This is a genomic window from Hymenobacter sp. UYAg731, from assembly GCF_054061335.1.
In genome coordinates this window covers 114,589-171,243 of the sequence record NZ_JBSSEC010000007.1, presented here as the reverse complement: position 1 = coordinate 171,243, position 56,655 = coordinate 114,589, and the positions used below count along the sequence as shown (strand labels likewise).

The 56,655-nt window shown below is 62.4% G+C and carries 50 protein-coding genes (2 of these 50 cut by a window edge); 23 read left to right on the top strand and 27 right to left on the bottom strand.

What is annotated here, in order from left to right; translation table 11 throughout:
- Positions 1 to 2,681 carry the 5' portion of a T9SS type B sorting domain-containing protein gene (locus tag ACVWYF_RS20210; RefSeq protein WP_457071478.1) on the bottom strand. It extends 277 nt beyond the left edge of the window, so only the first 2,681 of its 2,958 coding nucleotides appear in the window; the start codon lies at positions 2,679 to 2,681; the stop codon falls past the left edge of the window.
- Between the two features lie 336 nt (positions 2,682 to 3,017).
- On the opposite strand from ACVWYF_RS20210, the gene ACVWYF_RS20205 reads away from it, so the two are divergent.
- From ACVWYF_RS20205 to ACVWYF_RS20195, 3 genes are all read left to right on the top strand, one after another.
- Entirely contained in the window at positions 3,018 to 3,725 is a 708-nt protein-coding gene (locus ACVWYF_RS20205) for a succinate dehydrogenase cytochrome b subunit (protein WP_457071476.1), read from the top strand.
- Between the two features lie 102 nt (positions 3,726 to 3,827).
- Complete coding sequence (locus tag ACVWYF_RS20200; RefSeq protein ID WP_457071474.1) at positions 3,828 to 5,762, top strand: fumarate reductase/succinate dehydrogenase flavoprotein subunit; 1,935 nt, start codon at positions 3,828 to 3,830, stop codon at positions 5,760 to 5,762.
- Positions 5,763 to 5,894: 132 nt separating this feature from the next.
- Positions 5,895 to 6,650 (top strand): succinate dehydrogenase/fumarate reductase iron-sulfur subunit, encoded by a 756-nt coding sequence (locus ACVWYF_RS20195; protein WP_457071472.1) that lies wholly within the window; start codon positions 5,895 to 5,897, stop codon positions 6,648 to 6,650.
- A gap of 146 nt (positions 6,651 to 6,796) precedes the next feature.
- Here ACVWYF_RS20195 and ACVWYF_RS20190 read toward each other — a convergent pair whose 3' ends face one another.
- The gene (locus ACVWYF_RS20190; RefSeq protein WP_457071470.1) at positions 6,797 to 7,666 is read right to left on the bottom strand and encodes an aldo/keto reductase; all 870 of its coding nucleotides are present in this window, start codon (positions 7,664 to 7,666) and stop codon (positions 6,797 to 6,799) included.
- Positions 7,667 to 7,835: 169 nt separating this feature from the next.
- Here ACVWYF_RS20190 and ACVWYF_RS20185 point away from each other — a divergent pair, with 169 nt between their 5' ends.
- Positions 7,836 to 9,065, top strand: a complete 1,230-nt coding sequence (locus tag ACVWYF_RS20185; protein WP_457071468.1) for an MFS transporter — start codon at positions 7,836 to 7,838, stop codon at positions 9,063 to 9,065.
- A gap of 344 nt (positions 9,066 to 9,409) precedes the next feature.
- Positions 9,410 to 9,919, top strand: coding sequence for a carboxypeptidase regulatory-like domain-containing protein (locus tag ACVWYF_RS20180; protein ID WP_457071466.1), 510 nt, complete (start codon positions 9,410 to 9,412; stop codon positions 9,917 to 9,919).
- A 127-nt stretch (positions 9,920 to 10,046) separates the two neighbouring features.
- Here ACVWYF_RS20180 and ACVWYF_RS20175 read toward each other — a convergent pair whose 3' ends face one another.
- Both ACVWYF_RS20175 and ACVWYF_RS20170 read right to left on the bottom strand, forming a co-directional pair.
- On the bottom strand, positions 10,047 to 10,430 hold the full coding sequence (locus tag ACVWYF_RS20175) for a hypothetical protein (RefSeq protein WP_457071464.1): 384 nt from the start codon (positions 10,428 to 10,430) through the stop codon (positions 10,047 to 10,049).
- Positions 10,431 to 10,565: 135 nt separating this feature from the next.
- The gene (locus tag ACVWYF_RS20170) at positions 10,566 to 11,201 is read right to left on the bottom strand and encodes a helix-turn-helix transcriptional regulator (protein WP_457071461.1); all 636 of its coding nucleotides are present in this window, start codon (positions 11,199 to 11,201) and stop codon (positions 10,566 to 10,568) included.
- 421 nt (positions 11,202 to 11,622) lie between these two features.
- Here ACVWYF_RS20170 and ACVWYF_RS20165 point away from each other — a divergent pair, with 421 nt between their 5' ends.
- On the top strand, positions 11,623 to 12,150 hold the full coding sequence (locus tag ACVWYF_RS20165) for an NADPH-dependent FMN reductase (RefSeq protein WP_457071459.1): 528 nt from the start codon (positions 11,623 to 11,625) through the stop codon (positions 12,148 to 12,150).
- 12 nt (positions 12,151 to 12,162) lie between these two features.
- Here the strand turns inward: ACVWYF_RS20165 and ACVWYF_RS20160 are convergent, their stop codons facing one another.
- Positions 12,163 to 13,557, bottom strand: coding sequence for a DUF2254 domain-containing protein (locus ACVWYF_RS20160; protein ID WP_457071457.1), 1,395 nt, complete (start codon positions 13,555 to 13,557; stop codon positions 12,163 to 12,165).
- Between the two features lie 12 nt (positions 13,558 to 13,569).
- The gene (locus ACVWYF_RS20155) at positions 13,570 to 14,130 is read right to left on the bottom strand and encodes a DUF2062 domain-containing protein (RefSeq protein WP_457071455.1); all 561 of its coding nucleotides are present in this window, start codon (positions 14,128 to 14,130) and stop codon (positions 13,570 to 13,572) included.
- Positions 14,131 to 14,237: 107 nt separating this feature from the next.
- On the opposite strand from ACVWYF_RS20155, the gene ACVWYF_RS20150 reads away from it, so the two are divergent.
- From ACVWYF_RS20150 to ACVWYF_RS20130, 5 genes are all read left to right on the top strand, one after another.
- On the top strand, positions 14,238 to 15,173 hold the full coding sequence (locus tag ACVWYF_RS20150; protein WP_457071453.1) for a YihY/virulence factor BrkB family protein: 936 nt from the start codon (positions 14,238 to 14,240) through the stop codon (positions 15,171 to 15,173).
- Between the two features lie 246 nt (positions 15,174 to 15,419).
- Entirely contained in the window at positions 15,420 to 16,871 is a 1,452-nt protein-coding gene (locus ACVWYF_RS20145; RefSeq protein ID WP_457071451.1) for a DEAD/DEAH box helicase, read from the top strand.
- 174 nt (positions 16,872 to 17,045) lie between these two features.
- Complete coding sequence (locus ACVWYF_RS20140; RefSeq protein WP_457071449.1) at positions 17,046 to 17,372, top strand: low molecular weight protein tyrosine phosphatase family protein; 327 nt, start codon at positions 17,046 to 17,048, stop codon at positions 17,370 to 17,372.
- A gap of 28 nt (positions 17,373 to 17,400) precedes the next feature.
- Positions 17,401 to 19,695, top strand: a complete 2,295-nt coding sequence (locus tag ACVWYF_RS20135; RefSeq protein WP_457071447.1) for a zinc-dependent peptidase — start codon at positions 17,401 to 17,403, stop codon at positions 19,693 to 19,695.
- Between the two features lie 141 nt (positions 19,696 to 19,836).
- Positions 19,837 to 20,154 carry a hypothetical protein gene (locus tag ACVWYF_RS20130; RefSeq protein WP_457071445.1) on the top strand — a complete coding sequence of 106 codons (318 nt, stop codon included), beginning with the start codon at positions 19,837 to 19,839 and terminating at the stop codon, positions 20,152 to 20,154.
- A 110-nt stretch (positions 20,155 to 20,264) separates the two neighbouring features.
- Here the strand turns inward: ACVWYF_RS20130 and ACVWYF_RS20125 are convergent, their stop codons facing one another.
- Both ACVWYF_RS20125 and ACVWYF_RS20120 read right to left on the bottom strand, forming a co-directional pair.
- Positions 20,265 to 21,860, bottom strand: coding sequence for an alpha/beta hydrolase (locus tag ACVWYF_RS20125; protein ID WP_457071443.1), 1,596 nt, complete (start codon positions 21,858 to 21,860; stop codon positions 20,265 to 20,267).
- An 83-nt stretch (positions 21,861 to 21,943) separates the two neighbouring features.
- Entirely contained in the window at positions 21,944 to 22,987 is a 1,044-nt protein-coding gene (locus ACVWYF_RS20120; RefSeq protein ID WP_457071441.1) for a fasciclin domain-containing protein, read from the bottom strand.
- Between the two features lie 212 nt (positions 22,988 to 23,199).
- On the opposite strand from ACVWYF_RS20120, the gene ACVWYF_RS20115 reads away from it, so the two are divergent.
- Positions 23,200 to 24,105 (top strand): hypothetical protein, encoded by a 906-nt coding sequence (locus tag ACVWYF_RS20115; RefSeq protein ID WP_457071439.1) that lies wholly within the window; start codon positions 23,200 to 23,202, stop codon positions 24,103 to 24,105.
- A gap of 81 nt (positions 24,106 to 24,186) precedes the next feature.
- On the opposite strand, the gene ACVWYF_RS20110 is transcribed toward ACVWYF_RS20115, so the two are convergent.
- The 9 genes from ACVWYF_RS20110 to ACVWYF_RS20070 form a co-directional block, all read right to left on the bottom strand.
- Positions 24,187 to 24,909: a pirin family protein gene (locus ACVWYF_RS20110; protein ID WP_457071437.1), complete on the bottom strand. Its 723-nt coding sequence runs from the start codon at positions 24,907 to 24,909 to the stop codon at positions 24,187 to 24,189.
- A gap of 191 nt (positions 24,910 to 25,100) precedes the next feature.
- Complete coding sequence (locus ACVWYF_RS20105) at positions 25,101 to 25,934, bottom strand: helix-turn-helix domain-containing protein (RefSeq protein WP_457071435.1); 834 nt, start codon at positions 25,932 to 25,934, stop codon at positions 25,101 to 25,103.
- A 154-nt stretch (positions 25,935 to 26,088) separates the two neighbouring features.
- The gene (locus tag ACVWYF_RS20100; protein WP_457071433.1) at positions 26,089 to 26,919 is read right to left on the bottom strand and encodes a hypothetical protein; all 831 of its coding nucleotides are present in this window, start codon (positions 26,917 to 26,919) and stop codon (positions 26,089 to 26,091) included.
- Between the two features lie 19 nt (positions 26,920 to 26,938).
- Positions 26,939 to 27,679: a hypothetical protein gene (locus ACVWYF_RS20095; RefSeq protein ID WP_457071431.1), complete on the bottom strand. Its 741-nt coding sequence runs from the start codon at positions 27,677 to 27,679 to the stop codon at positions 26,939 to 26,941.
- A gap of 182 nt (positions 27,680 to 27,861) precedes the next feature.
- Positions 27,862 to 28,536, bottom strand: a complete 675-nt coding sequence (locus ACVWYF_RS20090; RefSeq protein ID WP_457071428.1) for a DUF2306 domain-containing protein — start codon at positions 28,534 to 28,536, stop codon at positions 27,862 to 27,864.
- A gap of 19 nt (positions 28,537 to 28,555) precedes the next feature.
- Complete coding sequence (locus ACVWYF_RS20085) at positions 28,556 to 28,903, bottom strand: DUF5615 family PIN-like protein (RefSeq protein ID WP_457071426.1); 348 nt, start codon at positions 28,901 to 28,903, stop codon at positions 28,556 to 28,558.
- Positions 28,900 to 29,133 carry a DUF433 domain-containing protein gene (locus ACVWYF_RS20080; protein WP_457071424.1) on the bottom strand — a complete coding sequence of 78 codons (234 nt, stop codon included), beginning with the start codon at positions 29,131 to 29,133 and terminating at the stop codon, positions 28,900 to 28,902. The genes ACVWYF_RS20085 and ACVWYF_RS20080 overlap by 4 nt, the downstream gene beginning before the upstream one ends.
- 31 nt (positions 29,134 to 29,164) lie before the next feature.
- Positions 29,165 to 31,417 carry a DNA helicase RecQ gene (gene recQ, locus ACVWYF_RS20075; protein WP_457071422.1) on the bottom strand — a complete coding sequence of 751 codons (2,253 nt, stop codon included), beginning with the start codon at positions 31,415 to 31,417 and terminating at the stop codon, positions 29,165 to 29,167.
- Between the two features lie 70 nt (positions 31,418 to 31,487).
- The gene (locus ACVWYF_RS20070; RefSeq protein ID WP_457071420.1) at positions 31,488 to 32,663 is read right to left on the bottom strand and encodes a THUMP domain-containing class I SAM-dependent RNA methyltransferase; all 1,176 of its coding nucleotides are present in this window, start codon (positions 32,661 to 32,663) and stop codon (positions 31,488 to 31,490) included.
- A gap of 126 nt (positions 32,664 to 32,789) precedes the next feature.
- Between ACVWYF_RS20070 and ACVWYF_RS20065 the strand changes: the two genes are divergently transcribed.
- Positions 32,790 to 34,190 (top strand): sugar MFS transporter, encoded by a 1,401-nt coding sequence (locus ACVWYF_RS20065; RefSeq protein ID WP_457071417.1) that lies wholly within the window; start codon positions 32,790 to 32,792, stop codon positions 34,188 to 34,190.
- Between the two features lie 99 nt (positions 34,191 to 34,289).
- Here ACVWYF_RS20065 and ACVWYF_RS20060 read toward each other — a convergent pair whose 3' ends face one another.
- Positions 34,290 to 35,387, bottom strand: a complete 1,098-nt coding sequence (locus ACVWYF_RS20060; protein ID WP_457071415.1) for a pectate lyase family protein — start codon at positions 35,385 to 35,387, stop codon at positions 34,290 to 34,292.
- Positions 35,388 to 35,913: 526 nt separating this feature from the next.
- Between ACVWYF_RS20060 and ACVWYF_RS20055 the strand changes: the two genes are divergently transcribed.
- The 4 genes from ACVWYF_RS20055 to ACVWYF_RS20040 all read left to right on the top strand — a co-directional run bounded on the left by ACVWYF_RS20055 (position 35,914) and on the right by ACVWYF_RS20040 (position 41,260).
- Positions 35,914 to 36,474, top strand: coding sequence for a hypothetical protein (locus ACVWYF_RS20055; RefSeq protein WP_457071413.1), 561 nt, complete (start codon positions 35,914 to 35,916; stop codon positions 36,472 to 36,474).
- 119 nt (positions 36,475 to 36,593) lie between these two features.
- Entirely contained in the window at positions 36,594 to 37,646 is a 1,053-nt protein-coding gene (murB, locus tag ACVWYF_RS20050) for a UDP-N-acetylmuramate dehydrogenase (RefSeq protein WP_457071677.1), read from the top strand.
- Positions 37,647 to 37,762: 116 nt separating this feature from the next.
- Entirely contained in the window at positions 37,763 to 38,773 is a 1,011-nt protein-coding gene (locus ACVWYF_RS20045) for a fibronectin type III domain-containing protein (RefSeq protein WP_457071411.1), read from the top strand.
- A gap of 123 nt (positions 38,774 to 38,896) precedes the next feature.
- The gene (locus tag ACVWYF_RS20040) at positions 38,897 to 41,260 is read left to right on the top strand and encodes a phospholipase D-like domain-containing protein (protein WP_457071409.1); all 2,364 of its coding nucleotides are present in this window, start codon (positions 38,897 to 38,899) and stop codon (positions 41,258 to 41,260) included.
- 222 nt (positions 41,261 to 41,482) lie between these two features.
- Here the strand turns inward: ACVWYF_RS20040 and ACVWYF_RS20035 are convergent, their stop codons facing one another.
- Positions 41,483 to 43,927, bottom strand: coding sequence for an endonuclease MutS2 (locus tag ACVWYF_RS20035; protein WP_457071407.1), 2,445 nt, complete (start codon positions 43,925 to 43,927; stop codon positions 41,483 to 41,485).
- A gap of 186 nt (positions 43,928 to 44,113) precedes the next feature.
- Between ACVWYF_RS20035 and ACVWYF_RS20030 the strand changes: the two genes are divergently transcribed.
- The 5 genes from ACVWYF_RS20030 (at position 44,114) to ACVWYF_RS20010 (ending at position 50,047) form a co-directional block, all read left to right on the top strand.
- Positions 44,114 to 45,130 (top strand): WD40/YVTN/BNR-like repeat-containing protein, encoded by a 1,017-nt coding sequence (locus ACVWYF_RS20030; protein ID WP_457071405.1) that lies wholly within the window; start codon positions 44,114 to 44,116, stop codon positions 45,128 to 45,130.
- Between the two features lie 11 nt (positions 45,131 to 45,141).
- Entirely contained in the window at positions 45,142 to 45,783 is a 642-nt protein-coding gene (locus tag ACVWYF_RS20025) for a hypothetical protein (protein ID WP_457071403.1), read from the top strand.
- A 45-nt stretch (positions 45,784 to 45,828) separates the two neighbouring features.
- Positions 45,829 to 47,538 carry a hypothetical protein gene (locus tag ACVWYF_RS20020; protein ID WP_457071400.1) on the top strand — a complete coding sequence of 570 codons (1,710 nt, stop codon included), beginning with the start codon at positions 45,829 to 45,831 and terminating at the stop codon, positions 47,536 to 47,538.
- Positions 47,539 to 47,555: 17 nt separating this feature from the next.
- On the top strand, positions 47,556 to 49,238 hold the full coding sequence (locus tag ACVWYF_RS20015) for a hypothetical protein (protein ID WP_457071397.1): 1,683 nt from the start codon (positions 47,556 to 47,558) through the stop codon (positions 49,236 to 49,238).
- 392 nt (positions 49,239 to 49,630) lie between these two features.
- Positions 49,631 to 50,047: a hypothetical protein gene (locus tag ACVWYF_RS20010; protein ID WP_457071394.1), complete on the top strand. Its 417-nt coding sequence runs from the start codon at positions 49,631 to 49,633 to the stop codon at positions 50,045 to 50,047.
- Positions 50,048 to 50,071: 24 nt separating this feature from the next.
- On the opposite strand, the gene ACVWYF_RS20005 is transcribed toward ACVWYF_RS20010, so the two are convergent.
- The 4 genes from ACVWYF_RS20005 to ACVWYF_RS19990 all read right to left on the bottom strand — a co-directional run bounded on the left by ACVWYF_RS20005 (position 50,072) and on the right by ACVWYF_RS19990 (position 53,682).
- Positions 50,072 to 50,758: a hypothetical protein gene (locus tag ACVWYF_RS20005; RefSeq protein WP_457071392.1), complete on the bottom strand. Its 687-nt coding sequence runs from the start codon at positions 50,756 to 50,758 to the stop codon at positions 50,072 to 50,074.
- 22 nt (positions 50,759 to 50,780) lie between these two features.
- Positions 50,781 to 51,533 carry a TIGR02757 family protein gene (locus ACVWYF_RS20000; RefSeq protein ID WP_457071390.1) on the bottom strand — a complete coding sequence of 251 codons (753 nt, stop codon included), beginning with the start codon at positions 51,531 to 51,533 and terminating at the stop codon, positions 50,781 to 50,783.
- 39 nt (positions 51,534 to 51,572) lie between these two features.
- The gene (locus ACVWYF_RS19995; protein WP_457071388.1) at positions 51,573 to 52,670 is read right to left on the bottom strand and encodes a hypothetical protein; all 1,098 of its coding nucleotides are present in this window, start codon (positions 52,668 to 52,670) and stop codon (positions 51,573 to 51,575) included.
- Positions 52,671 to 52,743: 73 nt separating this feature from the next.
- Positions 52,744 to 53,682, bottom strand: a complete 939-nt coding sequence (locus ACVWYF_RS19990) for a DPBB and LysM peptidoglycan-binding domain-containing protein (protein WP_457071386.1) — start codon at positions 53,680 to 53,682, stop codon at positions 52,744 to 52,746.
- Between the two features lie 189 nt (positions 53,683 to 53,871).
- Here ACVWYF_RS19990 and kdsB point away from each other — a divergent pair, with 189 nt between their 5' ends.
- The gene (kdsB, locus tag ACVWYF_RS19985; RefSeq protein WP_457071384.1) at positions 53,872 to 54,621 is read left to right on the top strand and encodes a 3-deoxy-manno-octulosonate cytidylyltransferase; all 750 of its coding nucleotides are present in this window, start codon (positions 53,872 to 53,874) and stop codon (positions 54,619 to 54,621) included.
- On the opposite strand, the gene ACVWYF_RS19980 is transcribed toward kdsB, so the two are convergent.
- The 4 genes from ACVWYF_RS19980 to gap all read right to left on the bottom strand — a co-directional run.
- Positions 54,618 to 55,061, bottom strand: coding sequence for a DUF1622 domain-containing protein (locus ACVWYF_RS19980; protein ID WP_457071382.1), 444 nt, complete (start codon positions 55,059 to 55,061; stop codon positions 54,618 to 54,620). The genes kdsB and ACVWYF_RS19980 overlap by 4 nt on opposite strands.
- 57 nt (positions 55,062 to 55,118) lie before the next feature.
- The gene (locus ACVWYF_RS19975; RefSeq protein ID WP_457071380.1) at positions 55,119 to 55,460 is read right to left on the bottom strand and encodes a translation initiation factor; all 342 of its coding nucleotides are present in this window, start codon (positions 55,458 to 55,460) and stop codon (positions 55,119 to 55,121) included.
- A gap of 29 nt (positions 55,461 to 55,489) precedes the next feature.
- Positions 55,490 to 56,359, bottom strand: a complete 870-nt coding sequence (locus ACVWYF_RS19970; RefSeq protein WP_457071378.1) for a diacylglycerol/lipid kinase family protein — start codon at positions 56,357 to 56,359, stop codon at positions 55,490 to 55,492.
- A 173-nt stretch (positions 56,360 to 56,532) separates the two neighbouring features.
- Positions 56,533 to 56,655: the 3' end of a type I glyceraldehyde-3-phosphate dehydrogenase gene (gene gap, locus ACVWYF_RS19965; RefSeq protein WP_457071376.1), read on the bottom strand. The gene runs 885 nt beyond the window's last position; only the last 123 of its 1,008 coding nucleotides appear in the window; its start codon lies off the right edge, out of view — the gene reads right to left on this strand; its stop codon occupies positions 56,533 to 56,535.

Genomic DNA, 56,655 nt, shown 5'->3' with positions numbered 1-56,655 from the left:
CCGTCGCCGTTGGGCGTGAAGATATTGGGCAGCTTGAAGAACAGGCAATTATCCTGGCAGGCCACGTTGCTCGTGTCGCTCACGGCACCGCTGGCCACCACGGCCTGCAACGCGTAGCACCCGCCCGAGAAGGCCAGGTCCGAATGCACGAAGCTGGTAGACGAAGTAGTGGCCAGCAGCGTGAAATGCCCCGTGGGCGTGGGCCGGTAATACACCCGGTAATTGATGATGTTGGCATCGCAGCCGGCGGGCGTGGTGCCCACCGTCCAGCGCAGGCGGTTGGTATAGCGCTCGCGCAGGCCCGGGAATTCGGGCAGGCTGGCCAGGCTGTCGCAATTGGTGGGCAGCAGCGTAAGCACCGGCGTGCAGGGCGGCGAGTTAAGGGTCAGGCACTGCTCCTGGCTGCGGTTCAGCAACGAGCTCAGAAAGGGGAAGCCGGCATAGCTGCCCTCCGTCTGCACGTAGTAGCAGTAGTTCTGGCCCTTCACCAGCGTGGAGGAGCGGTCGGTGAACGTGCCACCGATGGCCCCCGTGGGGGCAGTGCCAACATGCACCAGCCCCCCCGTGGCCCCATCGCGGCGGTAGATGGTAACTGGCTTGCCCGAATTATTCCACGGCACCTGGTACGTCCAGTTCAGGGTGATGGATGTGGGCGGGTTGTTGGGCAGCGCCGTGAGGCGGACGCTGCTGGCCGTGGGCGATGCCTCGGTGAGCGTGGTACCCTGCCCCGGCGCGAAGGTGCGGACGAACTCCAGCTTGTAGGTGTACTGCTTATTCTGGGTATCGAGCCCCAGGTCCACGTAGCTCGTGTCGGTGAGGGTCGTGAACGGGCCGTGGGCCACCGGCACAAACGTAACCGGGTTCAGCCCTTCGGCTCGCGACAGCACGTACGACGGCGTGCCCGTGAACGCGCCCCCGCCAATGGGACGGGGCTGGGTCCAGCGCACGGCAATCTGGCCGGTGGTGGCGCTGGTGGTGGCCACGTCCACGTTGGTCAGCATCGCGCCCCGGCCCGATACCTGGGCACAGGCCTCGTTTGAGGCGATGCTTTGGCCGCCGGCCGGCAGCGGGAAGTCGGCATAAATACGGTAGCAATAGTTCTGGCCCCGGTCTAAGCCCAGTGTGGTGCTGGTGGCGGGGTCCACGTTCAAATCCGTGAAGGTGGTCGCATTGGGCGCTACCGTGCCAATGCGCACGTAGCCCGCCGAGGCCGGAATGCCGGTATCGCATGGCCCCGGCGTGAACGTGGAGGGGTTCACCTTGCGGTAAATATAGATGCGGGCCGCGTTGGCGCAGGTGTAGGCATCCCAGTTCAGCACCATGCCGTTGTAGCCGCCCGCCGCCGCCGTGGGCGTGGCCCGCAGGTTTTGGGGCGGCGGCCCCACCACGGTAATGCGCCAGGTCTTCTCATCTATCAGTATCGGCGTCGGGGCCGTCGGACTGTCCTGCGCTTTGAACACCACCTGGTACGGCAGCGCGGCTACGTTGCTGCAAGTGGTTTGCCAGTTGAAAGTACCGGCGGCCTGCGGCGGGCCGGTCGTCGTTTGCCGGAAGGTAGCGGGCGGGAAAATGCCGCCGTAGGCAAACAGCGCAATGGGAGTCTGGGCGCTGCCGGCGGTCACGCCGTCCACGGCGGTCACGTTGCCGGTCACGGTTCGCCCGGCCACCACGCAGATGTCGGGCGGAATGGTCAGGGTAGGCCGCTGGTTATTGGTGGCCTTGATTTCAATCTGCATGTCCCGAATCACCTCCCCGATAAGCCGGCGGCCTAGGGGCGTGCGCCGCCATTCCTCCACCACCATTGCCACGTTGTAGAGGCCAGCGTTCAGGGGGGCATTCCAGGTAATCTGGCCGGTGTACACGTCCTGCACAAAGATGGCCGGATTACCGCCGATGGGGTCACCCGGCACGCCCCCGTAGGGCACGGTCACGGGGCCGGCCGCAATGGCCGGGTCGTTGGGGTATTTGAAATCGGGCACCGTCACGGGCCGGGGTGTATTGTCGCCGGTAGCGCCGGGGCAGGGAGGCCCCACGATAGTGGAGGCCAGCCGGGGCTCCTTCTGGCTGGTGCGCAGGTGGAAAGACAGCGAGTCGTGGTCGGCATCATATGCCGCCGGGTTGTGCAGAAACACCTGCCCCATGGCTCCCTTATCGATGGCCGGGGCCGTGAGCACCGGCGAATGGTTCAGTCCCAGCGCGGGGTCAATGGTGATTTTGGTACTGATATAGAACGACTGGTCGAGCGGATTGCTCATATTGACGACGCCCCCGTTGCGGTTTTCGCCCACAAAGCCCACGGTGTAGCTGCCGGTAGCCGGATAAGTGTGCTCGAAGTAATAAATACTGAGGGCCGTATCGGTATTGCCGGGGATGGGCAGCCGCCCGCCCGGCCGGGCAATGCCCGGGCTACAGCTCGACGTGCCGTCGCCGAAAAAAATAATTGCCTCGGGCTGGTCCACTGAAGTGGGCCCCCGGGTGATGTCGAGGTACAGAATCATCTTAAAAAAAATGCGCCGCGGGTTCGGGCTGGCCGTGGTATCCACCTTGGCCTGAATGTCGCCCGCCCGGATGTGAGACGCCCGGGCTACCTCGGGCTTCAGGCCCAGCCCGGCCAATAGCACCATCATCAGAAACGCCGCCCGCGCCAGTACTCCACTCCGCGAAATAGTAAACTGTACCATACCAAGTCAATTACTAGAAAGGAAAACCGTGATGCCGTCCCGGGCGACAACCAGCGAAGCCAACTTTTACTGTTTGGCTCCGGCGGCCTTTGCTGTTTGCGTAACATCGCCACGCCCGTGCGTGTTAACGATGCCGGCAGCGGATAGATTCACCACGCCCCGCAATGTTTTTTTTGGCAGGCTTGCCCTTGCAAGAATCGGGCCCGTCCGTTGCCCGGTTAGCGGGTGAGGGCTACCTTTGAGCAACCAAAACACACCTCTTCACTTCCCTAGTTTGGCTACTTTATGAGTTGGATAACAAAAACATTAACCAGCAGCATCGGCCGGAAGATAGTTATGGCCGTTACGGGCCTGTTTCTATGCACGTTCCTGGTGGTTCACCTGATTGGTAACCTGCAGTTATTCAAGCACGACCAGGGCGCGGCTTTCAATACCTACTCTCACTTCATGGGCACCAACCCCATCATCCGCACCATCGAGTGGGGCTTGGTGCTGGGTTTCGGCTTCCATATTTTTGAAGCCCTCGTGCTCACCCGCCGCAACAAAGCGGCCCGGGGCGCGCAAGGCTACGTGAGCAACCACTCGGAGCAGAATTCGGAATGGACCTCGCGCAACATGGGCATCCTGGGCACCATCATCCTGATTTTCCTGATTGTTCACCTCTACAACTTCTTCTGGCGCGCCCGTTTTGCTGGCGACCTGCCACGTATGGGCGGTGCCGACCCATTGACCAGCGACTACGACAACCTGTACATGGCCGTGGTATCGTCGTTTCACATCTGGTGGTACGTGTTGCTGTACGTAGCCGCCCAAATCAGCCTCGGCTACCACTTGTGGCACGGCTTCCGCTCGGGCTTCCAGACCCTGGGCCTGAACCACCGCAAGTATACCCCACTCATCAAGTACGTGGGCTACGCCTTCGCCGTGGTGGTTTCGGCGGGCTTTGCTTCCATGCCCATCTACTTCTTCCTGTTCACCAATGCGCAGGGAGAAATGGCCGCCAACGCGCCGGCATTCCTGCACACCGTGGCCTCGGCTTTTTAATTGATTCGGAGCGGTAAAACCAGCCTAACGCGCTAACACTAGCGGCGTTTGGTTGTTACCCTATCACTCCCTCACTCAGTCATTCCATCACTCCGTCGCTCTATGCTGTTGGATTCCAAAACTCCCGAAGGCGCCCTCGCCGAAAAATGGGACAAGCACAAGTTTAACGTCAAGCTCGTGAACCCCGCCAACAAGCGGAAATACGACGTGATTGTGGTCGGCACGGGCCTGGCTGGTGGCGCGGCCGCCGCCTCGCTGGCCGAGCTGGGCTATAACGTTAAAGCATTCACATACCACGATTCGCCCCGCCGCGCGCACTCCATCGCCGCGCAGGGCGGCATCAATGCCGCCAAGAACTACCAGAACGACGGCGACTCCGTTTTCCGCCTGTTCTACGACACCATCAAGGGTGGCGATTACCGCGCCCGCGAAGCCAACGTGTATCGCCTAGCTCAGGTATCGGTCAATATCATCGACCAGTGCGTGGCCCAGGGCGTGCCTTTCGCCCGCGAATACGGCGGCCTGCTGGCCAACCGCTCCTTCGGCGGTGCCCAGGTGAGCCGAACCTTTTACGCCCGGGGCCAGACCGGACAGCAGCTGCTGCTGGGAGCCTACTCGGCCCTGAGCCGTCAGATTGCCTACGGCAAAGTGAAGATGTACACCCGCTCGGAAATGCTCGACGTGGTGGTGGTCGACGGCCAGGCCCGTGGCATCGTGACGCGCAATACTATCACCGGCGAAATTGAAACCCACGCCGCCCACGCGGTGGTGCTGGCCACCGGCGGCTACGGCAACGTGTTCTACCTGAGCACCAACGCCATGTACTGCAACGTGACCGCCGCCTGGCGGGCGCACAAGCGCGGTGCCTATTTCGCCAACCCCTGCTTCACCCAGATTCACCCCACCTGCATCCCCGTAAGCGGCGACTATCAGTCGAAACTCACGCTGATGTCGGAGTCGCTCCGCAACGACGGTCGCGTGTGGGTGCCCGCTACCAGGGAAATCGCCGAGCGCCTGCGCAAAGGTGAAATCACCGCGACCGACATCAAGGAGGAAGACCGGGATTACTTCCTGGAACGTAAATATCCTGCCTTTGGTAACCTGGTGCCGCGCGACGTGGCTTCGCGCAACGCTAAATTGATGTGCGATGAAGGCCGTGGCGTGGGCAGCACCGGCCTGGCCGTGTACCTCGATTTTGCCGACATCATCAAGCGTACGGGAGCTGAAGCGGTGAGCCAGAAGTACGGCAACCTGTTTGCCATGTACGAGAAAATCACCGACGAAGACCCCTACAAGCTGCCGATGCGGATTTACCCGGCGGTGCATTATACCATGGGCGGCCTGTGGGTTGACTACAACCTGCAAACCACCGTGCCCGGCCTGTACGCCACCGGCGAGTGCAACTTCTCGGACCACGGTGCCAACCGCCTCGGTGCTTCGGCCCTTATGCAGGGCCTGGCCGATGGCTACTTCGTAATCCCCTACACCATCGGCGATTACCTAGCCAGCACGCCGCCCAAGCCGGTGGACACCAACCACCCCGCCTTTGCCGAGTCGAAAGCCTACGTGCAGGCCCGCACCGAGCAACTGCTCAACATCAAAGGCAACCGTACCCCCGACGAATTCCACAAGATTCTCGGCCACATTATGTGGGAATACTGCGGCATGGCGCGCACCGCCGAAGGCCTGCGCCATGCCAAAGCTGAGATTCAGAAGCTGAAAAAGGAGTTCTGGAACGACGTGAAAGTGGTGGGCAGCGGCGAGGAAATGAACCAGGCGCTGGAGAAAGCCGGCCGCGTGGCCGACTTCATCGAACTCGGCGAGCTAATGGTGGACGACGCGCTGGACCGCAACGAGAGCTGCGGTGGCCACTTCCGCGAGGAATATCAGACCCCCGAGGGCGAGGCCCTGCGCGACGACGAAAACTACGCCTACGTGGCCGCCTGGGAGTATACGGGCGAAAACCAGCCCGAAAAGCTCAATAAGGAAGAGCTTGTATTCGAAAATGTGAAGCTGACCCAGCGCAGCTACAAATAATTTAATTAATAATTATGAATTAAGAATTAAAAATTAGGTTTTGGCGGCGGATTTTAACGTGTCAATTCTTAATTTTTAATTCTTAATTATTAATTCAAAAAAATGGCCGGTTCCAACCCCAACGCTAAACCGATGAACCTGACCCTGAACGTGTGGCGGCAGCCCAACCGCCAGGCCCAGGGGAAGATTGTGGAATACCATGTGAAAGACATTTCGCCCGATATGTCGTTTCTGGAGATGCTCGACGTGCTGAACGAGGACCTGCTGCGCGGCGGCCAGGACCCCGTAGCCTTCGACCACGACTGCCGAGAGGGCATCTGCGGCTCGTGCGACCTGTTCATCAACGGCCGCTCGCACGGCCCGGAGAAGGGCACCACCACCTGCCAGCTGCACATGCGCAAGTTTTCGGATGGTGACACCATTACCATTGAGCCCTGGCGCGCCAATTCTTTCCCCGTCAATAAAGACCTGAGCGTGGACCGCTCGGCCTTTGACCGCATCATTCAGGCCGGTGGCTACGTGAGCGTGAACACCGGCGGCGCACCCGACGGCAACGAGATTCCGATTCCAAAGGAAATTTCGGACCGGGCTTTCGAGGCGGCTACCTGCATCGGTTGCGGTGCCTGCGTGGCGGCTTGCAAGAATGCGTCGGCCATGCTGTTCGTTTCGGCTAAGGTTTCGCAGCTGGCCCTGTTGCCTCAGGGCAACGTGGAGCGCAAAACCCGCGTCGAGAACATGGTGGCCCAGATGGATAAGGAAGGCTTCGGTGCCTGCACCAACATTGGTTCGTGCGCGGCCGAGTGCCCGGTGGGCATCTCGCTGGAAAACATTGCCATCCTGAACCGCGAGTTCCTGGCCGCTAAGGCTACGTCGAATAACCTGGCGTAAGTCAGGCTGAAACCAAGCAACAGAAAGCCCCGGCAGTAGCTACTGCCGGGGCTTTCTGTTGTAGCGCGAACTTTTAGTTCGCGTCCCCGCGCTGGTTCAGCGTTTCGTTAATGGCGCGGGGACGCGAACTAAAAGTTCGCGCTACTTTATGCCGGCTGGATGGCATCCAGCGCCTTCATATCCTCGGCCGAGAGGTGAATATCGGCCGTTTTCATGTTCTCTTCCAAGTGCTTCACTTTGGAAGTACCGGGGATGAGCAGGATGTTGGGCGAGTGGTGCAGGAGCCAGCTCAGGGCAATCTGCTGGGGCTTCACGCCGTGCTGGGCAGAAATCTGGTCCAGCGCTTTGAGGGCATCGGCGTTGCCGCCACCCAGCGGAAACCACGGAATGAAGGCGATGTTCTGCTCGCGGGTGTAGGTGAGTTCGGCCTCCCACTTGCGGTTTTCGACGCTGTACATGTTCTGCACCGACACGATGGGCACGAACTCCTGCGCCTTTTTGATGTCGGCAACGCTCACTTCGGATAGGCCGATGTGCTTAATGCGGCCGTCCTGCTGGGCTTTTTGCAGGAATTTCAGGGTTTCCTGGAAGGGCACGTTCGGGTCGATGCGGTGGAGCTGGTAGAGGTCGATTTGCTCGACTTTGAGGCGCTTGAGGCTGCCGTTGAGGGCTTCTTCGAGGTGCTTGGGGCTGGCATCAATGGGCCATTCGTTGGGTCCGGTGCGGAGGAGGGCCCCTTTGGTGGCGATGACGAGGCCTTTGGCGTAGGGATGCAGGGCTTCGGCAATCAGCTCTTCCGACACGTTGGGGCCGTAGCTGTCGGCGGTGTCAATGAAGTTGACGCCCAGCTCCACGGCCCGCTTCAGCACACGGATGGATTCGTCGTGGTCGGCGGGTGGGCCCCAGATGCCTTCGCCAGTGATGCGCATGGCACCGTAGCCAACGCGGTTCACGGTGAGGTCGCCACCGATGGTGTAGGTAGTGGGATAGGTAGTGGCCGTGGTGTTATCGGACATAAGAAATGACTTAAAATGAAATGCCCCGGCACGATTATCAGCGGGGTGCTTTGTAAGACGATTGAGGAGCGGAATTGTTTGAAGCGAGCCGTAGCGCGAACTTTGTCGTCCGCGTTTTCGGACGATATAATCAGACGCGAACGACAAAGTCCGCGCTACTTTTACCGCCGTGCCTGCCCTCCCCCCTGACCGCCGCCTGCCGCTGCTCTACGCTATTATTCTGGTTGATGTGATTGTGGGGGCGGCGGTGGGGCCGGTGCTGCCGGAGTTTGTACGGGGCCTGCGGCAGCCGCAGTTGTGGCTGAGCGTGGGCACGGGCGTGTTTCTGGGGGTGCAGCTGTTTTCGGCCCCGCTGCTGGGGCGGCTGAGCGACGGCTACGGGCGGCGGCCCATCTTCATTGTTTCGGCGGTGGGCACGCTGCTGGCCAACGCGCTGCTGCTGCCGGTGCGGGCGGGGCTGTACTTCGTGAACCGCGTGTCGGACGGGCTCACCAACGGCATGTACGCCACGGTGCGCTCGGCCATTACCGACATATCGCCACCTGAGCGGCTGTTTCGCAACCTGGGCATCGAGGGCGCGATTATCTCACTAGGATTTGTGCTGGGGCCGATGGCGGCCGGGGTGCTGCTCACGGTGCTGCAGGTGCCGCCGGACCAGCAGGCCACTTATGTGGTGCGGCTGGCCGTGGCCCTGGCCGTGCTCAACATCGGGCTGAGCCTGTGGCTGCCCGAAACCCACGCCGGGCGCGGTGGCGTGCGCGGAGCCGAGCTGCGCGCCGAGCTGGCCCGCAGCGTCAACCCGCTCACGCTGTGGGCCCGGCTGCGCGAGAAGAACGCGCAGAACCCTGGCATCCGGCGCATCGTGCTCACGCAGGTGGCGCTCACGCTCAGCACGGGGTATTATTTCTACTTTGTGCCCTTCGCCAGCCTGGGGCCGCTGCACCTCGATGCCCGGCAGATTTCCTACTTCTTCATGTATTTCGGGGCGCTGAGCGTGGGGCTGAACTACGTGTTCTACACCTACTTCGCCGACCGCATCAACCAGCGCCGGGCCATTGTGTGGCTGGCGGCGCTGGGTGCGCCGGTGCTAGCCGGCTACGGCCTAATGGGCACCTCGAAAGTGGCGCTATATGTGCTAGTCACGCTGGATTGCCTCACGCTTTCGCTCATTCAGGGTTTGCTGGAAGGCCGGCTGGCCCGCCACACCACGGAGGCCGACCGGGGCGAAATCTTCGGCCTGAACCAGGCATTTCAGTCGCTGGCCAGCTTCGGTACGGCGCTGGTTTTCGGGGGCTTGTCGGTGCTGGATTTGCGGCTGCCGTGGGCGTGGTTTGCGCTGTGTCTGGTGGCAGTGGCGGGGCTGGCGGCGCGGCCTGAGCCAGCCGCAGGTGATGACTGATATCGGGCCAAGTGCATACGCTGACAGGCGCTACCAGTCCAACTGAAGCGCAAGGCATTTATGCAAATAATTCAAATCAATAAGAATCAATACTTAGTTCATAAAATCCATAAATCCATCTGTTGCCAACGAAGCAAATCTGCACACCGATTCGATTATACGCTTGTTAGTAGGACCACGCTTGGCATACAATGCAAATTGTTGTTATATTACCTAAGCGAACCCAGTACCGAGCTTCCCGTTTTCGTCTAAACCTGAATAAATGGTGCATAAGCTATAAAGTACTGCTTTCCGAGCATCATTCGCGTCGCTTCACTTTTATTCTCCTGCTATTTCTCGATGCCATGAAGTATTTCACCATCCTTACGCTGGCCCTGCTGCTAGCGACGGCCACCGTGCAAGCCCAGGTGGTTACTACGCCCCCACCGGCACCATCAGAATCACTTCCAGCGCCTTCCGTCCCCCCACCAGCCCCTTCCGAAGTGGCCCCGGACCCGGCCCAAGCCGAGGCTCCGGTACCGTCTGGCGCGCTTGGCTGCCGCGTGGTCACCGGCCGCGTGACCGATATGTTTGCTTACCCGCTGACGGGAGCCACGGTCATCCTGCGCAGCCACGAAAAAGGCTTCAGCAACGATGCCTTCAGTACCAACGCCGAGGGCCAGTTCATCATCACCTCGAAGCAGCCCATTCCTCAAAATACGGTGCTGGAAATCACGGCTGCTGGCTACACCAGCCTGGAGCTGCCGCTGGCCAACTGCCAGGAGCTTGACCTCACCCTGGTACCGCTGCCCGGCACCCGCTTCAAAGCCGATGGCCGCATCAAAAAGACCACGGCTGCCGGCAAAATTCATTAGGCCTGCCCCGCGCTTCGCGCCCCGGCTACCCCCCCAATAAGTACGGCCCTGCTCCCCATCAGCGCCAAAAAAAGGCACCACCCGGCAAAAGCGGGCGGGGCCTGATAAAAAAACCGGCTACTGCCCGCTAAGCGGGGAGCGTGGCGCGGTGGGCCGTTACCTCCGTTTTGGCCTGGGTCAGCTCGGCTACCTGCACCACTACCTGGCGCAGGTCCACGGCCACGCGGAAGGCGGCCACGGGGCCACGGGTAGTTTGCGCGGCTCCCAGGTCGCCCCGGCGCTTCACGGCCGTGCGCAGCTCGGCTTCGCGGCGCGGGCGGTACTTGCTCTCGGTGGGCATATCGGCCAGCTGGGCGGTGAGGATGGTAATGTCCTGGTCGAGGGTGCTGATTTCATCTGTGGTGTCGGTGGCGCGGGCGCTGGCTTTGCCATCGCAGTGGTCGTAGCTCGTTTGGCGGAAGGTCAGGTCGTCGAGCTCGGTCTGGAGGTCGTCCAGCACCTCGTCGCACATGGGTTTGTCGGTGAGCGTTTCTACGGGGAAGGCAATTGGGTAAAATGTGAAAAATGAGTTACCCCCGCTCAACGCCGCATTCTTTACAAAAAGTATGTCCCCCGGCGCGGGTTTTTAGCCGTCCGGCAGCTTCTGTTACTGCCTCGGTTGCCGGACGGGCGCGGGGGGCAGCAGCCGGGCCAGCGCGGCGGTTTCACTATCCAGCGCATGTAAGCGCACCACCGCCAGCACCTGCCTGGCTACGGCGGCCGGGCCGGGCACGGCCGCTGCTACGTCGGCGGCCAGCACTTGCAGCCAGCGGGTGAAGTGGGCCAGCTCGGCGGCATCCGGAAAGCCGGCCGCTGGGGCGGCTTGCAGCTGCCCCAGCCCCCACTGCCGCCGGTGTTGCAGGGCCGCCCGCTTGCCCGCCCGGTGCAGCGCCCAACGCAACGCCGCCGCCTGAGCTGCTACCTGGCGCTGGCGCTTCCGCACCGGGGCCGGGGCCAGCGGGCCAAATTCGGGCAGCCCGGTGGGGAGCGCCGCCGGGGCTTCCGGCCCGGCCAAGCCACTGAAAGCGGGCGCGGACGGCCCGGTGCCCTCGGGCGGGGGCAGCAGCCGGGCTAGGCGCTCCAGCCGCCGGTTGGCCTGCAGGGAAGCCCGGCGGCGGCCGGCTTCAAGGTGGGCAATTTGCCGTTCGCTCACGCCCAGGTAACGCCCCAATTCGGCTTGCGTGAGGCCAAAATGCGTGCGGATGGCCGCTTCAAGCGCATTGGAGGGAATGGAGTGAGACATAAGAACGCAATGGCAGCACTTGTAGGGTATTGGCAGAAAAAATGCAGCAACCCCACAACGCTTGTAGGGTACTGAATATTTTTTGGCCGGCACCCCACAAGTTTTATGGCCATTCCTTGCTACAGGTGGTGCTTGATGTGCGTGGTTACTCTACCGTGAAGCAATGACGGCCGGCCCACGCCGTTGAGGAAATACGCTTTGCCAATGCTATTGCTCGCATTGCGGAGTACGGCCGGCATGCTGGCTTGACTAGCGGGTTAGGTTAGCAGCGTAGCTCGATAGTAGCCGCATATCACCCCTATTTCCCCTCAAAACAAGGGAAGGAAATGCCTCCCAAGCTCCCCACTCCGTCCCGGCCCATAACCAACGACCACTCCAACCAGTTAGCAGCACGGTTTCCATCGTTTAGCCTCTCTTTGTTTTGATAACCATCCTCGCCGGCACCAACCGGCCCCACTCCCGCGCCCGCCGCATTGCCGACTACTACCGCATCCTGCTCACGGAGCTGGGGGCCGAAAGCCAGATTCTGGACCTGGCCGAGCTGCCAGCTGATTTTATCACCACCGCCCTGTACGCCAACGCGGGCACGCACCCGGAGTTTAACCGCCTAGCGGCCATGCTCGATGCCAGCGCGAAGGTGGTCATTGTGGTACCCGAGTACAACGCCTCCTTCCCCGGCGTGCTGAAGGCATTTATCGATGGCCTTAGCTACCCCGGTGGCATTCAGGGCAAAAAAGCGGCGCTAATAGGGTTGAGCAGCGGCGGCCAGGGCGGCCTGCTGGCCATGGCCCACCTCACCGACGTGCTGATGTACCTCGGCACCTCGGTGCTGCCCCAGCGCGTGCGCCTGCCTTTCATCAACCAGGATTTGAACGCCGAGCACGGCCTCAACCACGACTTGTCGCGCCAGCTGCTGCGCGAACAGGCCGTGGCCTTGCTGGCCAGCTAGGCCCGTGGGCCATCACTGCCAGGCGGCGCTCAGCTCCGCGTGGGTGGCCTCCACTTGCTGACGCTCGTAGGCGTGGGGTAGGGTGGCCAGAGCATTGGTCAGAAGCAGGCCGGCCTGCTCGCGCAGAATGCGGCGGCGCTCGGGCACGGCCGTCTGGCCGCCGATGAGGGCCAGGGCGCACAGCATCCGGCGCAGCACGGCCGGGTTGGTGAGGGCGTTGGCCCGAATTAAATCAAAAGCCAGGCGGATGTAGTCGTCGAAATCGGGCACTTTCACCAGTACGCGCAGGTGCCGGCCGTCGGAGCGCAGGGGGTTGGGGAAGTCGCGCCGGGCCAGCCGGCCGCCCAGCTCGCCCAGGTAATCAATGGCCATGATAGCCGTGGTAGTATCATTCACGGCCGGCGAGAGGGCCTTGAGCGCCACATCGACCAGCTGCTGGAGGCCGAAGGCCACATCCTGGGCCGGGTTGCGGTGCCGGCCAATGCCCACGTAGCGCATCAGGTCGTCGGGCCAGTCGGCGGGGGTTTGGGCGGCATCGGGGGCTTCGGCGCGCTCCATGCCGGCCCGCACGCTGAACAGCGGCTGGCCCTCGCCCACAAAGCCGCCCACCGCCACGTTGAGGCGCACCACGGTGCGGTGCTGCTGCGCCCAGCGCAAGAGGCCGTCGGCATCGACGCGCTGGAGGTAGCCGGCCGTGTCGGACGGCACCGCGTGCCAGCCGTGCCGGGCCACGAAGGCCTGGGCCGCTGCCTGCTCGGCCTCGGGCACGGGCTGGCCAATGCGGTCCGGGAAAAGGGCCTCAATCTCCGCCTCGGTTTCAAGGGCGATGGTGCGCAGCAGGGTGCCGGTTTGCAGCGCCTCGGCTACGTGATGCACGAAATACACCAGCGCGCCCACGCCGCCCAGCGCCAGCACCAGGGCCAGCAGCACGGCCGTGGTGGGCACAAACTGCGACAACCCCACCTGATGGCCGCCCACCACCGAGCGAATGGTGCCCAGCACCACCAGGCAGTAGGTGAACACGCTCACGAAATAGCCCAGCACCACCTGGTTCACCCGGTCGCGCATGAAATTGCGCAGCGCCCGGGGCGAATATTGGTTGCTGACCTGCCCCAGGGCCGCCAGCAGCAGCGAAAACGTGAGCGCGGCCACCGTGAGCATGGAGCCCGCAATGGCCGACAGCATCCCGCTGGCCCCGCCCGCATCAATGCCAAACAGCAGCGGGAGCCGCCGCAGGCCCTGCACGCTGCTGGCCTGGTCGAACTGCACCACGCCGTAGGCCAGCCCGAACGAGGCCAGCACCATGAGGGCGGGCACGAACCAGAGCGACTCGCGCAGCGGCTGCCGCGCCTGCCGCAGGTAAAACGCAAGGGATGGATGGAGCCAGCGGCCAGCGAGACGAGACATAAGGCGGGCTGATTAGGCTTGTACTTCCGTTTCGACGGTCAGCGTTGTCGCCTGTTGCGCCAGCACCCGCCGAAATACCGCCCGCAGCACGAAATACAGCACGGCCACCAGCGGCACCATGGCTACGGCCCACAGCAGCAGCGCGCCCAGCTCGGCGCGCCACAGGAGTTTGCCCACGGCCTGCCAGCCCTCGCGGTCGATGAGCTGGCGCAGGCTGGAGATGGTGAGGTGCGCCACTTTATCGCCCTGGCCCATGATGGTGGCTCCGGCGCGCAGAAACGGAATGAGCAGAGCCAGCTGAAAAAACGTCATCAGGTGGGTGGCCAACTGCATGGCGGCCACGTTGAGGCGCAGGCGCAGGGCCACGGCCGCGCTCAGCACCGTGGTAATGCCCAGCACGGGCACCAGCCCGGCGGCCGCGCCCAGGCCCACGGTGAGGGCCAGCTTCTCGGGCGAGAGGCCGGTTTTGAGCAGGTCCAGCAGCGGGTCGAAGACGCGGCGGCGCAGCCAGGAGCGCGGCGGCAGGGCGGGCGGGACTGCCGGCGGTGGCAATTGGGTTTCGGAAGGCGACATACAGAAAAATAACGGGGCCGAAAGCCGGGCCGCACAGCAGCCCGTATCTTCGTCGGGGGGCCTGCTTCTTTACGGCTACGCGCCAGAATGTTGCCCCACGGGTATTTATGACAAAGTTAGATTCCCCGGTCGAGTTGCCGGGTCCGTGGTGGCGCGAGTTGCCCATCTTGCTGCACCGTGCCGCCCGCGAGCTGGGCCAGAACGACCCGCTACGGCTGGGCGCGGCCACGGCGTTTTTCACCTCGTTTGCCCTGCCGCCGATCCTCATCATCCTGGTGCAGCTGCTGAGCTCGCTCTACCCCTCGTCCATCGTGCGGGTAATGCTGCTGGGCAAGGTCAGCAACCTGGTGGGAGCCCCGGCGGCGGGGCTGGTGTCGCAGATTGTGATGAACGTGGCCGACCCCATGCGCAGCCGGCTGGTGACGTGGGCGGGCTTCGCGTTTCTGTTGTTCGTGGCCACCACGCTGTTCACCATCATCCAGCATTCGCTCAACCAGCTCTGGCAAGTGCGGCCCAAGCGGGGCGCGGGCAAGGTGTCGCAGGCCGTGGGCGAACGGTTGCGCTCGGGCGGCGTGCTGCTGGCCACGGCGGTGCTCACCCTGCTGGCCTTCGGGGCCGATGCCGCCCTGAGCCTGTTTGCCGAAAGCATCCGCGACTTCGATGCCACCTTCACCTACTTTATCGTGCGCGGGCTCAATGCCGTCATCGCCTGGTTGATTCTGGCGGCCTGGTTCGGCGTCACCTTCCGCACCCTGAGCCTGGCCAAAGTGCCCTGGCGGGCCGTCACGCGCGGGGCGGCGCTCACGGCCTTGCTCATCAGCCTGGGCGAAGTGGTGCTGGGCCAATTGCTGGTAGCCCGCGATTTGGGGCCGGTGTACGGGCCGGCCTCCAGCCTGGTGCTGGTGCTGCTGTTCGTGTTCTACTGCGCCATGATATTCTACTTCGGGGCGGCGTTCACGAAGGCCTATGCCCACCGCATTGGGTTGGATATCCGGCCCAAGAAGTCGGCCGTGCGCTACCGGCTGGTGAACGTGGAGGAGTAGGACGGCGGGGGCTCCCCACTGCCTTCGGCACCATGCGCCGGGGGCTCCGGGGAGTCCGCGCGGCCTTCGGCACCTTGTGCCGGAAGCTCCGGGGAGTCCGCACTGCTTATGTCACCGCGTGCCAAGTGCTCCGGGGGCTCCGCACTGCTCCCAACTCAAGGTGACGGCAGCAGTGGGGGATTTTTGGTGGGGTGCCTTGGAAAAGCGCAGCAGCGCCCTCCTTGCCCCAAGCCGTACCTTTGCCCCGTGCAAACTCCTGATACCTCCGCCGCTGCCGGCGCTTCGCCGGCCCAGCCCACCCCCAAGCCCAACCTCCAATTCGCCGATTTCGGCCTCTCCCCCGCCCTGCTGGCCGGCGTGGCCGAGCTGAATTTCACCCAGCCCACCCCCGTGCAGCAGCTGGTGCTGGCCCCCGCCCTCGAAGGGCAGGACGTGGCCGGCCAGGCCCCCACAGGCTCGGGCAAAACCGCCGCCTACGGCCTGGCCCTGTTGCAGCAGGTCGACGTGACCTCGGCCACCATGCAGGCCCTGGTGCTGGTGCCCGCCCGCGAGCTGGTGATGCAGGTGCGCGACGCCCTGCGCAGCCTCGGCAAGCACCTACCCAACCTGCGCGTGGCCGGCTACTACGGCGGCCACGCCATGCGCGAAGAAGTGAAGGGCATGCAGCAGATGCCCCACGTAGTGGTGGCCACGCCCGGCCGCATGCTCGACCACCTGGAGCGCCGCACCATCGTGCCGAACCGCCTGAAAGTGCTGGTGCTGGACGAGGCCGACAAGCTGCTGGAGCTGGGTTTTCAGGAAGAAATGGCCACCATCATCAGCCGCCTGCCGCAGCGCCGCCAGACGCTCCTGTTCTCGGCCACCATGCCCGATAAGGTACTGAACCTGGTGCGCGAATACCTCACCCGCCCCCGGGTGATGAACGTGGGCGGCTCCAACGCCACCACCCTGCCCGAAAGCCTGGTGCTGCGCGGCCACGTCGTGAGCGCCGCCGACCAGAAGCCCGCCGCCCTCTACCACCTCATCAGCCAGCCCACCGCCGGCCGCTCCCTCGTGTTCGCCAACACCCGCGACCGGGTGGAGGAGCTCACCCGCTTCCTGCGCGGCCGGGGCCTGGCCGCCGAAGCCCTGCACGGCAAAATGCTCCAGCCCGAGCGCGACAAGTCCATGATGAAGCTGCGCAACGGCTCGGCCACCGTACTCGTCGCCACCGACGTAGCCGCCCGGGGCCTCGACGTGAACGAGCTCGACACGGTGGTGCAGTTCGACCCGCCCCACGAAACCGACACCTTCCAGCATCGCGCCGGCCGCACCGCCCGCGCCGGGGCCGTGGGCACCGCCCACCTCATCGTGACGCCCTTCGAGCAGGAAAAAATCAAGAACTGGCCCGCCGCCAGCACCGTGCAGTGGGCCGGCCTGCGCCCGCCGGCCCTGCCCGCCGCCGCCCCCAAAGCCCCTCGCCCCAGCACCGTCACGCTGCACGTATCGGCCGGCAAGAGCGAGAAAATCAGCCGGGGCGACCTCGCCGGGGCCTTCGTAAGCGTGGGCGGCCTGGAGCGCGACGCCGTGGGCCGCATCGAGGTCTTCGACCACCACAGCTTCGTGGCCGTGCCCGAGGCGCTGGCCGAGGAGGTGCTGGCCCGCATGCAGGGTGCGAAAGTGAAAGGCAAGAAGGTGAAAGTGGCGCTGATTCGGTAAGCCGATTTCCTCCTGGTTATTGATAGAACGTCATGCTGAGCGCAGCCGAAGCATCTCGCGTGCAATGGTATTCCAATCGCAAGAAAAGGATTACTACCCCACTCGAGATGCTTCGGCTCCGCTCAGCATGACGTGCTTTCACCAGCTACTTCCCAGCTACGCGGCCCCCACACCATGCGTCTCCTCTTCATCTGCAGCCAGAATAAGTGGCGCAGCCTCACCGCCGAGCGGCTCTTTGACGACCACCCGCACCACGAGGCCCGCTCGGCCGGCACCGAGCCGGGGGCCAGGGTGCGCGTCACGGCCGGCCACCTGGGCTGGGCCGAAATCATCTTTGTGATGGAGCGCCGCCACGCCGACCGCCTGCGTGAAAAATTCGGGCCCGAGCTGCACGACAAAACCGTGGTCACGCTGCGCATTCCGGATAAATACCCGTTTCAGGACCCCACGCTGGTGGCCCTGCTGCGCGAGAAGCTGGCGGCGCATTTGCCGCTACTTTAGCAGTTCCTTTTCACCCTACCCCTTTTATATGCCAGCACGGATACTGGTTCTTGTGGTCGTTTTTGCGTTCCTTTCCTCCCACCTCCGGGCGCAGGTGTTCGAGCCCGGCCTGCTGGTGCGCAGCAACGGCGACACGCTGCGCGGTGAGATTGAAAATGGGTTTTGGGTGGAGCCGCCCACGACCATCCGCTTTCGGACGGCCATGGGCAGTGCCAGCCAGCTATTCAAGCCGCGTCAATTACGCGCGGTGAGCTTCACCGGCGGCCGGTACTACCGCTATAAAGCATTGCCCATCGACCGCGCCGCCGAAACCCGGCTGGACCATTTGCCCCGGGGCTACAGACCGGCCATTCACACCGATTCGTTGCTGGCGGAGGTGCTGCTCGATGGCCCTTGTTCGTTGTACCGTGTGGGCACTTCGGGCACCATTCACTACGTGATGCAACTCGTCGACCAACCGGCTCTCGACCTGAGTGAGCGGCAATACCTCCGGCTGGAGCCCACCGGGACGCTGGCGATTACCAATGGCAACAACTACCTCAATTCGCTGCCGCTCTACTTTAAAGAGTGCCCAGCCGCCCAAAAAATGGCCGGAGTGGCCGCATTCACCCCCGAAGCGCTGGTGGCCGTGGCGCAGGCCTATAACCAACAATGCACCCTCGCCGGCCGGGCCGGCCGCAGCTGGCTGGGACAGGCAACCCCGCGCCGCAAAGTGGCGTTTCGGGGCGGGGTGCTGGCCGGCGTGCGTTACAACCGCATCGAAAAGAACCACAATGCCTACGCCGACAGGGCATGCACCGACTGCCAGGGCCATGCCTTTGGAGGCCTCTATTCCGAGTTGTTTCTACCCAATCGGGCCGCCTCGGTGTACGGCGAATTAAGCATAAGTGCCTTTCGGGGCCGGGGCGAGCAGTTGGCAGGATACGCAAGTGGGTCCAACCAAGCGGCGATTTATACTGATTATGACTTTAAGGCACTGCTCGGTACGGCCCGCGTTGGCGTTCGCTACTACTTTCTGCTGCCGCGCGAGCAACGGCTATTTCTGGGATTTGGCCTGGAGCTGAACCACGTATGGAACCCCACCGTGACCGCCAATACGGGGACCGGGGTGGCCCCCGCGCCTGCCGAGTTCGCCTTCGCTGTCACCACGCTCCTACCCAACCTTTCCATGGGCTGGCAGTGCAAACGAACCACCGTATTTCTGGATGGCCAAGGCTACAGCAGCAACGGCCGGGACGGTTTGAGTAGTGCCTTCTTTGGCAGCAACTTTGCCCTGCGCCTGGGCGTGGGCTACCAATTGGGCCACAACCCCGACGTGAGCAAAGCGCCTTCCACCCCCCAGAAAGTAGGCCAACCAAGGCAGGTTGTTTTCGGTATAGCTTTCATGCCCTACCTGATTTGCCTGGCCGTGCTGGCAGCCATTATCTACGCTTTTTACCAATACGCCACCGCCGATTCGCGACGCCGCACGGCTGCGCTGGCGCAGGAATTTCCCGCCGCTTGGCGACAGATTTTATCCGAGCAGGTGGCCTTTTACCTGGCCCTGACGGATGCCGAAAAAATTCGTTTCGAGAAGCAGACGCAGGTTTTCCTGGCCAGCACCCGCATCACCGGCGTGCAGACGGCGGTGGACGACAACACGCGCCTGCTGGTGGCCGCCTCGGCCCTCATTCCAGTGTTTGGCTTTCCCGATTGGGAATACCACAACCTGGGCGAAGTCCTCATCGTGCCCGATGCCTGGCAGCTGGACAACGACCCCACCAAAGAAGTAAAGCCATTGCAGGGCACGCTGCTGGGCTCGGTGCAGGGCTTCCAGAACCAGCACTACATGCGCCTCTCCAAAGCCTCGCTGGAACAGGGTTTCCGCGACGCGATGGACCGCCAGAACGTGGGCATTCACGAGTTTGTGCACCTGCTCGATGAGGCCGATGGCGTGATTGACGGCTTGCCCAAAGCCGCCCTGTCGCCCGATTTGCTGCCCCAATGGGCGGCCGTCATGCAGCGCGAAATTGCGGCCATTCAGGCCGGCAAATCGGAAATAAACCCCTATGCCGCCACCAACGAGGCCGAGTTTTTCGCCGTGGTCACCGAATACTTTTTCGAGAAGCCCGAGAGCCTCCAGCAGTACCACCCCGAGCTGTACGAGCTGCTCACCCAAGCCTTTCGCCAGAAACCCAAGCAGCGCTTCCTGCGCTTCGCCACCGACCCGCGCGAGTGGCTCAAAACCCTGCGCAGCCTTCGCAAATTCGGCCGCAATGCACCCTGTCCCTGCGGCAGCGGCCGGAAGTACAAGGACTGCCACCTGGCCCACGCAACCGCTTAAGAGCCATTTGGATTGAGTTGCAATGCAGTCGGCACGGTGTAAAAGCGGGTATTTGCATCGCTGCACCGTACCGGCAATTAATTCAAACAGTCGCCTAGTATCTGAAAGCCAAGCAATAACACCCTACCCACCCAGCGTACTGTGATGCTTAGGCTTGGGCTTGCTGGTGAACGTTTTCTGCGAGTGCTTGCGATTGTCGAGACGGTCTTCTTTCCGAATGAATCCGGGTTTTCTGTTCATGCTGCCATCGGCGCGCACCGTGCCGGTGCGCTCGGCCCGTTCGTCTTCGCGCAGCATTTTGGCACTTACTTTTCCTTCCTTTCGCAGCATTTTGCCGCCATTCTCGGTGGTTTTGCCTCCTTGCTGCGCGTGGGCGGCAAAGCTGATACCTGCCAGGCCCAACAGGCCAGCTACAATGAATCGAGGAAAATGGCGCATCAGAAACAGGCGGAGAAGTGATTCGATGGCAGTTGTACGCGGTGCGCGGCCGGGTGGCTGACTCGGGGCCACCCCGGCCGGTCCTGCCACTTCCCTTCCCCCCAAAATTAACTTTTCCTCAACGGCCGGGGCTATTTACTTCCCTGCTGCAACACCCAGTCGCGCACGGCAGTCAGCACCACGGGCGCAATCACGGGGTCGACCGTGCCATCTTCGGCGGCAATGCGTTCGGCGGCGGGCGTCTGGAACCAGTGGTTGAGGCCCGGCAGCCGGCGCGCGCTGACGCGCTTGTTGCCTTTGAGGCCTTTTTCCAGGGCCGTCAGGTTGGTGGCGGCGTTCACTTCGGCATCATCGGTGCCATTGAGCAGCAGCACGGGGCACTGCACATCGGTGAGGGCAAGTTGGGGGTCGAATTTCAGGTAGTAGCGGTACCAGGGCGTGAGCAGGTCATTGGCGCGGGCGCGGGCCAGGGCGGGGTCTTGGTCGGGGTAGCGCTGGCGCAGCATGTTCACCACAATGGCCTGGGCTTGGTCGTTGCTGGCCGTCTGGCGCACAATTTCCAGCATGGTCCGCCGGAATTTGAGGGTGGCTTCCATCTGTTTGCGCTCCTCGCTCCTGATTTTGAGGCGCTGCTGTGATACATAGGTTTCTACCTGCGCCGAATTGGAGCCGCTGGTTCGCAGCTTGGCGGCCTTGGCCAGCACATCGGCCCAAGCTTGGCGGCGGGCTGCGCCGATGCGGGCCGTGTCGGCGGCGCTCACCGGCTCGGCCTGGCCGGCCAGCAGGTCCAGGCCCACCAAACCAGACGCCGCCAGCGCCACCACAAAGCCGGGCGGCACGGGCTGTGCCGCCGCCAGCAGGGCCACGTTGCCGCCCTCGCCGTGCCCGATGAGGCCGGTGCGGGCCGGGTCGATGCTCGGCCGCACGCGCAGGTAGCTGAGGCCAGCCTGGGCATCGCGCACTAGGTCAGCAGTGGTAGCCAGGGAGCCAGTGCCACCACTCTGGCCCACGCCCCGGTCGTCGAGCCGGAGCACGGCAATGCCTTGGCGGGCCAACGCGGCGGCGATATCGGCAAAAAAGCGGTAGCTGCCCTGCCGCGAGTCCCGGTCCTGGCTGCCCATGTCGGTGAGCAGCACGGCGGCCGGAAACGGCCCAGCCCCGTCCGGAATGCTGAGTGTGCCCGCCAGCGCCACGTTGCCGGGCTGGCTGGTCAGGCTCACGGCTTCGATGTGGTAGGTGGTGGCTTTCCCGGCCACTGTTTTCTCCGCGCTCACCGCGCCGGGGCCGTTGGGGTTGGCACGTTGCAGCACCAAGGGCACCCGCAGGCCGGGCTGCGACCATACGCCGCGCAGCTCCTGTCCGGCCTCGCCGGTCTGGATGCACACAAAGCGGCAATCCACGGTAGCGGCGTAGAAGATGAGCGTATCGCCCCGCAGCGTGAGTGAGGCCGGCACCTTGTTCAGGCGCTTGGCGGGCAGGTCGAGGGTGGCAATCAGCTTGTTGGCCCCCGGCTGAATAATGCTGATTTGGACAGGTAGTTTCCCGCCGGGAATGGACAGCGGCCCCTGCCAGCTACCGGCCAGGCCGGGCATACCGGCCGCCGCCGTTGGCTGGTGCGCCGCCGAGTCGGGGCGGATGGGCGCACTGGTTTGCGCCAGCACCGCCGCCGGCCACAGTCCCATTGCAATTACCAACTTTCCCGCGCTGCGGAGAAACGTCCGAGTCATATCAATTTAAAGCAACCTCCTTGCCGCATCATCTGCAGTAACCGGGCATCCTGGGCGAACAAGACGACCATGCCAGCAGTCTCCTATTGGGGCAGCAACACGCGGTCAATCACATGCACCACGCCGTTGGTGCATTGCACGTCGGGAATCACCATGTTGGCGGGCACGGTGTTTTTGGCCCCTTTCACGGTGATTACGCCGTTGGTGAAAGCGCCCAATTGCAGCGGGCTGAGGCCCAACGGCAACACCGCCGTGTTTTCGGGCAGCTCCGGGGTAAATTTATTGCCGAACGTGCCCGCCGTATTACCAGCCAGCACATGGTTCAGCAGAATAGTTCTAAGGCCATCAACTTGGCTCACCGTCATCGCGTTGATGGCGGCTACGCTGGGAATACCGGCATCGATAAAAGCTTGGTCAGTGGGTGCGAAAACCGTGAAAGGCCCGGCCCCCGATAGCGCCCCATCCAACCCGCATTTCACCACGGCAGCTACCAGAAACGTCAGTTCCGGCTTCACAAACACCTGGCCGGTTTGCAGCGCAATGGCCGACTGCACCACGTTGCCGCCCGTGGCCAGCAGCACTTTATCAATGGGGTGAATCAATCCGTTGACGGCCTTTACGTCGGTACCCAGAATTTTTGAGCCGTTCACATATAACGTGCCGTCGGCCCGCCGAATGATGCGCCGCGTAGGCGTTACTGACTGGATTGCCGGGGTGGTTGCAGTGGCCGGAGTGGGTTTGGTTGCGAATGCCCCTGGCGACATACTGCCCGGCGTGAGCGCACCGCCCGCCAACGAGCCACTGAAGACGTGATAATAAAGCGTGTTTTGCAAAAACGACTGTTGCAGCGCCCCCAAATCTTGGGCCGTGTTGAGGCCAAGCCGGCTGAAAGCTGCATTGGTAGGGGCAAATACCGTGTAGTTGCCCTGCGGGTCGTTCGGGTTTTTGTTGCCAAGCAATATGGCCACGTCGCCGCGAATAGCGGCATCTTCCAACTCCTGAAAATCAGGGTTGGTAACGGCAATATTCGTGATGGACGGGTCTACTTCTTTATTCTTGGCGCAGCCATTTAAGACCAAAAGACCTAATGCCAGCAATCCGGCTTTGACGGGAAAATATTTTTTCATCGGGTAAATTATTGTTTTTATCGGGCTGACAAGTGCGTTCAACTCAAATCGCTGAATATAAACGGTTTTATAAAGCCAGCGGATTGCACTAAGGTAAATCCGTTCCCCCAAACTCACCCGTAGATTGCGTCAAAGTAGGGTGTTTGAGCTGTTTTTGTTCGGCCTTTTTCAATCCGTTCCTTCTTTATCGAAATTCTTTATTTATTGCTTTTATGCAAAATTTTTCTACACTGTTTTGTAGTGTTCTTCTTGTTGCCGGCGTTGCTACCACCGCGCAGGCCCAGAGCCTGGTGAGTGGTTTTATGGCGGGCAAGGGCCATGGCTCTGTGGTGGTGTCGGGCACGGCCGAGCGCTACACCGATGTGTACCTGGCCCCCGAAAAAATCTCCGGTGTGCCAGTTTTTCAGGAGGTGCGCGTCAATTCCCTCAACCTATATGGCACCTATGGCCTCTCCGATAAGATTGATGCCATTGTCAGCCTGCCCTACATTCAGTCGAAAGGCCGCGCCCCGGGGGCGGTAATTGATAACCTGAACTCCTACTACTCCACGCAGGGCTACACCAACGTGCGGCAGGGCCTGCAGGACCTCACCGCGCTACTAAAGTTTAAGTCTTACAGCCGCGAAATTGGTGGCAGCATCCTCGACCTGCTGGGCGTGGTGAGCTTCAGCACCCCGGTGAGCGACTACCAGACCAACACTGGCTACGGCTACATCATTGCCATCGGCAACCGGGCCACCAAGTACACGGCCGCCGGCGTGGCGCACCTCAAAACCAGCTCGGGCGTGTTTGCCACGGCCCAGGTGGGTTACAGCCTGCGCACCGGCGAGGTACCCGATGCCTTCGTGGGCGAGGCCAAGCTGGGTTACGCCGGCCCCAAAGTATACCTGGAGGGCAACGCATCTTTCCAGGAGTCGAACGGCGGCACCGACATCGCGGCCCAGAATTTCACCGGCTTTTTCCCCTCCACCCGCGTCAACTACATTCGCCTGGGAGCCAGCGCCTACCGCCCCATCACCCAGGGCTTCGGCCTGACGCTGGGGGCCAACACCTACGTGGCCGGCCGCAACATCGGCAAATCGACCGGCTACTCGGCCGGTATCACGTACAACTTCTAGCCAATCAGGCGGATTCCTGCCCACGAAAAAGCCCCAGGGCCGGAATATTTCCGGCCCTGGGGGCTTTTTCGGGTAGTACTGCTAGTAGTTCGACTCCGAGGAAGGCAGGTCAATCAGAATAAACTGCGCATCCTGGGCGGCGCGGATTTGCACCACGTCATCGTCAGTCATGCGGGCCTGGTCGTTGGGGCCGAACTCCGTGCCATTCACGAAAATGGTGCCCTGCTTTACGTAAATGAAAGTGAAGCGAATGGGAAAGGTTTTGAATTCAATCTCCTTGCCCTCATCCAGGTTCGACCAGTAAATGGTGCTGTTGGAATTCATATACACCACGTCTTCCAGCACTTTCTGGCCGGTCACGAGGGGCACTAGTTCGTTCTTCTTACCGCTGGTGAAGCCCAGGTCCTTCTGCTCGTAGCTGGGGGCCAGGCCCTTCTGGCCGGGGATAAACCACAGCTGATAGAGGTGCAGGGGCTTGTCCTGGCGGTTGAACTCGGAATGGGCCAGGCCGGTGCCGGCAGTCATGCGCTGCACCTCGCCGGCCTTGATTGTCGTTTTGTTGCCCATCGTGTCCTGGTGCGTGATTTCGCCATCGAGCACCAGCGTCACGATTTCCATTTCGGAGTGCGGATGCTGGGGAAAGCCCGACTGGGCCGCCACATTATCATCGTTGAACACGCGCAGCGGCCCAAAGTGCATGTTGGCGCGGTCGAAATAATCGGCAAACGAAAACAGGAAGTAGCTGCTGAGCCAGGCCGCAGGAGCAGCGTGGTGGCGGTCGGCGGCGGAAACGTATTTGAGCATAGCTGGGGGGCAATAGAATATGGCGTGCCTCCCATACGCGCGGGCCGGGCCGGAAGTTGGCCTTTTGCCTGAAACCAGAACGTCATGCTGAGCGCAGCCGAAGCATCTCTACCGCGCAACTAATTAATTTTAGTATTGCGGTAGAGATGCTTCGGCTGCGCTCAGCATGACGTTCTGCATGCCAAGGTGACCTACGCCTTTCTCAGCAGGGCCACCTGCTGTTGCAGGTCGAGCACGAGGCTGGCCACGCGCTCCAGCGAGAGCTCGGCAATCGGGAACGTGCTGCTGATGTAGCTTTTGGCTTCCCAGATTTCGAGCACATCGTCGGCCTTCACGTCATAGGGCGTGAAGTTTGGGTTATCGGAATGGAGCACGAACATGGCCCCGGAGCGCATCTTGTTGAAGACGCGCTTGAACACGATGCCGTCGCGGGAGCTCACCACAATGCAGGGCGTGCCGTCCTTGATGCTGGTCCATTCCTCCACGTAGCGGCCCACAATGACGGTGCCGCTGGCAATGGGCAGCATCGAATCGCCGGCGATTTCGAAGGCGCGGTAGGTACCCGTTTGCGAGAGCATGGGCAGGCGGAACTTGGGCAGCACCTCCAGGTATTCGCGGTCGGCGTAGCCGTTGAGGTAGCCGGCGGCGGCCTTTTGGGGTACCAGCTCGATGTTCTCGTTCTGGTCCTTGTCCACGGTGAAAGCTAGGACGCGGAGCCGGCCGCCAGCAGCGGGCGTGGGCGGCTCGGGGTTGTCGTCGGCGTCGGCCCCGGGCGCGTTGGGGTCGGGTGCGGGCAGCGAACCAATGATTTTGGTGTTCTTTTTCTTGCTGAAATCGGTGGTTACGAGCTGGTCGAGCGTGATGCCGAACAGCCGGGCCATGTTGACGAGCGTGGCGAGGCGGGGCTCGGCGCGGCCTTCTTCGTAGGCACCCACCAGAGAACGTTTGATGCCGAGCTTCTCGGCCATCTGGGCTTGGGTAAGGGCCAGCTCGCGCCGGCAAAACTTAAGGTTGGTATTAATCATGGGGAGGGCAGCGGCCGGGAACGGCGTTGGCTTAACGCGGATTCGGCTGGTGAAGTTAGCAACACAAGCGCGAAGTTACTAATTCACTTAGCTAATAATTTTCTGCCCACCACTTTAGCGAAGAGCAGTTTGTCGTCATCCGCTGCGGCTGGCATTACAGGCTGAGCGAGGGCTTGGGCGATTTGGCCCACCATTCGTCGTTTTCCCAAGCTTCGTTCCAGCCCAAGCGGGCCATGTGAGGATTCACCGCATCGACGCGGTCGCCGAGGCCCAGCTTTTCGAGCGCCTGCGGCACCACAGCACCGTAGAAATTGGCAAACGCAACCGGTCGGTGCTGGCCGGTAATGTTGCTTACGTGGCTACCGCGAAAGAGCAGCCCGCAGCCTTTAGTGGGATTCATTACCCCATCAAGGACAGAAGCTTGGTTGAGGCGGCCGTGGGCATCGTAATAAAAATCGAGTAATGCTTCGCCCACATAATTGCCCGCGCCCTTGGTAGCAGGGTCTTCGCGCAGCACAAACCGCCCCACGGCTGTGAAAGCCCGCGCCGTAGAGTCGGGAGCATCCACATACATCGAATTGGTAAATGGAACGATGCTGCGCACGGTGATGGTGCCGGTGAAGGGCGTGATGACCTTTTTGTAGCGGTCGAGCCCGGTTAAGCGGAACACATTAGGCTGGGCCAGGTCACGCTCAACATTACTGAAATAAAAGGAAATACGGTAGGGCGTGGTGCCAAAGAAGCCTTCCATGGCCGATTGAGCCGCCGTGCCCTCTTCCCGGTTGGCCCAGAGCGGGGCCAGGTCGTATTGGCGAAGCATAGCCAACATAGCCGGCGATAGAGAATCGGTGGCAGCGGACTGCGCCGCTGTTGCGGGCTGCTGCACCGGCGCAACAGCAACCGGCGCAGTGGCAATGGGCGGCGAACCCTGCTGGCAAGCGGTAGCCGCCGCAGCCAGCAGCAGAATCAGGCATTGGGTTTTCATGGCTGGAAAGGAAATAGTTCTACAGGCTCAGTTTGGGCTTGGGCGAGTCGGCCCACCATTCGTCGTTTTCCCACAGCTCATTCCAGCCCAGTTTGGCGTATTTGGGGTTGATTTCCCCACCCCGGTCGCCGATGCCGAAGTCTTTTAGAACGTCGGGTGCCGCTGCAAAAACGTCATCTGCTACTACAAAACGTTTGATTTGCCGGGTACTCTGGTTGCGGCGTGCCCCGCGCATTAGCATTGCACTGCCCCGGGCGGGCTCATTTTCGGTAAGCGCCGGTGCCCCAGCGTAGCCAATGTGCTGGCCGGGAGCCGTGTAAAAATTCAGGGCAACCTCGCCTTCAAACACCCCACTATTTTCGGCAATTTCCTCCTGAATCTGCAACTGCGCTCGCAGGCTGTAGAATTGCGCCTTGCTTACCGCCCTATCGTAAATGGCCTGCGCGGTGTCGCCGGGCATCAAGTCGTCGTGCGCTGGGTAAAAACTGCCGTCATTGGGTAAATAATACACCTCGGCATCCGAAATCTGCCGGACGGTGATGATACCCGTGAAGGGCCGCACATTTTTACGGTAACGGCATTTACCCCGCACATGGTACACTTCCGGATGTCGCGGGTCGCGGTGCGCCTCGGTAATTGCCAGCGCGAAGCGGTAATGTTCAGGCCCGAAAAATCCTTGCAGCGTCGGATTGTCTTTCCGCTCTTTGGTATCTCCCTTCCATAGCTTGGCCAGGTCATATTCGCGCAGCAAGCCAAGCATGGGGCGCGAAAGCGTATCAGTCGCCGAGAACAGTACGGGAAGCGGCTTTTCGGCTTCGGCAGGGACTGAAATTGCTACGGGAGCTGATTCAGTCGCTTTGCTGACAGTGCTGGTGCTGGTAGATTTTTGCTGCTGGCAGCCTGCCAGCATCCCAACCAACATAAACGGGTAAAGCACCTTTTTCATGCCGCCAATTTACTCCGCAAATCCGGCATAAACTCCCGCAGAAAATACCGTCCCAGCCCAGCTTCCAGCAGCAATTCAACCAGCACCAAATTACCCACCCACGAAAGCCACGTCACGGTCAGATACGTCTCAATCGGCTTGGTTTCGAACACGTAGTACATCACGTAGCTCTCGCCGCGCAGGGACAGGGCGGCCAGCGTCACGGCGTAGGAGCGCAGCATCCACTCGACGTGCAGGCTCCACTGGCGCTGGCGGGCGGCCTGGTAGGCGCGCCAGGTGCAGAGCCACCACACCACGCATTGCAGCAAGAAGCCGACCTGCGCGGCCAGCCCGCCATTGGCAAAGCGCGCCAGAATGAGGCCCGACGGGGCCGCCAGCGCCAATATGCCGATTATATAGAACTTGCCCAACTGCCGGTGCAGCCCCGGCCCGCGCCGCGCCAGCACCGGCAGAAACTGGAGCAGCCCCGCCACCAGCACCAGCAGACTGGTGGTGATGTGGACGTAGAAACCGGCCCGAAACACGGGGTTGTCGTTGGTTTCGTCGCTCTTGGTGGTGAGGAAGTGGATTCCCTTCTCGAAGGTGTAGTAGGGCAGCGTTTTGGTGAGCATCAGGCCAGCGAAAGCGGCGATGAGCAGGGCCGCGAGGGCGAGAAGCAGGCGACGCGGCATAAGTGGCAAAAATATTGGTTCAGAGTGGGCGAATGCGGATTTTATGTACGCCAACCGTTGTAAAAGCCCCTGTCAAGTCGGGCAAACGAGTACGCATTAGTTCCAGCAACGTAGCCAGCAACGCCGCAGTATCCCGAAAATGATAACGCAGAAAAATCACGCTAATATCACGGATGCCGTGTGCAAAAACCCATTCGCCGAAGTCCTTATCTTCCGTCAAAATAATTTGGGGTAGATTACGGGAAAGCTGAATAATGGCCTCATCCGACATGCTGCGGTGTGATTCATATACCGAGGCGACCACATAGCCCGCCGCCCGTAAGGCCGCGATTATACCGTGGTCAATGTTTTCGTCGGCCAGAATCACGCCGCCAGCCCAATAATCTCTTCCCTAGCCAGCACTGCTGTAGCATAAGCTAAAGCCGCTTGAATATCTGCTACTTCAAGTTGCGGGTACATGCGTAGCAAGTCATCGGGCGTTGCGCCTTCCGATAGTTTGCGCAGCAATGACTCAACGGTAAGCCGGGTGCCCCGCACAACGGGCTTGCCCAGCATTACCTCATGGCTGGCAGTAATGCGCGTTATGGAATCAGACATTAGCTTGAGGGGAATGGGTGGTGAACCAGATTTACTGCCCGCGCAACCGCTTGTGGTACAGCGCGGCCATGCGCAGCTGGAAGTAGTCGTATTTCTCGCGCAGGTGGTCGAAGAGGTCGCGCAGGGTGGGGTCGCCGCCGAGCTGGGCGCGGGCGGTGAAGATTTCGGCCAGCTCGGCATCGGAGGTGAAGTCGTGAATGCGCAGCTCGCGGCCTTTGGCGTAGGCGTTGTAGAGGTGGGTTTTCACGGTACTCAGGGCCAGGCCGCGGCGCTCGGAAATATCCTCCGGCGTGAGGCCCATCTGGTGGAACTGGATGGTGGCATCCTCGGAGTCGCTCACGGGCTTTTCGGCAGTGGCCACGGTGGCCGCGGTGGTGCGGGGGCGCGGCTCGTTGAACATGCTATCCGAATCGGACGGTACGTACTGGCCGCCGCCGCCGTGCTCCAGAATAAGGCGAATGAAGGACTCGCCGTAGGTTTCGAATTTCTTCATGCCCACGCCCGAAATGCCCAGCATGCCCACGCGGCTCACGGGCCGTTCGGCGGCCATTTCCTGGAGCGTAGCATCGGAGAACACCACGTAGGGCGGCACGCCCTGCTCGTCGGCAATCTGCTTGCGGAGCTTGCGCAGCTTGTCGAACAGTTGCGCTTCGGGCGTGCCGAAGGCGGCCGCAGCAGTAGCGTTGGCGGCTTTTTTGCCGGCGCGGGTGGGCTTTTCGGCCTTCTCGCTGGGCTGGAATTTCTTGAGCGGCAGCGCGAGCTGGCCCTTCAATACTTCGTGGCCGCGCTCGGTGATTTTCAGGGCATAGCCTTCCTCGTAGGCGATGTAGAACAGGCCGTCGTTCAGCATTTGATGCACGTAGCTGTACCAGTCGAGGTAGGGCAGGTCGGAGCCGGCACCGTAGGTTTTTATCTGGTCGTAGCCGCCTTGCAGCACGGCCTGGTTGCGCATGCCGCGCAGCACGTCAATCAGCAGGCCCACGCTGAGGCGCTCGCGGCTGCGGAATACGGCGGAGAGGGCTTTTTGGGCAATGAGTGTGCCGTCAAAGGTGGTGGGCGGGTTGCGGCAAATGTCGCAATTGCCGCAGTCCTGGGGCAGGGTTTCGGAGAAGTAGTTGAGCAGGATTTTGCGGCGACAACTGGCGGCTTCCGCAAACTGCTGCATGCGTTCCAGCTTGGCCGTATTCAGCTGGGCCTGGCGGGCGGGCACGTCCTTGGTCACCATCTCGCGCATCTGCATCACATCGGCGAAGCTGTAGAACAGGATGGCCGTCGAGGGCGCGCCATCGCGGCCGGCGCGGCCGATTTCCTGGTAGTAACCCTCAATGTTTTTGGGCAGGTTGTAGTGCATTACCCAGCGCACGTTGCTCTTGTCGATGCCCATGCCGAAGGCGATGGTGGCCACAATCACCTGAATATCATCCTGCAAGAAAGCTTCCTGGGCCTTGCCGCGCTGCAAAGGCGTGAGGCCGGCGTGGTAGTGCGCGGCTTTGATGCCCTTGGCGATGAGCTTGCCGGAGATGGTTTCGCAGGTTTTGCGCGAGAGGCAGTAGATGATGCCGGGGTCCTCGGGGTGGCGACCGATGTAGTCGATGACAGAGCCAACCCGGTCCTGGCCGGGGCGCACGTTGAGGTTGATGTTGGGCCGGTCGAAGCTGGACAGGAACACCTTGGGCTCGCGCAAATTGAGCTGGGTGATGATGTCGCGCTTGGTGAGGCGGTCGGCCGTAGCCGTGAGGGCGATGATGGGCGTGTTGGGGAAATGCGTCCGTAGCTGGCCCAGCTGGGTGTATTCGGGCCGGAAATCGTGGCCCCAGCTCGAAATACAGTGCGCCTCATCAATAGCAAACAGGCTGATATTAACCCGGTTCAGAAACTGCATAAACCCGTCGCTCAGCAGCTTCTCGGGGCTCACGTAGAGCAGCTTGAGGTAGCCGCCCGTAGCGGCGCGGGCAATGTCGTTGGCCTCGTTCTGACCCACGCTGCTGTTGATGTAGGCGGCGGCGATGCCGTTGGCTTTCAGGGCTTCCACCTGGTCCTTCATCAGGGCAATCAATGGCGAAACCACGATGCAGGTGCCCTCGGAAACCACGGCCGGAATCTGGAAGCACACCGACTTTCCGCCGCCGGTGGGCATGAGCACGACGGTGTCTTTGCCGGCCAGGATGTGCTGGATAATATCGCCCTGCATGGGGCGGAAATTGTCGTAGCCGTAGTACCGTTTCAGGGCCTGGCGGGCGGTTTGCAGCAGGTCGGGTTTGGCGGTAGTAAGGGTATCGGACATGAGACGCGGAGTAAGAAGATAAAATAACGACACGGGCCGGGAAGTTCCAATCAGCCCCCGGCCTCCGACTTTATACTTGCGGCGCGTCGGCGGGCTTCGGCTCGCGCTTGGAACCCCGGTACAGCTCATACTTCAGCAGCCGGCAGTCAATCGGCCCGTTAAACAGCGGCACGCGCCGCGCCGGCTTCAGCCCAATGCTCTTGGCCGCCTCCAGATTTCCGGTAAACACAAAGGCTTCGTACCCCTGAAAATTCGTTTTTAACGAGTCCCCAATCGTCTTGTAAAGCGCCGTCATTTCGGCCTCCTCCCCTATTCGCTCGCCGTAGGGCGGGTTCATCAGCACAATTCCCGGCTCCTCTTTAGCTGGAGCCGCGGCATCCTTCACATCACGCACCGACAACTTAATGTAGTCCTCCAGGCCGGCAGCGGTGATGTTGGCCGCCGCCATGTCAATGACGCGGGGGTCGAGGTCGGAGCCGGCGAGGTAAGCCTGGGGCTCTTCGAGGCGCTGGGCTTTGGCTTCTTCCCGCACCTGATTCCAGAGCTCCGGGTCGAAGTCGTACCAGTTTTCGAAGCCGAACTTGCCCTGGTGGAACAGGCCGGGCGCGATGCGCTGACTAATGAGGCCGGCCTCGGTGAGAATGGTGGCCGAGCCGCACATGGGGTCGATGAGGGGCTTCTTGCCATCCCAGCCCGAAAGCAGGACCAGGCCGGCGGCCAGCACCTCGTTCAGGGGGGCCTCGTTGGTGTGCTGGCGGTAGCCGCGGCGGTGCAGCGAGTCGCCGGCCGCGTCAAGACTCAGGATGACTTCATTTTCCGTCATGCGCAGGTGCAGGCGGATATCGGGGGTGCGGGTGTCGATGCTGGGCCGCTCGCCGGTGCGGGCCCGGAACTGGTCCACGATGGCATCCTTCGTGAGCTGGGCCACGAAGAGCGAGTGCTCGAAGGTGGAGCGGTTCACCACGGGCGTGATGGCGAAGGTTTGGCCGGGGCCGATGAAGTCCTGCCAGTCGATGCGGCTTACTTCGCGGTACAGGGCCTTTTCATCGGCGGCATGGAAGGCGGCGAAGGGCCGCAGCAGTCGCATGGACAGGCGGCTCCAAAGGGCCGCTTCGTAGAGCAGGCGATGGTCGCCGATGAACTCGACGGCGCGGCTGCCGACGTGGGTGATGTCGGCCCCGAGGGCGTAGAGCTCGTCGGCGAGCAGTTCTTCCAGGCCGAACTGGGTGGTGGCGGTGAGGTGCATAAAGTAGCGCGGACTTTTAGTCCGCGTCCGCAAAGGTCGGCAGAAAGTGTAGCGCATGCTTTAGCTTGCGCCATCAAACCCGTCACATTCCCACTGGGCGCAAGCTGAAGCATGCGCTACGCTCCTATGGCCCTCGCTCCTTCCTCCGCTCCCACCATCAGCGCCGCCGTGCCCGCTCGCTCCTACGCCGGCCCCATGGTGCTGATGACCACCCTGTTCTTCCTGTTCGGGGCCGTCACCAACTTTAACGATGTGCTCATGCCCTACCTCAAGGACGTGTGCCAGCTCACCGATTTGCAGTCCTCGGCGGTGCAATCGGCGTTTTTCGGGGCCTACTTTCTCATGTCGCTGCCCGCCGGCTGGGTGCTGAAGAAGCTAGGCTACCAGCGCGGCATCGTGGTGGGCCTGCTGGTGATGGCGGGCGGCGCGCTACTCTTCATCCCGGCGGCCGACTCGCGGGCGTTTGCGCTGTTTCTCACGGCGCTGGCTACGCTGGGCGCGGGCATTACGCTGCTGCAAGTAGCGGCCAATCCTTATGTGAGCATCCTGGGGCCGGCGCGGGGCGCGGCGGCGCGGGTGAGCGTGGTGGGCGTGGCCAATAATTTCGGTGGGGCGCTCTCGCCGCTGGTGGGCGGGCTGGTGCTGTTCGGCGGCTCGGTGGCACTCAAGGCCCGGCTGGCGGCCCTGCCGCTGGCCGAACGGCTGGCCGAAGAGTCGCAGCTCGTGAAAGGCCCGTACGTGGGCCTGGCCGTATTTCTGGTACTGCTGGCGGCGCTGTTTTTCTTCCTGGTGAAGCTGCCCGACATTGAAGGCATTCCCGAAGAAGCCGCTGAAGAGGCCCGGCCAATGGCGGCCGGACGCACCTCAGCGCTGGCATTTCCGCATCTGGTGCTGGGCATTGCAGCCATTTTTGTCTATGTCGGGGTTGAGGTTGGACTCGGTTCATTTCTCATTCGCTACGGCGAGTCGCAGGGCATCCGGCAGCTGTCGGCCTTCACCCAAAGCCTGGTGCAGGGCCTGAACGTGGCCACCAACTACGCCTTGGTGCTGTTCGGCAAGGAGCCTTCGGCCATCGATACCACCGTGGGCTTTACTAAGGCGGTCGGCGCGGTGCTGGTGTCGTCGTACTGGTTTGGCTCGCTGGTGGGACGGGTCATTGGCATTCCGCTGCTGCTCAAATTCCACAACCGGGTGCTACTAGTGGCGGTGTGCGCGGCCGGCACGGCGCTGGTGGGCGCGAGCATCCTGAGCACGGGCGAAACCGCGCTCTGGCTCATCGTGCTCTGCGGGCTGATGAACTCCATTATGTGGCCCGTGATTTTCCCGCTGGCCATCACCGGGCTCGGGCCGTTCACCAAGCAGGGCTCTTCGTACCTGATTATGGCCATCGTGGGCGGGGCGCTCATTCCGCCGCTCATGGGCTGGCTGGCCACGCACGGCGGCGGGCTGCGGGTGGCGTTTGTGGTGCCGGCGCTGTGCTACATGTACCTGCTGTTTTACGCCGTGAGCGGCTACCGGGTGCGGTAGGGCGCATGACCTCTCGGCTTGGCTGGCGGGCAAAAAAAGGACCATCTTCAGCGAAGATGGTCCCGAAACGATTAAGCGAAGCGGCTAAAAAGGGCGCACCTAAATGCCGCTGGTGGTGCAGGCGTTGCCCCCGGCCGTGGCCCCCGCCGAGGCGGTGACCGTCGATTTTACGCTGCTGGCGCTCAGCACGGTAAGCGTGTAAGGCGGCGTGAAGGCCGTTTTGCCATTGCCAGCCCGCGTGCCGGTGGTCGAGGTGAAAATATTGCCGGTTTCCTGCACGGCCGTCGAGTTGTTCTCGTACAGGTCAATCGGGTTATTTACGCTCTCAAAAACGTTGTTCTGTATTAGCAGGTTGGCCTCGAAGCCCGCGCGGATGCAGGTATTGCTCACCGGACTGTTGAAGTAGCTGTTCACGATGTGCAATTTGCCGAAGCGGACGCGCGGCATCCGCTCTACGCAGCCGGGGGCCCACCAGCAGCGGGCAAACGTGATGTTGAGTTTGCCCCGGTCGCCGGTGGCCCCGTCCGACGAGCCAATCAGGTTGCAGTAGCGGTGGTCGTTGGCTCCGCCGGAGCCCCCGGCGCGGGGGGCTTTCAGGTAGGTAAACTTCGTCCAGGCCACGGTGATGTAGTTCGAGGTATTTTTAATGTCGAGGTTGCCATCCATGCCGTCCCGGAATTCGCAGTGGTCGACCCACAGGTTGGTGCAGGCGTCCAGCGTGCAGTTGTCATTGCCGTCCACGTCGTAGGCCCCCGGCCCATCGAAAATCAGGTTGCGGATGATGATATTACTGCACCGTTTCACGTACAGGATGCCCGAGCCGGCCTGGGTTTGGTCGGTCGAAACCAGCCGGGCCCCGGCGGTACCGAAGAGGGTTTTGCCGCTCTGGTCCTGAAAATTAATCTTGCCCGCCGACGGGATGGTAATCGTGCCGTTCACTTGCACCACTTTTACCGCCGCGTTCTCAATAGCGGCTTTGAGCTGCGCGTAGGTCGTCACAACCGTGGCCGTGGCCGTACCGCCACCCACGGTGCCGCCATTTTGCGAAGCCCAGCCCTGTGCCCCGCAGCTAGTAGCATCGGCTGATTTCTGCGCGGTTAGCTCAGCGGTGGGGGTAGGAGAAGTGCTTTCGCAGCCGGTAAGCAACGAGAGCATCGCCACGAAAGACGTGGCGGATAGAAAGGTGTTTTTCATCATGATGTAATTAATTTGGTTGGGTAGGGCAACACTCCAGAAATTATTTTCATCGTGCTAGAAAGGGTTAGGTTGGAAACTGCTAACCACTTGGCTAGCTGGCCGCTCAAATGTAGCTTTGTTATCCCTCCAGGGATTATAATACATGCATAAAACTATGCAATCGTTGCCGGGAACGTTAACGGCATCGATTGCGTAGATTCGGACTGAAATTTGCTGCAAAATCGTTTGCGCATTCTGGCTTGCATCGGCAGTGCCAAAGGCCGGAGAAAGTGGGCCGCGCCAGCCCATCCAACGCCTTACTTGGCACTGAAATAAAGAACAATGCGGTCGAACTCCCGGCACGCTCCAACCAAGTATTGGGAAGTACTGCCAGCCCGCGACGGTCCGAACCGGAACAAGCAGTGGATAGCTTTGGCGGAGCCGTGCTGCGCCAAGGGCACCGGTTGTTTTAGGCACTAAGTGGGTGCTGCTTCCGTTGAAGGCTCACTGGCCAAACCCGTATCATTAACCCGACACCTTGTTTTTCATGAAAAAATCTCCGCTTATCCCCGTTCTTTTTGTGCTGGCCCTGCTGCTGGGCACCGTCGGCTGCAAGAAGATTCTGGACCTGCTCACTTTTCAGATTAACGACTCTACTACGTTCCAGCTGCCGGCCACTGGGCCGGCGCCAGGGCCGTTGCCCAACCCAGTGCTCACGCTGCCGGGTGTCACGGTCAACTCCACGGCCAACAGCACTTACCAGAACAATAACACGGCGGCCGACTACGTGCAGGACGTAACCCTCGACCGCCTGGCTCTGACGGTGACCGACCCAGCCGGCCAGAATTTCGACTTCGTGAAAAGCATTAGCATTTCCATTGCCTCCGATGCGGCCGGCACCAACAAAGTGCTGCTGGCCTCCCTCAACCCCGTGCCCACGGGCCAGACCACCATCGAGCTAACTCCCGCAAATCAGAAGCTGGATGTGTTTCTGCGCGGCGGCTCCTACACGTTGTTTACCACCGTCGAGTTTACGCAACTGGGCCTGCGCCAAGCCACCACCGTACGTGCCGACTCGCGCTTCAACGTGAAGGCTAACCCGAAATAGCGCCGTACCGTGGACTCTGCGAGTCCGCGCGTGAATTCATTGACCGACAACTGCCCAGGCCCCTCACGCGCGGACTCTGCAGAGTCCACGATACATTGGCCGCTACCTTTGCGGCCATGATGCCGACCCTCGAAGAAAACGTCTCCCTCCGCCCCTACAACACCTTTGGCCTTGATGTGCAGGCCCGCTACTTCGCCCGCTTCGCCTCGGCCGATGCGCTGCGCCAGCTCGTGCAGCTGCCCCAGGTGCAGGCTGCCGAAAAGCTCATTCTCGGCGGAGGCTCCAACCTGCTCTTTACTCAGGATTTCCAGGGCGTGGTGCTCAAAAATGAGATTTGCGGGCTGGAAATCCTCTCCGAAGATGGCGAGGACGGCACGGCCCTCGTCCGCGCCGGGGCCGGCGAGAGCTGGCACGGCCTCGTCGAATACGCCCTCGACCAAGGCCTGAGCGGCATCGAAAACCTTTCGCTCATTCCCGGCACCGTGGGCGCGGCCCCCCTCCAGAACATCGGGGCCTACGGAGCCGAGCTGCGCGACACCTTCGACCACCTGGAGACCGTAGAAATCGGTACCGGCGAGGGGCGCGTGTTCACGGCCGGCGAGTGCGGTTTCGGCTACCGCGAAAGCGTGTTCAAGAACGTGCTCAAGGGCCAGTTCGTAGTCACGGCCGTGGTGCTGCGCCTGCACCGCCAGGCCCGGCCCGCCGGGTACGCACCCAACGTGCGCTACGGGGCCATCACCGAAACACTGGCGGAAATGGGGATTGAGGGCGAGCCGACCCCGCAGGACGTGAGTCGCGCGGTGGTCCATATTCGCCGCAGCAAGCTGCCCGACCCGGCCGAAATCGGCAACGCCGGCTCCTTCTTCAAAAACCCTGAAATATCCCAGGCCCGGTTCGACCACCTCCAAAGCCAGTACCCTGAGCTGCCCGGCTACCCCGTGCCCGGCGGCGTGAAGGTGCCCGCCGGCTGGCTCATCGAGCAGGCCGGCTGGAAGGGCCTGCGGCGCGGCCCCGGCGCGGGCACCCACGGCGTACACGCCCGGCAGGCCCTGGTGCTGGTGAACCACGGCGGGGCCACCGGCAGCGAGGTGCGCCAGCTGGCCGAGGAGATAATCGCGTCCGTTCGCCAGCAGTTCGGCATCGAGCTACACCCGGAAGTTAATATTTTGTGATTGAATAGCACACTTGCCGGCAACCTATTTATGTTGCTATAAATGCGGAATGGTGCGTAATTTGTCCCATTCTTTGCATCAGCTATTTCGCTGCCGGTCTGCTTATTCTTCAATTTATGAAACTCGCTTTACTTCTGTTCACCGGGGTGTTTTCCGGTCCGGTCCTGGCGGTTCCGGTACCCCTGCCCACGCCCCCTACTCCCCCGGTACTCACCCTGAAAGCGGCCCGGGCACTGGGGCCGGGCAGCACCGTCACGGTGCGGGCCGTGGTGCTGAACGGGGCCGAGATGGGCAACATCCGCTACGTGCAGGACGGCGAGGCCGGCCTGGCCCTCTACGCCCAGGCCGCCAAGCTGCCGGGCTACGGCGAGCTACTGGCCGGCGACAGCATCCAGGTCACGGGCCAGCTCAAGGCCTACAACGGGCTGCTGGAAATGGACCCCATCGCCTCGTTTCATAAGCTGGCCGGCGGCCAGCGGCTGCACCCGCTGCGCGTGCCCCTGGCCCAGGTCACCACCGCCTTTGCCGAGGCCAACGAAAGCCGCCTCATTGAAATCAAAGGCGTGACGCGCCTGCTCACCCCCACCGGTACTCCCGCCGAGGCCCTGGCCGGCAATGCCAACTACCTGCTCGACGGCACGGCCGGCGCGCTGCTGCGCGTGGGTTCCACCAGCACCGGTCCCGAGGGCCTCATCGGGGCCACCGCGCCCACGGGCGAGCCGTTCGACGTGCGCGGCATCATGAGCCAGTACTCGCCGGGGGGTACCGGCGGCTACCAGCTGCTGCCCCGCCTGGCCACCGATTTCGTGCGCGGCAGCGGCCTGCCCCGCCTCACCGAAGAGCCTGTGCCCGTGAACGTGAGCCCCACCGGCTTCACCGTCGTGTTCTCGACCCTGAACGCCGGCGACACCCGCGTCCGCTACGGCCTCGATGCCAAGCAGCTCAAGGAAAGCCGCGTCGATGATGCCCTCACCACCCACCACAGCCTCACCCTGAACGACCTGATTCCGGGCACCACTTACTACGTGGAGGTGAGCTCGCGCAACGCGGCGGGCACCGAAACGGCCACGCCCGTGCCGTTCATCACCCCCGGCAGCCGGCGGGTGCGGGCGGGCGGCAAAAATTAAGTTTCCGCCACCCGGCACTATTGGGGTCTGTGAACGGTTCGTTTCGCTGGAATTCAGCATCTTTGTATTTCTGTCCCCCACCTAATCTTTAAGATTTAACCGTTTCATAACTCTGTTTTTTTCATGAAGAAACTTACTCTGCTGGCGTTGCTGGCGTGTGCTACTTCCTGGCACGCGGCTTCGGCCCAAACCTCCATCACCATCGCGGCTGCCCGGGCGCAGCAGCCGCTCACCAACGCTACGGCGGGGGCCACCGTCACGGTGCGCGGCATTGCCACCAACGGCAACGAGCTCGGCGCGATTCGCTACTTCCAGGACGGCACGGCCGGCATCGCGGCCTACGGTGCCGGCACCGGTACTCCGGCAGCCATCACCGCCGTGCTGAACTCGGTGCAGCCCGGCGACAGCATCCTGGTAACGGGCCAGTTGAAGCAATTCTACGGTTTCCTGGAAATTGACCCGCTCACGAGCGTGACCATTCTGGCCGGCAACCGGCCGGTGGTGCCCGTGTCGTTTCCGGCCGGCAGCATCACCCCGGCTTTTGCCGAGCAGTACGAAGGCCAGCTGGTGCGCATCAACGGCATCACGTCCATCAACACCAGCACGGGCCTGCCCGTTACGGCGTTTGCCTCGGTTTCGGCGGGCTACCGCATCAACAACCAAGCAGCCACGCCACTGTACATCAACGCGGCCAGCACGGGTCCGTACGGTCTCGTTGGCAAGCCGGCCCCCACGGGCTTGTACGACGCCATTGGCCTCATCAGCCAGCACATGACGGCCAATACCGGCGTGGTGAACACCACCACCGGCTACCAGCTGCTGCCCCGCCTCTACGCCGACTTCATTCAGGGCCTGACGCCCAACGTGATTGGCACGCCTACTACCTCGAACATCAGTACCACGGGCTTCACCGTGAACTTCCTCACCCAGAATGCCGGCAATACCCAGCTGAGCTACGGCACCTCGCCCACCGGCCCGTTCACGGTCGTGACCAACGCCGCCAGCGTGACCACCCACGCCCTGGCCCTGACCGGCCTGCAGCCCGCCACGGTGTACTACGTGCAAGCCATTTCGGTGAACAGCGTGGGCCAGTCGCAATCGCGCGTGGTACCGATGATTACCCAGTCGCTATCGAGCGGCAAGATGCGCGTGTACTTCAACAGCCCCGTGGATAACACCCTGGCCCTGCCCGGCAACAATGCCGTGTACCTGCCCAGCGGCCACATTGCCGATACCCTGGCCAGCTACATCAACAAGGCCCGCAAAACCGTTGACCTGGCCATCTATAACTGGAACAGCACCGTCATCCTGAACTCGGTGAACGCCGCCCGCGCCCGGGGCGTGAAGGTGCGCGTGATTTACGAAGACGACAACGCCAACGTGAGCATCAACACGCTCAACGCTGCCATTCCGCGCATGGGCCGCCCCACACAGGCTGGCAGCAGCGGCAGCGCCATCATGCACAACAAATTTGTGGTGATTGACGCCGACACCAACGTGGCCACTACGCCCTGGGTGTGGACGGGCTCGACCAACTGGACGGCGGCTCAGCTCTCCACTGACCGCAACTCGGCCATTGCCATTCAGGACCAGTCGCTGGCCCGCGTGTACACCATGGAGTTCAACGAGATGTGGGGCAGCACGACGCTGACGCCCGGCACGCTGCTCTTCGGCAACCGCAAAACCGACAACACGCCGCATTACCTGCGCATCGGTACCCGCGACGTGCAGTCGTACTTCTCGCCCACGGATAATGTGAACGGTCGCCTCATCGAGACCATTCAGACGGCCGATAACGACATGCACATTTCCTCGATGCTCATTACCCGCTCCGACATCGCCCGCGCCATCCGCGACCAGGTAACGGCCCGCGGCATCGCTGCCTGCACCGAGGGCGTGACCAACGACACCAGCGCCACCGACGGCTCGGGCAACAACTTCCGCATCATCCGCTCGGCCATTGGCACGCGCATGATTAAGAAAGTGGGTGGCTACATCTACCACCACAAGTACCTGCTGGTGGATGCCGGCGCTTCGCAGTCGGACCCGACCATCTTCCTGGGCTCGCATAACTGGACCAACTCGGCCGATAACGAGAACGACGAAAACACCCTCGTCATCCACGATGCCAAGATTGTGAACCAGTACTACCAGGAATTCTCAACCCGCGTGTCGGAGCAGAACATCTCCGGGGTGGCCGTCTGCCGCCTCGTGCTGGCTACTAAAGCTGGCAGCGTCCAGGCCAGCACCCTGCAAGTGTACCCCAACCCCACCAAGGGCAGCTTCCAGTTGCATCTGGCCAGCACTTCGGCCCGCACCGCCACCATCGTGCTGCGCGACGTGACCGGCCGCGTGGTGCTCACTCAGACCCAGCCCCTCACCGGCACCGACCTGAACATCGACGCCACGTCGCTGAAATCGGGCCTGTACATGGTGCAGGTAACCACCCCCGAGGCCGTGCAGACGAGCCGCGTAGTAGTGGAATAAGCTGAGCGAAACTGACGCAAAAAAGGCGGCTCCCGAATCGGGAGCCGCCTTTTTTGTTGTTTGGTAGCGTCAGATAATTATTCAAACGGTCATGCTGAGCGCAGCCGAAGCATCTCTACCGCGCAAGTAATTATGACGACTCACCGAAGCGGCAGAGATACTTCGGCTGCGCTCAGCATGACGTTCGGGTTTCTGGATGACGCTATCAAAAAATACTCTCCGCTACTTCAGCACCGCAATGGTCACGCCATCGCCGCCGCGGTCGGCGTGCTCGTCGGCCACGCTGGCTACGGCCCGCTGGCGACGCAGGTAATCGCGCACTACCTGGCGCAACACGCCGTTGCCACGGCCGTGCAGGAACTTCACTTCGGGCATTCCCAGCATCACGGCATCATCCACGAAGCTCATGGTTTTGGTAAGGGCATCTTCGGCGCGTTCGCCGCGCAGGTCGAGGGTGGGGCTGAAGCCGGCCATGCGGTCGGTGATGTTCACGCCGTTGCCGCCGCCGGAGCTACCGCCGCTGAGCTTCGACTTCTTGGTTTTAGCGGCCTGCTCCCGCTCGCGGATTTCGGCCCGGCCCAGCTTTTCGAGTTGGCTGAGTTTAGTCAAGGTTTTCATGCCGCCGAACATGACTTCGGCGGTCTGCCCTTTCACGCTAACCACTTCGCCGTGGCCTTCCTGGCCAAACAGGGCCACTTTATCGCCGGGCTTGAGGTCGCCGGCTTCGGCGCGCTCGCGGGTGGCTTTGGGCTTGGGCGGCTCGATTTGCAGCTCTTTTTTGACGAAGGTTTCGAGCTTCTCGCGGGCGGCTTTATTGATTTCCTTATCGGCATTGCCGCGCCGAATTTCGCCGATGGTAGCTTCGATTTGCTGGTTGGTATTCACCAATAGGGCTTTGGCCTGCTGCTTGGCGGTGCGCAGGGTTTCGAGCTTGGTGTCCTCTAAATGCTGCTTGAGGTCCTGGTATTCTTTGGCGGCACTTTTGAGGCGGCGCTCAGCTTTGGCGGCTTCGGCGGTGCGGGTTTCGAGCTCGGTTTTTTCGCGTTCGAGGCCTTCGAGGAGCTGGTCGTAGCGGATTTTATCCTTGCCCACCAGCTGCGTAGCCCGCTCCACTACTTCCTTCGGCAGGCCGATTTTGCGCGCAATTTCGATGGCGAACGACGAGCCCGGCTTGCCTACTTCCAAGCGGTAGAGCGGCTGAAGCTTCTCCGGGTCGTAGCGCATGGCTCCATTCACGAGGTGCGGGGTGCGCTCGGCGAAGTTCTTGAGGTTGGTGTAGTGCGTGGTAATGACGCCGTAGACCCGCGCCTTATTTAGTTGGTCGAGCACGGCTTCGGCGATGGCTCCGCCCAGGCTGGGCTCGGTGCCGGTACCGAATTCGTCAATCAGCACCAGGCTTTTCTTGCCGGCCAGCAGCATGAACTGCTTCATAGCCAGCAGGTGCGAGGAATAGGTCGAAAGGTCGTTTTCCAGGCTCTGCTCGTCGCCGATGTCCAGGAAAATATCCTCGAACACGCCGGCTTCGGAGTTGTCGGCGCAGGGAATGAGCAGGCCCATTTGCAGCATGAACTGCACGAGGCCCACGGTTTTCAGGCTCACGGATTTACCGCCGGCGTTGGGGCCGGAAATGACGAGGATGCGCTGCTCATGGTTCAGCTCCAGGTCCAGTGGCACCACTTCGCGGGGGTCGCCGTTGTCGCGCTTGTGCTGGGCGAAGGCCAGTTGGAGCAGCGGGTGGCGCACTTTCACCCACTTCAGCAGGGGCTTGTTGTGCAGCACGGGTAGGCGGCAATTGAGCGTGACGGCCAGCCGCGCCTTCGCCCGAATGAAGTCAATGAGTCCGAGGTAGGAATAGGCCTTGCGCAGGTCCGGGATGTGGGGCCGGAGCTGGTCCGTGAGGGCCGTGAGGATACGAATCAGCTCGCGGTGATAGGCATTGTCGAGGTCCTTGATGTCGTTGTTCAGCTCAAAAACGGCTTCCGGCTCGATGTACACGGTCTGGCCCGAGGCCGATTCGTCGTGAATCAGGCCCTTCACCTTACGCTTGTGCTCGGCGATGACGGGCAGCACCAGCCGCCCGCCGCGTATCGTGGGCTCGGAATCGGAGGGAATCCAGCCCTCGTTTTTGGCGTGGCGCAGGATGCCGGCAATCTGCTTGCGCAGTTGGCCTTGGCGCGCTATCAGCTCCTGCCGAATCTGGCGCAGCAGCGGGCTCGCATCGTCGCGCACGGCCCCTTCGTCGTCCACCACTTTGTCTAAGGCAGCCAGCAAGTTGCGGTCGACCTGGATGCCGATGCCCAGCAGGCGTAGCGAGGGATACAGGCCGGGGTCGGCATCGGAGAAGAAGCTCAGGGCTTGGCGGATAGTGCGTAGGCTCATCTTCACCTCGAAGAAGGCGGCTACGTCGAGGTACGCGCCCGGCAGGGCCGCGCGCTTGAGGTGGGCCTGTGCATCGTGGTAATGCGAGGCCGGAAAATCGGCCCCGGAGCGCAGCAGGTAGGTGAATTCGTCGGCCTGTTGCAGCAGTTTCAGCAGGGACTCGTGCTTGGGTTGGAACTCCATGCGGGCCACGTACTGCCGGCCCAAGGCGGAAAGGCAATTGGCCTCAAGCTGCTCGCGCAGGGTGGTGAAGCCGATTTTTTGTTCGAAGTGTTGGGGTAACAGCAAGTAGGTAGTATTTCAGTAATTGGGTACGAAGGTAAACAGCAGGCGGGACGGGAAAGATTCGCGGCCGGCCGGAAGAAACCAGCGGCCCGCAAAAAATACGTGCCGCCAGCAGCACCGGTATATAGCATTTACCCAAGCCACCCCGTAGCTTTGGCGCTAACTATATTTCCACACCTTAATTTTTTCATGAATAAACTCTACCCGTTTGTTTTCGGCGGGCTGGCCCTGGGATTAAATGCTTGCAAAGAGGACGTGTACGTCCTCGATTCCTACGCCACCATGCGCTACGACGCGCTGGCCCTGCCCGCCGCCGCCGATACCCTAGCCCTGAACACCGTCGATTTTGTGTCGGCCCGCGAGGGCTTCGTGGGCGGGGCCGGCGGCAACCTCTTTGCCACCACCGACGCCGGCGCTACCTGGACGCGCCGCTCGCAGCCCAACCTGGGCACCATCAATAAGCTGCTCTTCACCACGGCTACCACCGGCTGGGCGGGCACCAGCACCGGCCTCTACCGCACCGCCAACGGCGGCCAGACCTGGCAGTACGTGCCCACGGGCGATGCCTACGGCTACGCCATTGGCGTGCAGGACCTTCAGTTTGTGACGCCCCTGGTGGGCTACGCCGTGGGTTCGGGCGGGGGCATCAACAAAACCACTAATGGCGGCACCACCTGGACCAACCTGCAGCGCCGCACCGACAAGCGCTACACGTTTCGGGCCGTGTCGTTCACCTCCCCCGATTCGGGGGCCGTCATCGGCAACCAGCAGGCGCACTGGCGCACCACCAACGGCGGCCAGACCTGGAGCTTCGACGACAACTCCGGCGGCCGCAGCGACGACTACTACGGCTACGACATCCTCCGCTTCAACGCCGATAATTACCTACTGGGCAGCCCCAGCGGCTTCCGGCACTACACGCCCGCCTCGCTGGGCTACTACGACCGCGACGACGAAAACTACGGCTACGCCGTGTATGGCCTAGCCCAGGCCGGGCCGCGTGGCCCGGTGGTGGGCGTGGGCCAGCGCACCGTCATCCAGTACGCGCCGGCCTATTCGCTAAGTTCGAACACGCCCTGGGTGAACGTACACGCCCCCGACGGCACCAGCTACACGGCTACGTACTACGCTGCCGACTTTGCCGATGCCAGCACCTTCTACGCCGTGGGCCCGCGCGGGCTGATTCACCGCTTCCACTACCACTAGCGCTACCCGCGATGAACAAGTATTTCTTCCCGCTGGCCCTGGTGGCCGGCTTGGCCATGGTGCGCCCTGCGCAGGCCCAGGTCAGTAAGTTTCACGGTGATTTGGGGGTGGGGATGGTGCCGCTGCGCGCCTCGGCCCCGGTGCAGGCCAACCCCAGCGGCTACCAGGGCACACCGGCGGGCTACGTGCTGGAGACCACCAATGCCAACCTGTTTTTGCTCAACGGCAACCTCGGGTTTGATGCCCCGCTGTACCAGCTGAAGGGCGGCGAGCAGTCGCTGGGCGTGTCGCTAAACGCCGGGGCGGGCCTGCTGGGCACCACCCGGCAGGACGTGGACGGCTTCAACGCCCAGTTCGTGCTCGACTTTCCCGAGTACGTCACCTACCGCTACGGGGCCAAAGCCAGCAAGCATTCCCAGAAGGATTTTGGCGTGGGCCTGGGCCTGGGCTACCGCTTCTGCAAGTTCTTTCTGCCCTTCAACTCGCCCAGCGCCATGATTGAGGGCGTGTATTCGACCAACGACCACGACTGGTTTCTGCGCCTGAGCGCCGACCTGCGCCCCCGCCGCTTCTACAACGACTACTCCGGCGAGGGCCTCGTGGAAGCCCTGCGCATCCGGGAGTTCAACGCCACCATCGGCAAGTCCTTTTAGCTTCCTGACACGTCATTTCGCCTCTTTTTTCTTCTTCCTTTTTCCATGAAAAACCTTTACCGTTCGCTGTCGGCCGTGCTCCTGCTGAGCGCAGCCACCGCAGCCACCCCGCCGCCGCCCGCCGCCGGGCCGCTGCAAGCCGCCCAGACCATTGCCCTGGGCGAGCACGCCATGCTGGCCGGCACCCTGAGCCTGCCCAACCACAACATGGTGCTGCTGCTCACCGATGCCGAGTCGTTCGACATCACCGCCCAGTGCCTGGCCTCCGACGGCCATACCGTGTGGAAAACCGGCCTCAAGCGCTTCCAGCGGCCCGCCGGTACCGGCTACATGTTCGATACCCGGCAGATTGCCCTGGGCCGCGAAGCCCGCGAAAACAAGCAGCTGCAAAAGGACAAGCTGGCCGCCGCGCTCTACCCCGTCGATGTGTTCACCGACGGCAACAGCGTGGTGCTGGCCGAGCGCCTGAACGAGGAGGCCTTCAAGAAGCAGAACAAGGACAAATCCCTCAAGGATGGCCAGACCTTCGTGCAGCGCCTCGACGAGCAGGGCCGCCTCCAGGCCCACCTGTTCGACCCGCGCCCCAACCCCGAATCGAAGAAAACCGAGGCCAGCACCCTGGGCCGCTACGCCGATGCCACCGGCTACACCGAAGTAGTGCGCGAAACCAACAAGCGCGAGGAAACCCTCGTTTTTGCCGCCATGCACTACGACCTGGGCACCCACACCGTGCGCCGCGAGGTGCTGGAGCTGCCCGCCACCCCCGAGCACATCGGGGGCATGAACAGCTTCCGGCACTGGTACCAGGAGTGGGCCTATCTGGGCCACCGCCCCAACCAGACGTATTTCTGCCGCCGCACCCTGACCAGCGTGGCCGCCCCCAAGGAGAAGGCCGGTAACCAGCCCCTCGTGTACCAAGTCCACATTGCCGACGACCAGGGCGCCCTGGCCGGCGGCTTCAGCACCACCCTGGGCCTGAACAAGGGCACCCGGCCCTCGTACTCGGGCGCCATGCCCAACCCCGGCGAGATGAACCACATCCCGCTTTACTTCAGTGCGTCGCAGGGCAAAAACAACTACGTGACCTACGACGAATGGGATATTTCCTGCGGCGGCATGGGCTCGTTCTACCTCGACTACCGCACCGGCGAGGTGCTCATCTACGGCGAGTACGGCGAAGGCGACCTGCCCGAAATGGGCGGCAGCAGCGACCTGCTAGGCTTCTTCGAGCGCCGCTTCGCCCCCGATGGCCGCGTGGTGGCCCAGGTGCAAGGCCCGTACAGCGAGGCCATGCGCGCCAAGAAAAAGAAGCTCAGCTTCAAGGCCCACATGTACCGCAACACGCGCTTCCACCTCGACCCCCTCACCGGCCAGAGCCAGTTCAGCTTTTCGCCGATGCGCGTGTACGGCGGCAGCGAAGACTTTGACCTGTTCATGGACAAAGACCTGAAGCCGCTGCGCTACGACTACCTGCCCGGCAAAGACAAGGACGAGCGTACCTACACCTCCGTGATGTACACGCAGCCCTTCAAGCTGGCCACCACCTTCAACAGCACCGACGAAATCCGCCTCTACGAGCACGCCGCCAAGGACGACCACCCCCTGTACGCCGCCCTCGAAAAGCAGCGCCGTGCCGCCCCCGCCGATGCCCCCGACTACTGGTTTCACCTCTGCCCCACCGGCCCCGCCTCCGGGCTGGTAGTGGAGCAAAACCGCGCCCTCGGCGGCAGCCTGCAGGTGTACACCTTCCGGTAGGCTGCGCCTTAATGCCCATGAAAAACTGCTCCCGCCTGCTGCTGGCCGTGCTCCTGGGCTTGGGCGGCCGCGTGGCCGCCCAAGCCCCGGCCACGGTGCCGCTGCACCTGGTCCAAACCATCGAACTGGCCCCCAACGCCGCGCTGGGCGGCACCATCCGGCTGCCCAATCACAACACCGTCCTGTTCATCACCGACACGGACCGGGCCGCCATGCGTGCCCAGTGCCTGGCCCCCAATGGCCACACGCTCTGGGAAACCACCGTGCGCCGCTACCAACGCCCGCGCCAGGAGGGCCTGCTGGGCAACACCCTCACCTCGACCGAGCACATGGACGCCGGCCAGGTGCGCGAGGCCGCCTCCATGCGGCCCCTGAGCGTGCTCACGGAGGGCAACAACGTGCTGGTGGTAGAGCGCATCGACGCCTCGGCCGTAAAAAAGCTGCCCATGGATTCGCCGTTGGCCGCCGGGCAGGTGTACGTGCAGCGCCTCGATGAGCGGGGCGAGCGCACCAGCGCCGACTTCGGCCCGCCGCCGCCCATCACCATGGAGGCAGAGGAAACGGCCCAAACCGTGGGCCGCTACGCCGATGCCGGGGGCTTTGTGGAAATCGTGCGTGAAACGGCTTTCATCGGCAAAAAGGAGCGGGTGCAGCGCTTCTTTCTGCTACACTACGACTTGGGCACCACCACCCCGCGCCGCGAGCCCCTCACGCTGCCGCCCAGCCCCTGGATTGCCAGCAACTGGGACATGTTTGGGCAGTGGAACCAGGACTGGGCCTACCTGGGCCACCGCTCCAATCAAACGTATTTCTGCCGCCGCACCCTCATCAATTCGGCCCAGGAAAAGGCCGGCAAGCAGCCGCTCACGTTTCAAGTGTACGTGGTCGATGACCTCGGCCACTCGGTACCCGGCGGCTTCAGTACCACGCTGGGGCTGGCCAAGGGCACCATCCCCATCTACTGCGGCCAGATTCCGAGCTACGGCGAGTTGGACTTTGCCATGCGCCGCCACATCAATGTGTCGGACCAGACCACGCCCCTCTACGACAGCTGGGCCACCACCGCCGTGGGCTCGTTCTACCTCGACTACGCCACCGGTGACATCCTCATTTTTGGCGAATACGGCGAAGGCGACCTGCCCTCCTACGAGCTGCGGCCCGAGCTGCTGGGCTATTTCGAGCAGCGCTACGCCGTGGATGGCACGCCCCTGGCCCGCCTCCAGATACCCTATTCCAAGGAGCTGACGGCCCACAAGAAGGCCGGCAGCTTCACGGGGCAGTACGGCCGGCGCATCGGCTTCCACCTCGACCCCCTCACCGGCCAAAGCCAGTACAGCTTCGCCCCCATGCACGTCATGGGCACCGGCGAAACCTTCGACCTCTTCCTCGACCCGCAGCTAAAGTTGCAGCGCGTGGAGTTCGTGCCCGGCTCCCAGCGCAACGACAACGTGGCCACTAACGTGTACTACGCCCAGCCCTTCGCCCTCTTCAAAAGCCCGGGCGGCGCGTCGGAATATCGCCGCTACGCCCACGCCCACCCCACCGACGCGCCCGTGTACGCCGCCTTAGAGCAGCGCAGCCAGGCCGCCGGCCCCCTCCCCTTCCACGAGTACCACCTCAGCAGCACCGGCCCCGGTACCGGCCTCGTGGTGGAGCGCCGCCTTGCCACCGGCGGCACCTTGCAAGTGTTCGTGTTCTGATATTTTTGCAATTCCATTACCAAAACAAGGCCCCAGCAATGCTGCCGGGGCCTTTTTCGCATCAAACAATGGGCTCGCCTTTCCAGCTTCGCCCACTGCTGGGCTGCGCGGTATCAATCCACACCCAGCGAGACTGTAATTAGCCACAGCAAGACCGTACTTACACTAAGCGGGGCATTACTAGTGCTTAAGGGGACCTTTATTGGTATAAGTAGGGCATACTATGCCCTACGGGGGGCCTTTACAGCAATAAGTCAGACTGATTATATGTTCAGGGGGACCTCCACAGTTAGCAGCGGGGCACTATTTGGGCTCAGGGGGGCCGATATTGGAATAAGTAAGGCATCATCCCTACCTTACACCCGCCTTTGCCCTGCTTAACTGCCTTGCTCATGGAACCTGCGCATACTCCCGACGCCGTTACCGGCTCCCTCGCCGCCCGCTTTGCCCAGCGCCTAGTGGTTCGCGATGCCCCGCCCCCTCCGCCCAGCCAGGAGCCGGCCGCCATCCTGGCCCGCATTCAGGCGTGGCTCATTCCGCCCCAGGGCGTGCGCGATGCCCGCACCCACGGGCGCATGGCCCGCATGCTGGTGGCCCTCATGGAGCACCCCGAGCTCAGCACCGAGCAACTGCAAGCGGCGGCAAGCCTGGGCTGGCGCGCCGGCTCGCGCATGGCGCAGGAGCTGTTCGCGCGCGGCCTCACCCTGCGCGAGCGGCGCGGCCGGTTCTTCTACCACCGCCTCACGCGCACCGCCGAGGATGCGCTGCTGGTTGTAGTGGGTGGGCCGGTGGGGGTAGCAGCTGGCTGATGGGGCGGGACCGCAGCAGGCAGTTTACTTTTCATTTCGTCGCTCACGGGCAGCAAACCAGGCAATCAGATAGGCGCTGAAAATTCCCCACGCCGAGAAAAAACTACCGGAAGTGTGGTGGCGGTGCATCTGCTCCCAGGTCATCCAAACCATCAGGGCCGCAAATGGACCAAGTAAAACCGTTGAAATCGGCTTTTCAAAGAGTGTCTTTTCGCGCAAGGCCACCGGTTGCTCATCCAAGCTCGGCTGTTTCGCTAGCACGGTTTCCAGTGCCGTAACCATCGCAGCAAAATGCGTGCTCTGTCCCCCATGAAAGAATTCGCTAATGACAAGTCTCGTGCGCGTGCCATCGCGCATTTTCAGGCGCAAAATATCATCCGAATTATAAGTTGAATGACGGTAGGCAGTAATAGATGCCAAAGGAATTTGCTTTTCCGTTCCCGCATCGGAGCGAGCAATCACCAGCTTATCAGACGAAATTGTAATCAATGCTGCCTCACCGCTAAACTTCTTCAGCAGTCGGTAAAGCAGGTATAAGCCTCCTGCCATCCAAACCACAAATATCAGCAGCTTCACATCCTTGCTGAATGCCAACGGTACAGTTAGGGTATCGGCGGCCTTCAGGCCGAACATCAGCAGCAGTATCCCCCCAAGCATTAGCCCGGCCAGCTTTATACGATTGGTCAGGGTGAAATAAAATTGCTCTTCCATACTTGTTCAGTGGGCTGATAAACTACTTATCCACCCCCGCGCCAAACAACGCGAAATCATACTTCACCGGGTCGCTCGGGTCGAGTTTGCGCAAATTAGCCGTCAGTTCCTCGGCGGCTTCCCAGTCCACGAGCTTGCGGGTGAGCAGGCCCAAAGGGCGGGCCTGGCGCTCGACGTGCAGGTCGATGGGCATGATGAGGTCGGCGGGCAAGAGGCGGGTCCAGAGGCCGAAATCCACGCCGTGGGTATCGCGGCGCACCAGCCAGCGCAGGTACATATTCACCCGCTTGCAGGCCGATTTGCGGGCCGGCGTGGCGACGTGCTTGCGGGTGCGCTGGGGCGCATCGGGCAGGCTGAAAAAGTGGTTGTGGAAGTTTATCAGCCGCTCGCGCTGCGTGTGGCCCACCAGAAACGCGGTTTCCAGCGTCTCGTGCTGCCCGTACCAATGGCGCAGGAAATGCACGAAATACAGCAAATCGGTATCGCAAAACGTGCGGTGGCAGAAGCCGAGCAGCTTCTTCAAGTCCTCGTCCTGGTGCTGGGTGATGAACTGGTGCGGGGCATCGTCCATGCGGCGCAGCAGCTCGCTGCACTTGTTGATGATGGTGGGCCGCTGCCCCCAGGCCAGCAGCGCCGCAAACAGCGCGCTGATTTCAATATCCTGCCGCTGCGTGAAGCGGTGCGGAATTTGGATGGGGTCGTTTTTGATGAAGTCCGGGCGGTTGTAACGCTCGTACTGCGCATCAAGCTGGCGGCGCAGCTGGGCGATATTCAAAGGGGATAGGGGAAAAAGTGTAGAGGGGAAGCCACAGCATCAACCGTAATGCGCTATCAGGCGGTTGGCAAGTTCACGGTATTGGTCGAGGCCCGTAAAATAATACATGTTCCAACAGGCCAGCATGGTGCTGGTCCACGCCATTTGCTTCTCGGTGCCCAAAAACGCTTCGCCGCCCGGATACACGCGGGTGTTGCCCTGGGTGGAAATCTCTCCCGAAGCCAGCACCCGCGACGCCTGCCAGTTGGTACCGCACGAGAGGGAATTCCACAAGTCTGGGCGCAGGGGCTCCGTCGCGGGCAGCAGCGTAAGCAGCCGGAAACCCACGACCAACCCGACGCCCTGGTAGCTGCTGTCGTAGCCACTGCCTTCCTGGTAGTAGCCGCGGCCGTGTTGGGCGCGCATGGCCTGGCGGGCGAAGCGCAAACCAACCTGCAGCGTCGGCTCGTCGTTCAGGTAGCGCCCGAGGCTATAGTAGGCGACGGCATCAAAGTACAGCCGATTGGGGGCCAGCGAATCGTAAGCGGCCAGGGTGCCCTGCTGTTGCACCAGCCAGGCGGCGGCGCGCTGCACGGCGGGCCGCAACGCTGCCACCCGCGCCCGGTGCGGGGCCGTCGCCGCCGCGTTCCGGTACCAGTCCGACTCGTCGAAGGCCAGCAGGGCCGGGCCGGCCGAAGCCAGAAAAAACGCCACGCCGCTGGCCAGGTTGGCGGCCGTGGGCGGGGGCTGCGTGGCCATGTTGGCCGGAATGACCAGGGTGAAGTCGCCGGCGGGGCGCTGGTGCGCGAAGCTGTATTCGGTGGCCCGAATGGCCTGGTCCAGCGCCGTCAGGTTTTCGCGGCCCATGGCATAGTCGGCCAGCGGCGAAATGCCCGTTTGAAAGCGCACATGGAAATAAGCCCCCTGGTTGCGACTCTGGGCCCCCTGGGCATCGGGTAAGTTGGCCTGCCCCAACCGCTCGATGATGGGCGGGTCGAAGGCGCGGGTCAGCTCATTCTGGGTGAAAGCGGCTTTCAGGGGAGCCGTCTGGCACTGGTATGGTTCCGGGACCACGGCAGGCATTGCCTTGCTGCAGGCCCCCAGCCCGATGCTTAACCCTACTCCAAACAGGCACATCGCAACTTCGTACTTTCTCATAGGATGCCCTGTTTTGACGAATACGAAGTGGGACAGCGCCGCGCAGGTTAAGTTTATCCGCCAGCCACCAGCTCTACTGCGGGATGTAGTTCGTCTCGACCCGGAAGCGGGAGTCGGCGGTACCTAGCTTCTGCACGGCGCGGGGCGAGAGGCGCACCAGAATGTTATTGTTCTCGCCCGTATCGGGCAGCTTGCCGATGACGCGCACATATACCGACAGGCCGTTACCGCTGTTTTTCACCTGCATGATGGTGCCCACAGGGGCCGTTTTATGCAGGGCGAGGTACTTATCGGTAATGCTTTTTTCGATGGGCGCACCGAGGCCGGACTCCACCACGCGGGCCAGCACTTCGCTGGCGCGGTTGGGGGCGCGGTCGTCTTTATCGTCTTCGCGGTCGGGCGTGACAGTGGCTACCTGGGCAGGCTTGTCGGGGGCCGGGGCTTTGGCGGGCGTGGCAGGGACGGGCACGGCTTCTACTTCCACCGGACGAACGGGCGCGGCTTTGGGGGCGGCGGCCACGGCAGCCGGCGCTTCGGCCGTGCCGGTGAGAATGAGCTGCTGGCCCACGCGCACAGTGCCGCCAGCGGGCAGCTTGTTGAGCCGAATCAGCTCATCGGGCGTGAGCTGAAACTTGCGGGCGATGCCGAACAGGGTTTCGCCCTTGGCCACGGTGTAGCGGGCAGGCACGGTTACGGGCGCGGCGGCTTTGTCGGGCGCGGCGGCAACCGTGGCTTTTCCAGCGGCGGGGCGGGGCACGTACACAATCTGGCCCACGCCGAGGCCGTTTTTAATCTGCGGATTGGCCCCGGTAAGCTGGTCGAGGGTGACGTGATAGCGGCGGGTGAGGGCGGTGAGGGTTTCGCCGGCCGCCACGCGGTGCTTCACGAAGCGCTGGCCGCCGCGCATTTCCTGGCCGATGGAGTCGGCCGGGGCACTTTTGGCGTGGCCGGGTTTGCCCGGACCGGGGCCGCCCAGGGCCAGCAGCGTCAGCAACGAAAGAATTACAGTCATATAAAATAGCCTTCCAAAATTCACTTTGTCCCCGCCCGGGAGCGCCGGCCAGGCAGCCCGCGAGGCAAAATAACGCAATAACCGGCGGGAAATTGAGGCCGGCCGGTTTCAACCCCGCGCCGTTCCGTTATTTGGGGCTTCGTGGCGAGGCTTTTCCCGCTTCCCACTCCCCATTTCCCCTGCCCGCTTATGGTTCTCGGCCTGATTCCCGCCCGCTTCGCCTCCACCCGCCTGCCCGGCAAGCCGCTCGTCGATTTGGGCGGCCAGAGCATGATTCAGCGAGTGGTACTTCAGGCCCGGCAGTCCAATCTGGCCCGCGTGGTGGTGGCCACCGACGATGAGCGCATCCGGCGCCACGTCCAGGATTTTGGGGGCGAGGCCGTGCTCACCCGCCCCGACCACCCCAGCGGCACCGACCGCCTGTGGGAGGCCTTCCAGCAACTCGGCAGCCCGGCCGACGTGCATTGCATCGTCAATATTCAGGGCGATGAGCCGTTCATTCACCCCGCCCAAATCAACGCCCTGGCCGATTTATTCGCCGATGCCACCACCGCGCCCGCCATCGCCACGCTGGTAAAGCCGGTGGTTTCGGAGGAGGAATTATTCAGCCCGCACCTGCCCAAAGTGGTGCTCAGCCAGCAGGGCCACGCGCTGTATTTCAGCCGCCACCCCCTCCCCTACCAGCGCGGCCGCGAGCCGGCCGATTGGCTGGCTCACCACCGCTACCTGCGCCACCTGGGCCTGTATGCCTACCAGCCGCAGGTGCTGGCGCAGCTCACGCGCCTGCCCGTGTCGCCCCTCGAAGCCGCTGAAAGCCTGGAGCAGCTGCGCTGGCTGGAAGCTGGTTTTCAGATTCGCTGCGCCGAAACCGAACTGGATACCTTCGGGATTGATACGCCGGAGGATGTGGAACGGGCGCGGACGCGGCTGGGCGTTTAGTTATCGGCGCGGTCTGCCACGGGCTTTTCGGCGCTGGTCTGGTGGCGCTCGTCGCGCATTTCGCGGGAGAGGAAGTAGTTGAGCGCCGTGCGGATGATGGCAATGGCCCCGAGCTTGCCGAGCTGCTCCCAGCTGGGCGAAATGGCCGTCGACAGGATATCGGCTCCAAGCTGGAACTCCAGCGCCAGCGCCAGATATCGCGCCAGCGCCAGCCGGATGGCCGTGAAATCGGCCGTCTGGCCCTTGCTCAATGCCTTCAGCAGCAGCCAGCCCGCGCTCAGGATGCCCAGCGCGATGATGGCCGCGCCTACCATTTCCACTCCCAGCTTCAGCCACAGCACCGCGTCGATAACCGTGCTTTCGGCCCGGCCGTGCAGGGAAGTCACGTCGCGGGCAGCTTCGGGTAGGGCCGATAAAATGGGGGGCAGCAGCAACAGCATAGGGGCGGATAAAGTAGGAACGAGCGGGATACGGGCAATTCCGGCCCGCCGTCGGGATTAACCGCCGGCTTTCTTGGCTTTGTAGCCTTCCTTGAGCAATACTTCCAGCACTTTATCGCGGAAGTCACCCTGCACCACTACTTCGCCGTCTTTGGCGCTGCCACCCACGCCGCACTTGGTTTTGAGCAGCTTGCCGAGGGCCTGCAAGTCCCCATCGGTGCCCACGAAGCCAGTTATGAGCGTGACCTGCTTGCCGCCGCGCTGCTTTTTATCGAGCTGCACGCGCAGCTGCTGCTGTTGCGGGGGCAGCGTGGTAGTGGCCGCCGGTTCGTCACTTTGATAAGAGAAGTCGGGATTGGTGGAATACACCACGCCGGTGCGGTTGGATTTGTCTTTCATTGCGAATGGACCTATTTGGTGAAGAGGAGTTAAACCGCCACGGCCAAGGCCAACGGCAGCAGTTCCACGTCGAATTCGGTGGCGTGACCCAGGTAGTCGCCATCGACGTGAAAGCCAATGGGCACGGCGGCTACTACCCGGCCACGGGGCACCCGAAAATACTCGGCCGCCTTGCTCTGGGGCAGGGTGCCGAGGGCCATAGCCAGGCTCACGCGGAAGGCCCGGACCACGGGCAGCGCATCAATCAGGCACACGTCGAGCAGGCCGTCGCGCAGGTCGGCCAGGGGGGCAATGTAAGCGTTGTTGCCGTATTGCGAGGCGTTGGCGAAGGCCAGCACGTAGCAGTCGGTGGTGATTTCCTGGCCGTCGAGGTTAGCCGTTACCGGCACCGGGCGGTAACGGCGGTACTCGCGCAACGTTACTTGCAAGTACGTGCTCAGGCCCCGCGAACCGGCTTGGGCGAAGTGCTGGCTTACGTGCGCATCGAACCCCAGCCCGGCCGTGCAGAAAAACGGGTGGCCGTTTATCACGCCCACGTCCATGCGGCTGAAGTCGGGCGCGGCCAGCCGGCGCAGGGCAGCGGGCAGGCCCAGCGGCACTTTCAGGTGGCGGGCCAGGCCGTTGCCCGAGCCCTGTGGGATGATTCCCAAGGCGGTTTCGGTGCCCAGCAGTCCCCGGCCCACTTCGTTCACGGTGCCATCGCCGCCCACGGCCGCTACGATTGCAAAACCCTCGGCCGCTGCCTGCTGGGCCAGTTCCACGGCGTGGCCGGCGTACTCAGTGAGGCGAATTTCATAGTCGGCTTCCCGCGCACCGAAGTGCCGCGCAATCAGGGCGGGCATGTCGTGGCGCTGGCTAGGGCCGGCTTTGGGGTTTAGAATGAAGCAGGTTCTGGGCATAGCTAACGCCCAGCGCGTGCTTGGCGAAATATGGAAAGGATAATAGCAGAAGGCAGATTTCAGATTAAAACTGGTCTGATTACTGACTGCCCGATACCGATTACTTAAAATAAAAACGCCGCCCGCCCCACCACAAATGGCAAAGCGGACGGCGTTTTTTACGTCAACGGAAATTAACCGTTCATCTGCTCGCCGAGCTTCTGAATCAGGTCGGCCGTGCGGGTCGAGTAGCCGGTTTCGTTGTCGTACCAGCCAATCACCTTGGCCAGCGTGCCGTTGGCCGACGTCAGCTCCGA

Bases quoted from the DNA above. Each gene is read 5' to 3' on its own strand.
- ACVWYF_RS20205 (WP_457071476.1), top strand. From the start codon at position 3,018: ATGGCCGTTACGGGCCTGTTTCTATGCACGTTCCTGGTGGTTCACCTG.
- ACVWYF_RS20200 (WP_457071474.1), top strand. From the start codon at position 3,828: ATGCTGTTGGATTCCAAAACTCCCGAAGGCGCCCTCGCCGAAAAATGG.
- ACVWYF_RS20195 (WP_457071472.1), top strand. From the start codon at position 5,895: ATGAACCTGACCCTGAACGTGTGGCGGCAGCCCAACCGCCAGGCCCAG.
- ACVWYF_RS20190 (WP_457071470.1), bottom strand. From the start codon at position 7,666: ATGTCCGATAACACCACGGCCACTACCTATCCCACTACCTACACCATC.
- ACVWYF_RS20180 (WP_457071466.1), top strand. From the start codon at position 9,410: ATGAAGTATTTCACCATCCTTACGCTGGCCCTGCTGCTAGCGACGGCC.
- ACVWYF_RS20175 (WP_457071464.1), bottom strand. From the start codon at position 10,430: ATGTGCGACGAGGTGCTGGACGACCTCCAGACCGAGCTCGACGACCTG.
- ACVWYF_RS20170 (WP_457071461.1), bottom strand. From the start codon at position 11,201: ATGTCTCACTCCATTCCCTCCAATGCGCTTGAAGCGGCCATCCGCACG.
- ACVWYF_RS20160 (WP_457071457.1), bottom strand. From the start codon at position 13,557: ATGTCTCGTCTCGCTGGCCGCTGGCTCCATCCATCCCTTGCGTTTTAC.
- ACVWYF_RS20155 (WP_457071455.1), bottom strand. From the start codon at position 14,130: ATGTCGCCTTCCGAAACCCAATTGCCACCGCCGGCAGTCCCGCCCGCC.
- ACVWYF_RS20150 (WP_457071453.1), top strand. From the start codon at position 14,238: ATGACAAAGTTAGATTCCCCGGTCGAGTTGCCGGGTCCGTGGTGGCGC.
- ACVWYF_RS20140 (WP_457071449.1), top strand. From the start codon at position 17,046: ATGCGTCTCCTCTTCATCTGCAGCCAGAATAAGTGGCGCAGCCTCACC.
- ACVWYF_RS20135 (WP_457071447.1), top strand. From the start codon at position 17,401: ATGCCAGCACGGATACTGGTTCTTGTGGTCGTTTTTGCGTTCCTTTCC.
- ACVWYF_RS20125 (WP_457071443.1), bottom strand. From the start codon at position 21,860: ATGACTCGGACGTTTCTCCGCAGCGCGGGAAAGTTGGTAATTGCAATG.
- ACVWYF_RS20120 (WP_457071441.1), bottom strand. From the start codon at position 22,987: ATGAAAAAATATTTTCCCGTCAAAGCCGGATTGCTGGCATTAGGTCTT.
- ACVWYF_RS20115 (WP_457071439.1), top strand. From the start codon at position 23,200: ATGCAAAATTTTTCTACACTGTTTTGTAGTGTTCTTCTTGTTGCCGGC.
- ACVWYF_RS20110 (WP_457071437.1), bottom strand. From the start codon at position 24,909: ATGCTCAAATACGTTTCCGCCGCCGACCGCCACCACGCTGCTCCTGCG.
- ACVWYF_RS20105 (WP_457071435.1), bottom strand. From the start codon at position 25,934: ATGATTAATACCAACCTTAAGTTTTGCCGGCGCGAGCTGGCCCTTACC.
- ACVWYF_RS20100 (WP_457071433.1), bottom strand. From the start codon at position 26,919: ATGAAAACCCAATGCCTGATTCTGCTGCTGGCTGCGGCGGCTACCGCT.
- ACVWYF_RS20095 (WP_457071431.1), bottom strand. From the start codon at position 27,679: ATGCTTGGCTTGCTGCGCGAATATGACCTGGCCAAGCTATGGAAGGGA.
- ACVWYF_RS20090 (WP_457071428.1), bottom strand. From the start codon at position 28,536: ATGCCGCGTCGCCTGCTTCTCGCCCTCGCGGCCCTGCTCATCGCCGCT.
- ACVWYF_RS20080 (WP_457071424.1), bottom strand. From the start codon at position 29,133: ATGTCTGATTCCATAACGCGCATTACTGCCAGCCATGAGGTAATGCTG.
- recQ (WP_457071422.1), bottom strand. From the start codon at position 31,417: ATGTCCGATACCCTTACTACCGCCAAACCCGACCTGCTGCAAACCGCC.
- ACVWYF_RS20070 (WP_457071420.1), bottom strand. From the start codon at position 32,663: ATGCACCTCACCGCCACCACCCAGTTCGGCCTGGAAGAACTGCTCGCC.
- ACVWYF_RS20065 (WP_457071417.1), top strand. From the start codon at position 32,790: ATGGCCCTCGCTCCTTCCTCCGCTCCCACCATCAGCGCCGCCGTGCCC.
- ACVWYF_RS20060 (WP_457071415.1), bottom strand. From the start codon at position 35,387: ATGATGAAAAACACCTTTCTATCCGCCACGTCTTTCGTGGCGATGCTC.
- ACVWYF_RS20055 (WP_457071413.1), top strand. From the start codon at position 35,914: ATGAAAAAATCTCCGCTTATCCCCGTTCTTTTTGTGCTGGCCCTGCTG.
- murB (WP_457071677.1), top strand. From the start codon at position 36,594: ATGCCGACCCTCGAAGAAAACGTCTCCCTCCGCCCCTACAACACCTTT.
- ACVWYF_RS20045 (WP_457071411.1), top strand. From the start codon at position 37,763: ATGAAACTCGCTTTACTTCTGTTCACCGGGGTGTTTTCCGGTCCGGTC.
- ACVWYF_RS20040 (WP_457071409.1), top strand. From the start codon at position 38,897: ATGAAGAAACTTACTCTGCTGGCGTTGCTGGCGTGTGCTACTTCCTGG.
- ACVWYF_RS20030 (WP_457071405.1), top strand. From the start codon at position 44,114: ATGAATAAACTCTACCCGTTTGTTTTCGGCGGGCTGGCCCTGGGATTA.
- ACVWYF_RS20025 (WP_457071403.1), top strand. From the start codon at position 45,142: ATGAACAAGTATTTCTTCCCGCTGGCCCTGGTGGCCGGCTTGGCCATG.
- ACVWYF_RS20020 (WP_457071400.1), top strand. From the start codon at position 45,829: ATGAAAAACCTTTACCGTTCGCTGTCGGCCGTGCTCCTGCTGAGCGCA.
- ACVWYF_RS20015 (WP_457071397.1), top strand. From the start codon at position 47,556: ATGAAAAACTGCTCCCGCCTGCTGCTGGCCGTGCTCCTGGGCTTGGGC.
- ACVWYF_RS20010 (WP_457071394.1), top strand. From the start codon at position 49,631: ATGGAACCTGCGCATACTCCCGACGCCGTTACCGGCTCCCTCGCCGCC.
- ACVWYF_RS20005 (WP_457071392.1), bottom strand. From the start codon at position 50,758: ATGGAAGAGCAATTTTATTTCACCCTGACCAATCGTATAAAGCTGGCC.
- ACVWYF_RS19995 (WP_457071388.1), bottom strand. From the start codon at position 52,670: ATGAGAAAGTACGAAGTTGCGATGTGCCTGTTTGGAGTAGGGTTAAGC.
- ACVWYF_RS19990 (WP_457071386.1), bottom strand. From the start codon at position 53,682: ATGACTGTAATTCTTTCGTTGCTGACGCTGCTGGCCCTGGGCGGCCCC.
- kdsB (WP_457071384.1), top strand. From the start codon at position 53,872: ATGGTTCTCGGCCTGATTCCCGCCCGCTTCGCCTCCACCCGCCTGCCC.
- ACVWYF_RS19980 (WP_457071382.1), bottom strand. From the start codon at position 55,061: ATGCTGTTGCTGCTGCCCCCCATTTTATCGGCCCTACCCGAAGCTGCC.
- ACVWYF_RS19975 (WP_457071380.1), bottom strand. From the start codon at position 55,460: ATGAAAGACAAATCCAACCGCACCGGCGTGGTGTATTCCACCAATCCC.
- ACVWYF_RS19970 (WP_457071378.1), bottom strand. From the start codon at position 56,359: ATGCCCAGAACCTGCTTCATTCTAAACCCCAAAGCCGGCCCTAGCCAG.